At 53.1% G+C, this 57671-nt stretch carries 54 protein-coding genes, 1 tRNA gene and 2 pseudogenes (2 of these 57 only partly in view); 16 read left to right on the plus strand and 41 right to left on the minus strand.

Translation table 11 applies throughout. The features are described from left to right. Positions 1-113, minus strand: the 5' portion of a protein-coding gene (locus H4F65_RS04335) for an aspartate/glutamate racemase family protein (RefSeq protein WP_010276564.1). Its footprint begins 586 nt before the window's first position; the window shows 113 of its 699 coding nt (coding positions 1-113); it begins with the start codon at positions 111-113; its stop codon lies beyond the left edge, outside the window. A 41-nt stretch (positions 114-154) separates the two neighbouring features. Continuing rightward, entirely contained in the window at positions 155-361 is a 207-nt protein-coding gene (locus H4F65_RS04340; RefSeq protein ID WP_010276562.1) for a tautomerase family protein, read from the minus strand. Positions 362-463: 102 nt separating this feature from the next. Between H4F65_RS04340 and H4F65_RS04345 the strand changes: the two genes are divergently transcribed. Further along, positions 464-1318 carry a LysR family transcriptional regulator gene (locus H4F65_RS04345; RefSeq protein ID WP_010276560.1) on the plus strand — a complete coding sequence of 285 codons (855 nt, stop codon included), beginning with the start codon at positions 464-466 and terminating at the stop codon, positions 1316-1318. Here H4F65_RS04345 and H4F65_RS04350 read toward each other — a convergent pair. Further along, positions 1253-1717 (minus strand): MarR family winged helix-turn-helix transcriptional regulator, encoded by a 465-nt coding sequence (locus H4F65_RS04350; RefSeq protein WP_052051613.1) that lies wholly within the window; start codon positions 1715-1717, stop codon positions 1253-1255. The two genes, H4F65_RS04345 and H4F65_RS04350, sit on opposite strands and share 66 nt — an antisense overlap. Positions 1718-1798: 81 nt before the next feature. On the opposite strand from H4F65_RS04350, the gene H4F65_RS04355 reads away from it, so the two are divergent. Next, entirely contained in the window at positions 1799-2062 is a 264-nt protein-coding gene (locus H4F65_RS04355) for a DUF3861 domain-containing protein (RefSeq protein ID WP_010276554.1), read from the plus strand. 71 nt (positions 2063-2133) lie between these two features. On the opposite strand, the gene katG is transcribed toward H4F65_RS04355, so the two are convergent. After that, positions 2134-4308, minus strand: a complete 2175-nt coding sequence (katG, locus tag H4F65_RS04360; protein ID WP_010276550.1) for a catalase/peroxidase HPI — start codon at positions 4306-4308, stop codon at positions 2134-2136. A gap of 312 nt (positions 4309-4620) precedes the next feature. Then, positions 4621-5886, minus strand: coding sequence for a metallophosphoesterase (locus H4F65_RS04365; protein WP_010276548.1), 1266 nt, complete (start codon positions 5884-5886; stop codon positions 4621-4623). 79 nt (positions 5887-5965) lie between these two features. Here H4F65_RS04365 and H4F65_RS04370 point away from each other — a divergent pair, with 79 nt between their 5' ends. Then, positions 5966-6739, plus strand: a complete 774-nt coding sequence (locus H4F65_RS04370; protein ID WP_010276545.1) for a DeoR/GlpR family DNA-binding transcription regulator — start codon at positions 5966-5968, stop codon at positions 6737-6739. A gap of 48 nt (positions 6740-6787) precedes the next feature. Here H4F65_RS04370 and H4F65_RS04375 read toward each other — a convergent pair whose 3' ends face one another. Together H4F65_RS04375 and H4F65_RS04380 are read right to left on the minus strand one after the other, a co-directional pair. Continuing rightward, positions 6788-7579, minus strand: coding sequence for an HAD-IIB family hydrolase (locus H4F65_RS04375; protein WP_010276542.1), 792 nt, complete (start codon positions 7577-7579; stop codon positions 6788-6790). A 407-nt stretch (positions 7580-7986) separates the two neighbouring features. Further along, on the minus strand, positions 7987-8301 hold the full coding sequence (locus H4F65_RS04380) for a DMT family transporter (protein WP_010276539.1): 315 nt from the start codon (positions 8299-8301) through the stop codon (positions 7987-7989). Between the two features lie 345 nt (positions 8302-8646). Here H4F65_RS04380 and H4F65_RS04385 point away from each other — a divergent pair. Beyond that, positions 8647-8723: transfer RNA gene (locus H4F65_RS04385), tRNA-Val, on the plus strand. A gap of 256 nt (positions 8724-8979) precedes the next feature. Then, positions 8980-9366 carry a hypothetical protein gene (locus H4F65_RS04390; RefSeq protein ID WP_010276536.1) on the plus strand — a complete coding sequence of 129 codons (387 nt, stop codon included), beginning with the start codon at positions 8980-8982 and terminating at the stop codon, positions 9364-9366. Between the two features lie 75 nt (positions 9367-9441). Here H4F65_RS04390 and H4F65_RS04395 read toward each other — a convergent pair whose 3' ends face one another. Continuing rightward, entirely contained in the window at positions 9442-10329 is an 888-nt protein-coding gene (locus tag H4F65_RS04395) for a LysR family transcriptional regulator (RefSeq protein WP_010276533.1), read from the minus strand. Positions 10330-10467: 138 nt separating this feature from the next. On the opposite strand from H4F65_RS04395, the gene H4F65_RS04400 reads away from it, so the two are divergent. Next, positions 10468-11430: an AEC family transporter gene (locus H4F65_RS04400; protein WP_010276529.1), complete on the plus strand. Its 963-nt coding sequence runs from the start codon at positions 10468-10470 to the stop codon at positions 11428-11430. 68 nt (positions 11431-11498) lie between these two features. Here H4F65_RS04400 and narP read toward each other — a convergent pair whose 3' ends face one another. Then, a complete protein-coding gene (gene narP / locus H4F65_RS04405; RefSeq protein ID WP_010276527.1) occupies positions 11499-12131 on the minus strand; it encodes a nitrate/nitrite response regulator protein NarP in 633 nt (210 codons plus the stop codon). 85 nt (positions 12132-12216) lie between these two features. Then, a pseudogene (narQ, locus tag H4F65_RS04410) lies at positions 12217-13937 on the minus strand (nitrate/nitrite two-component system sensor histidine kinase NarQ). A gap of 352 nt (positions 13938-14289) precedes the next feature. On the opposite strand from narQ, the gene napF reads away from it, so the two are divergent. The 7 genes and pseudogenes from napF to napC all read left to right on the plus strand — a co-directional run bounded on the left by napF (position 14290) and on the right by napC (position 20236). Next, positions 14290-14826 (plus strand): ferredoxin-type protein NapF, encoded by a 537-nt coding sequence (napF, locus tag H4F65_RS04415; RefSeq protein WP_010276521.1) that lies wholly within the window; start codon positions 14290-14292, stop codon positions 14824-14826. Beyond that, positions 14823-15143 (plus strand): chaperone NapD, encoded by a 321-nt coding sequence (napD, locus tag H4F65_RS04420; RefSeq protein WP_010276518.1) that lies wholly within the window; start codon positions 14823-14825, stop codon positions 15141-15143. Before napF ends, napD begins: the two co-directional genes overlap by 4 nt. Continuing rightward, positions 15140-17628: pseudogene (napA, locus tag H4F65_RS04425) on the plus strand (nitrate reductase catalytic subunit NapA). The gene napD and the pseudogene napA overlap by 4 nt, the downstream one beginning before the upstream one ends. A gap of 5 nt (positions 17629-17633) precedes the next feature. Then, positions 17634-18326 (plus strand): ferredoxin-type protein NapG, encoded by a 693-nt coding sequence (gene napG / locus H4F65_RS04430; RefSeq protein WP_010276511.1) that lies wholly within the window; start codon positions 17634-17636, stop codon positions 18324-18326. Further along, positions 18313-19176: a quinol dehydrogenase ferredoxin subunit NapH gene (napH, locus tag H4F65_RS04435; protein WP_010276509.1), complete on the plus strand. Its 864-nt coding sequence runs from the start codon at positions 18313-18315 to the stop codon at positions 19174-19176. Before napG ends, napH begins: the two co-directional genes overlap by 14 nt. Beyond that, on the plus strand, positions 19173-19625 hold the full coding sequence (napB, locus tag H4F65_RS04440; protein ID WP_039319802.1) for a nitrate reductase cytochrome c-type subunit: 453 nt from the start codon (positions 19173-19175) through the stop codon (positions 19623-19625). The genes napH and napB overlap by 4 nt, the downstream gene beginning before the upstream one ends. Positions 19626-19633: 8 nt before the next feature. Beyond that, complete coding sequence (gene napC / locus H4F65_RS04445) at positions 19634-20236, plus strand: cytochrome c-type protein NapC (protein ID WP_010276503.1); 603 nt, start codon at positions 19634-19636, stop codon at positions 20234-20236. Between the two features lie 485 nt (positions 20237-20721). On the opposite strand, the gene ccmI is transcribed toward napC, so the two are convergent. The 22 genes from ccmI to licT all read right to left on the minus strand — a co-directional run bounded on the left by ccmI (position 20722) and on the right by licT (position 43595). Further along, positions 20722-21591, minus strand: coding sequence for a c-type cytochrome biogenesis protein CcmI (gene ccmI, locus H4F65_RS04450; protein ID WP_010276499.1), 870 nt, complete (start codon positions 21589-21591; stop codon positions 20722-20724). After that, complete coding sequence (locus tag H4F65_RS04455; protein ID WP_010276495.1) at positions 21588-22046, minus strand: cytochrome c-type biogenesis protein; 459 nt, start codon at positions 22044-22046, stop codon at positions 21588-21590. The genes ccmI and H4F65_RS04455 overlap by 4 nt, the downstream gene beginning before the upstream one ends. Then, complete coding sequence (locus tag H4F65_RS04460; RefSeq protein ID WP_010276491.1) at positions 22043-22600, minus strand: DsbE family thiol:disulfide interchange protein; 558 nt, start codon at positions 22598-22600, stop codon at positions 22043-22045. Before H4F65_RS04460 ends, H4F65_RS04455 begins: the two co-directional genes overlap by 4 nt. After that, positions 22597-24552 (minus strand): heme lyase CcmF/NrfE family subunit, encoded by a 1956-nt coding sequence (locus tag H4F65_RS04465; RefSeq protein WP_010276488.1) that lies wholly within the window; start codon positions 24550-24552, stop codon positions 22597-22599. The genes H4F65_RS04460 and H4F65_RS04465 overlap by 4 nt, the downstream gene beginning before the upstream one ends. Beyond that, entirely contained in the window at positions 24549-25031 is a 483-nt protein-coding gene (ccmE, locus tag H4F65_RS04470) for a cytochrome c maturation protein CcmE (RefSeq protein WP_010276484.1), read from the minus strand. The genes H4F65_RS04465 and ccmE overlap by 4 nt, the downstream gene beginning before the upstream one ends. Next, a complete protein-coding gene (gene ccmD, locus H4F65_RS04475; protein ID WP_010276482.1) occupies positions 25028-25249 on the minus strand; it encodes a heme exporter protein CcmD in 222 nt (73 codons plus the stop codon). The genes ccmE and ccmD overlap by 4 nt, the downstream gene beginning before the upstream one ends. Then, positions 25246-25986, minus strand: a complete 741-nt coding sequence (locus H4F65_RS04480) for a heme ABC transporter permease (protein ID WP_010276478.1) — start codon at positions 25984-25986, stop codon at positions 25246-25248. Before H4F65_RS04480 ends, ccmD begins: the two co-directional genes overlap by 4 nt. A 68-nt stretch (positions 25987-26054) precedes the next feature. Beyond that, on the minus strand, positions 26055-26711 hold the full coding sequence (ccmB, locus tag H4F65_RS04485; RefSeq protein ID WP_010276475.1) for a heme exporter protein CcmB: 657 nt from the start codon (positions 26709-26711) through the stop codon (positions 26055-26057). Next, positions 26699-27331, minus strand: a complete 633-nt coding sequence (gene ccmA, locus H4F65_RS04490; protein WP_010276471.1) for a cytochrome c biogenesis heme-transporting ATPase CcmA — start codon at positions 27329-27331, stop codon at positions 26699-26701. The genes ccmB and ccmA overlap by 13 nt, the downstream gene beginning before the upstream one ends. 190 nt (positions 27332-27521) lie before the next feature. Continuing rightward, positions 27522-28334: a heme lyase NrfEFG subunit NrfG gene (gene nrfG / locus H4F65_RS04495; RefSeq protein WP_420850625.1), complete on the minus strand. Its 813-nt coding sequence runs from the start codon at positions 28332-28334 to the stop codon at positions 27522-27524. A 41-nt stretch (positions 28335-28375) separates the two neighbouring features. Next, positions 28376-28777 (minus strand): heme lyase NrfEFG subunit NrfF, encoded by a 402-nt coding sequence (gene nrfF, locus H4F65_RS04500; RefSeq protein WP_010276461.1) that lies wholly within the window; start codon positions 28775-28777, stop codon positions 28376-28378. Further along, positions 28770-30644 carry a heme lyase CcmF/NrfE family subunit gene (locus H4F65_RS04505; protein ID WP_010276457.1) on the minus strand — a complete coding sequence of 625 codons (1875 nt, stop codon included), beginning with the start codon at positions 30642-30644 and terminating at the stop codon, positions 28770-28772. The genes nrfF and H4F65_RS04505 overlap by 8 nt, the downstream gene beginning before the upstream one ends. Positions 30645-30665: 21 nt before the next feature. Then, positions 30666-31628, minus strand: a complete 963-nt coding sequence (gene nrfD, locus H4F65_RS04510; protein WP_010276452.1) for a cytochrome c nitrite reductase subunit NrfD — start codon at positions 31626-31628, stop codon at positions 30666-30668. Beyond that, entirely contained in the window at positions 31625-32296 is a 672-nt protein-coding gene (nrfC, locus tag H4F65_RS04515; protein WP_010276448.1) for a cytochrome c nitrite reductase Fe-S protein, read from the minus strand. Before nrfC ends, nrfD begins: the two co-directional genes overlap by 4 nt. Further along, complete coding sequence (nrfB, locus tag H4F65_RS04520; RefSeq protein WP_010276443.1) at positions 32293-32862, minus strand: cytochrome c nitrite reductase pentaheme subunit; 570 nt, start codon at positions 32860-32862, stop codon at positions 32293-32295. Before nrfB ends, nrfC begins: the two co-directional genes overlap by 4 nt. Before the next feature lie 48 nt (positions 32863-32910). Further along, complete coding sequence (nrfA, locus tag H4F65_RS04525; RefSeq protein ID WP_411353485.1) at positions 32911-34329, minus strand: ammonia-forming nitrite reductase cytochrome c552 subunit; 1419 nt, start codon at positions 34327-34329, stop codon at positions 32911-32913. 457 nt (positions 34330-34786) lie between these two features. Then, positions 34787-35800 (minus strand): nucleoside hydrolase, encoded by a 1014-nt coding sequence (locus tag H4F65_RS04530; RefSeq protein WP_010276436.1) that lies wholly within the window; start codon positions 35798-35800, stop codon positions 34787-34789. Between the two features lie 111 nt (positions 35801-35911). Continuing rightward, positions 35912-37096: an esterase gene (locus tag H4F65_RS04535; RefSeq protein WP_010276433.1), complete on the minus strand. Its 1185-nt coding sequence runs from the start codon at positions 37094-37096 to the stop codon at positions 35912-35914. A 92-nt stretch (positions 37097-37188) separates the two neighbouring features. Then, positions 37189-38829 (minus strand): carbohydrate porin, encoded by a 1641-nt coding sequence (locus H4F65_RS04540; RefSeq protein ID WP_010276430.1) that lies wholly within the window; start codon positions 38827-38829, stop codon positions 37189-37191. Between the two features lie 258 nt (positions 38830-39087). Then, positions 39088-40482: a glycoside hydrolase family 1 protein gene (locus H4F65_RS04545; protein ID WP_010276427.1), complete on the minus strand. Its 1395-nt coding sequence runs from the start codon at positions 40480-40482 to the stop codon at positions 39088-39090. A gap of 35 nt (positions 40483-40517) precedes the next feature. Further along, a complete protein-coding gene (gene bglF / locus H4F65_RS04550) occupies positions 40518-42419 on the minus strand; it encodes a PTS beta-glucoside transporter subunit IIABC (RefSeq protein ID WP_010276424.1) in 1902 nt (633 codons plus the stop codon). Positions 42420-42731: 312 nt separating this feature from the next. Next, positions 42732-43595: a BglG family transcription antiterminator LicT gene (gene licT / locus H4F65_RS04555; protein ID WP_010276421.1), complete on the minus strand. Its 864-nt coding sequence runs from the start codon at positions 43593-43595 to the stop codon at positions 42732-42734. Positions 43596-44237: 642 nt separating this feature from the next. Between licT and pykF the strand changes: the two genes are divergently transcribed. Further along, positions 44238-45650, plus strand: a complete 1413-nt coding sequence (gene pykF, locus H4F65_RS04560) for a pyruvate kinase PykF (RefSeq protein WP_010276414.1) — start codon at positions 44238-44240, stop codon at positions 45648-45650. Between the two features lie 313 nt (positions 45651-45963). Continuing rightward, on the plus strand, positions 45964-46200 hold the full coding sequence (locus tag H4F65_RS04565) for a major outer membrane lipoprotein (RefSeq protein WP_005970385.1): 237 nt from the start codon (positions 45964-45966) through the stop codon (positions 46198-46200). A 183-nt stretch (positions 46201-46383) separates the two neighbouring features. On the opposite strand, the gene H4F65_RS04570 is transcribed toward H4F65_RS04565, so the two are convergent. The 7 genes from H4F65_RS04570 to sufA all read right to left on the minus strand — a co-directional run bounded on the left by H4F65_RS04570 (position 46384) and on the right by sufA (position 53606). Continuing rightward, the gene (locus tag H4F65_RS04570; protein ID WP_010276407.1) at positions 46384-47406 is read right to left on the minus strand and encodes a L,D-transpeptidase family protein; all 1023 of its coding nucleotides are present in this window, start codon (positions 47404-47406) and stop codon (positions 46384-46386) included. Between the two features lie 478 nt (positions 47407-47884). Then, complete coding sequence (gene sufE / locus H4F65_RS04575) at positions 47885-48301, minus strand: cysteine desulfuration protein SufE (RefSeq protein WP_010276404.1); 417 nt, start codon at positions 48299-48301, stop codon at positions 47885-47887. Positions 48302-48334: 33 nt separating this feature from the next. After that, a complete protein-coding gene (sufS, locus tag H4F65_RS04580; RefSeq protein WP_010276401.1) occupies positions 48335-49558 on the minus strand; it encodes a cysteine desulfurase SufS in 1224 nt (407 codons plus the stop codon). Continuing rightward, complete coding sequence (gene sufD, locus H4F65_RS04585; RefSeq protein WP_010276395.1) at positions 49558-50904, minus strand: Fe-S cluster assembly protein SufD; 1347 nt, start codon at positions 50902-50904, stop codon at positions 49558-49560. Before sufD ends, sufS begins: the two co-directional genes overlap by 1 nt. Continuing rightward, positions 50879-51625 (minus strand): Fe-S cluster assembly ATPase SufC, encoded by a 747-nt coding sequence (sufC, locus tag H4F65_RS04590; RefSeq protein WP_010276391.1) that lies wholly within the window; start codon positions 51623-51625, stop codon positions 50879-50881. The genes sufD and sufC overlap by 26 nt, the downstream gene beginning before the upstream one ends. A gap of 96 nt (positions 51626-51721) precedes the next feature. Then, positions 51722-53221, minus strand: a complete 1500-nt coding sequence (gene sufB, locus H4F65_RS04595) for a Fe-S cluster assembly protein SufB (RefSeq protein ID WP_010276389.1) — start codon at positions 53219-53221, stop codon at positions 51722-51724. A 13-nt stretch (positions 53222-53234) separates the two neighbouring features. Further along, complete coding sequence (gene sufA, locus H4F65_RS04600; protein WP_005970398.1) at positions 53235-53606, minus strand: Fe-S cluster assembly scaffold SufA; 372 nt, start codon at positions 53604-53606, stop codon at positions 53235-53237. A 426-nt stretch (positions 53607-54032) separates the two neighbouring features. Between sufA and H4F65_RS04605 the strand changes: the two genes are divergently transcribed. Further along, positions 54033-54434, plus strand: a complete 402-nt coding sequence (locus tag H4F65_RS04605; RefSeq protein ID WP_010276359.1) for a hypothetical protein — start codon at positions 54033-54035, stop codon at positions 54432-54434. Between the two features lie 98 nt (positions 54435-54532). Here H4F65_RS04605 and menI read toward each other — a convergent pair whose 3' ends face one another. Further along, on the minus strand, positions 54533-54949 hold the full coding sequence (menI, locus tag H4F65_RS04610) for a 1,4-dihydroxy-2-naphthoyl-CoA hydrolase (RefSeq protein ID WP_010276356.1): 417 nt from the start codon (positions 54947-54949) through the stop codon (positions 54533-54535). Then, positions 54949-57671, minus strand: the 3' portion of a protein-coding gene (gene ydiJ, locus H4F65_RS04615) for a D-2-hydroxyglutarate dehydrogenase YdiJ (RefSeq protein ID WP_010276353.1). 331 nt of this gene lie beyond the right edge of the window; the window shows 2723 of its 3054 coding nt (coding positions 332-3054); its start codon lies off the right edge, out of view; the stop codon is at positions 54949-54951. The genes menI and ydiJ overlap by 1 nt, the downstream gene beginning before the upstream one ends.

A 57671-nucleotide genomic window follows, 5' to 3' on the forward strand; every position in this document is an offset into this window, starting at 1 on the left:
AGGTTCGGGAAAAAATCGGCCCCAACCCGACGTTGTGCTTCATACACCAGTTTACGATAGTAGAGCAGCGTAGATTCCGGCCCGATGCCGCCAATGAGGCCCAGCTTTTTCATCCTTCCTCCTTAACAACATGCATTACCATTCTGCACCTGTGCTACTGCTGCTTCCGGCGCTGTGTCGTGGTTTCACCGCCGACACCCCAGTTATCCATATCAACTTCATCAATGATGACAACCGTCGTCGCGGGGTTCTTGTTTAGCACTCTGGCAAGCAGCTGCGTCACTTCGCGAATGAGCTCGCTTTTCTGTTCCGCCGTCGGTGCTTCCTTACCACCCGTCACTTTGATATTCACATAAGGCATGTTGTTCTCCTGACTCATCAATAAGGTTGAGTCATGTTAGAGAAAAGCGATATTCTTTAAAATTGAAAAGAAAAGAAGACATCATTCTGTTTTGGAGAAAATATGGAAATTGTCGATCTGAAAACGCTCATCGCACTGGTCGAACAAGGAGGGATTACGCAGGCTGCCAGAACGCTGAATCGCGTACCATCAGCGATTACCACGCGTCTCCAACAGCTTGAGAACACGTTAGGGGTCGCACTTTTCCTGCGCGAGAAAAAGCGTTTTATCCTTACGCCGGAAGGTCGCTCGCTGTATGACTACGCGAGACGCATTGTCGAACTGGTCGATGAAGCGGAAAAACACGTCAGGCACAGCCAACCGGGAGGAAAATTTCGTCTTGGCGCGCTCGACAGCATGGCGGCAACACGCCTTCCCGCCCCACTTGCCAGACTCCATGCTCAAAATCCGACGCTGGAATTGGAACTGTCCACGGGAATCAGCAAATGGCTTTATGACGCGCTACTCGACAATCGCCTAGATGCGGCATTTCTCGCCGATGCGCCACATGACGATCGCCTGGAACGCCTGCCTATTTTTGAAGAACAATTATTCATCATCGCACCCGCCGGACAGAAAGCTATTCATACACCGGATGATATTCGCAACGGCACCGTACTCGCTTTCAGCGATGGGTGTTCGTACCGCGATCGTTTACTGGGCTGGTATCAGACACACCAGCGTAAACCACAGCGCATCGTCGAGATGACGTCATATCACGCTATCCTCAGCGGCGTTGCAGCCGGCATGGGCGTCGGCATCATCCCTGCCGTGCTGCTTACCCTATTTCCCGATCGTTCGCTGATCGGTACACACGCGATTAGCGGTGCCGAAAGCCGGATTGTCACCGAGCTACTCTGGCGTAAAGGTATGCGTTCTGCCAACCTTTCCGCCCTGCTTACCTGTCTGGGAAAATAGGCTGGTCGCTATTTTTTCCAGCAGCGCACCAAACGTGGCTTGTTCTTCAGGGGATAGCGCCTGAAGCATCTGCGCCTCAATCTGCTTTTCCTGATGCAGAAAAACCTGCGTAAACGCGATGCCTTTATCGGACAAACTGAGCCACACGCTGCGACCGTCATCCGGGTTATCGAGCTTGCGGACATAATCGCGTTTGACCAACTCCGCGACCATGCGGGTGATCTGTGCTTTATCCCGACAGACCCTTTTCGCCAGCGACTGAGGCGTAATGCGCCCTTCCATCGCGATGATCTTACATAAGCGGACATGCACCACATCCAGACTAATGTCGTGCGCTTTCATCTGTTCCTGCATCTGCGCCTTATAGCTTTCCAGTAAGGCAAAAAGAGCTTTCATCATGCTTTATTGACTCAGTCAACCAATGATCATATAGTTGATTTTATCAACTATCCATCACGAGTTCAATTTACCGAGGCCACAATGGGAAACGTATATCAGATTACGGTGGAAGAAAAAGCCGAGCAGCAGCGCACGCTGTCGTTTGAATGCTCAATTCACGATGATTTGTTCAAGATTCTGGAAAAAGTCGATGGCAAGATGGACATGACGCCGGAACAGACTCAGGCCTTTATTGTGGGTTTGAAACTATTTAGCGAAGTGATGATGCAGAATAGAAAGCATCCGCTGTTTAAGGAATTCGCCGCCCCGTTCAGAGAATTCATGCTTAATCTCAAGAAGCAGTGATATAGAAGATCGCACAGCAAAAAATGATGCTCCCCACGCCGTGAAAACACCAGCGTGGGGAGCGTGACGTCTTACTCTGCCAGATCGAAACGATCCGCATTCATCACTTTCACCCAGGCAGCAACAAAGTCATTCACAAACTTCTCTTTGCTGTCGTCCTGTGCGTAAACCTCGGCGTAAGCGCGCAGAATAGAATTGGAGCCAAAGACCAGATCCAGACGCGTCGCTGTCCATTTGACTTCACCCGTTTTACGGTCGCGGATTTCATATAAGTCTTTACGGTATGGCTTCCACGTGTATTTCATATCGGTCAGGTTGACGAAGAAATCATTCGTCAGCGCGCCTTCACGATTCGTAAATACGCCGTGTTTGGTGCCGCCATAGTTGGTCCCCAGTACACGCAGGCCGCCAACCAGCACCGTCATCTCTTTCGCCGTCAGCCCCATCAACTGGGTGCGATCGAGCATCAGCTCTTCCACGCTCACGGCATAGTCTTTCTTCAGCCAGTTACGGTAGCCATCGTGGATAGGTTCAAGGACGTCAAAAGACTCGGCGTCAGTCAGGGCATCGGTAGTGTCGCCACGTCCCGGAGCAAACGGCACGGTCACATGCACACCAGCCGCTTTCGCCGCTTTTTCAATCCCCACATTACCCGCCAGCACGATGGTATCAGCCACGCTGGCCCCCGTTGCAGCCGCAATGCTTTCCAGCACGACTAACACACGCGCCAGACGCTCAGGTTCGTTCCCTACCCAGTCTTTCTGCGGGGCGAGGCGAATACGCGCGCCGTTGGCACCGCCGCGCATATCGGAACCACGGAACGTACGGGCGCTGTCCCAGGCGGTTGCGACCAGTTCACTGATGGAAAGGCTACTTTCTGCAATGCGTGCTTTGACAACATCAACATCATAGTCGGTACGGCCAGCCGGAACCGGATCCTGCCACAACAAGTCTTCCTGCGGCACATCTGGACCAATGTAGCGCGCTTTCGGTCCCATATCGCGGTGCGTCAATTTGAACCACGCCCGAGCAAACACTTCGGAGAAGTAAGCCTGATCCTGATAGAAACGCTCGGAAATCTTGCGATATTCCGGGTCAACTTTCAGCGCCATGTCGGCATCGGTCATCATTGGGTTGTAGCGAATAGACGGATCCTCAACGTCAACCGGTTTGTCTTCTTCTTTAATGCTGACAGGCTCCCACTGCGATGCACCGGCTGGGCTCTTTCTCAGTTCCCATTCGTGATTCAACAGCATGTGGAAGAAGCCGTTATCCCATTGCGTCGGATGCGTTGTCCAGGCTCCTTCCAGCCCGCTGGTGACGGTATAACGCCCCTTGCCCGATCCCGTCGGGTTATGCCAACCGAGACCTTGCTCCTCAACATCCGCACTTTCTGGTGCCGCACCCAGCAGGCTGGCATCGCCATTACCGTGAGTTTTACCCACCGTGTGCCCACCCGCCGTCAGGGCAACGGTTTCTTCATCATTCATCGCCATACGGGAGAACGTTACGCGCATATCCTGTGCGGTACGCAGCGGATCGGGGTTGCCGTCGACGCCTTCTGGGTTAACGTAAATCAGCCCCATTTGTACGGCCGCCAGTGGGTTTTCCAGCGAGGTACGATCGTCGCTGCCATAGCGCCCAGTGCTCTTCGCCAGCCACTCTTTTTCCGAACCCCAGTAAGTGTCTTTTTCCGGGTGCCAGATGTCTTCACGACCAAAGGCGAAGCCAAATGTTTTCAGCCCCATGGATTCATACGCGATATTACCCGCCAGAATAATCAGGTCTGCCCAGCTGAGTTTATTGCCGTATTTTCTTTTGATGGGCCACAGTAAGCGGCGCGCTTTATCGAGGCTAACGTTATCCGGCCAGGAGTTAAGCGGTGCAAAGCGCTGGTTACCGGTTCCGCCGCCGCCGCGACCATCGGTCGTACGGTAGGATCCCGCCGAGTGCCAGGCCATACGAATCATCAGGCCGCCGTAGTGACCCCAGTCCGCTGGCCACCACTCCTGGCTATCGGTCATCAGTGCATGCAGATCTTTTTTGAGGGCATCGACATCGAGGGTTTTGAGGGCGTCGCGGTAGCTGAAATCGCTGCCTAACGGGTTGGTCTTGGTATCATGCTGATGAAGAATGTCGAGATTGAGGGCATTTGGCCACCAGTCGGTGTTTGATGAGCCAGTAGAAGTGTTTCCGCCGTGCATAACCGGACATTTGCCGGTTGGTTTCGTTTTATTCTCGTCCATCGTTATCTCCCAGTATGTTGCATTGCCTTAATCGCTGCGCCAGAAGGTGGATCGTTCTCCGATAGCCTTACCTTATGGCAACAGAGCGCTTCACCGATTCCTTCTTCTTGATGCAAGACAATGCCAGATTCTCCCTATAATTTATAATTGTATATGCTAACTTCTGCGATAGCTTAACCTGATGAAAAACGGCTCAATCGCACATTTTTCCTATCTGCATCAATAATCTCGTCGATAGAACCGCTTGCGATAATGAGCCTGCTTATCATTGCAACCTCTAAGAGGCCGCTGATTCTTTTGCTACCTTAAAAACTACAGCGACGGCGAACGGAGTATGAACTGAGTAATTTCGGCACGTTTCCCTAAGCGGACCGGAAAGCCGTTCCATAGGCCTGCGCCATTGCTCACGTACAGATGCATGCCATCCACGTCATAGCTGCCGGAGACATAGCCTTCATTCGCCAGTTGCGTCACCCAATGCATGCCCAGCACCTGACCACCGTGCGTATGGCCGGAGAGCTGTAAATCCGCTCCAGCACGCGCATTCTCTTTCGCTCCCGTTGGCCGATGGCTGAGCAGAACGACAGCGGTATCCGGCGCTATTCCGTTGAGCGCAGCACCAGTATCTGGCAGCAGCTGTTGAAAATCAGCGGCGGTGCGATCGGTGATCCCTGCCAGCACAAACGCGGCATTATCGCGACCAATCGATACATTTTCATTAAGCAACAGGCGTAAACCCAGCGCATTCAGTCGCTGCACCCATTGCGTATATTCCACGTAATATTCATGGTTGCCCACAATGGCAAACACTCCGTGTGGCGCGGCCAGGTTACGCAGCGGTTCCATGTCATCATGGCGGGCATTCACAGTACCGTCGGCCAGATCGCCCGTAATTACCGTCAGATCAGGTTTAAGCGCGTTAGTTTTTGCCACTACGGCTTCCATCCAGGGGCGCTGTAACAGGCGACTGGCATGTAAATCCGTGAGCTGCACTAGCCGGAAGCCATCCAGCGCAGGCGGCAGTTGTTTTAACTCGACTTCGACCGTACGTACTTCAGGCACGCGCACCGCTTCCCAAACGCCTATCGCCGCCAGCCCCATCGCTACAACGGCAATGCCACCACGCAGCGTCATATTGTTCAGCAACACATTCCCAACCGAACGGGATAACAGACGCCCCACGACGCCGAGCAGATCGACGGCCAACAGCAGGAATGCGGATATCAGCAGCGCGCCAAACGCCCATCCCAGGAACATCAGGACAAATGCGGGCACTTCCGGCGACGCCATCGTGCCAAAAAAGGTGCGCGTAATCAGATGATGCTGCGAAGCCAACAGCACTAACACCGCCAACATGCGCTTTACAGGCATACCGACACGCAAGCGCCAGACCAGACGCCAGATAACATAGAGGGCGATAAACCCGGTAATGACATGAAACACGGCTATTTTTCTCTCTTTATTGGGGATGTCGGTATAGTAACGCGTAAATTTTACACCATGACTCACGCATGGCAGATCAACGCGGTAGAGGTGTTGTGTTGCCAGAAGGTGCAGATTAACATGGCGCAATTCCATGCTGTACACATCATTGACCAGAATGAAGCCTGCTCGCTGGCGGCAGGTTGTGCATCATTTTGATTAACCAAGGACATATATGTTCGATTACACCGACTTTCCCGAGCAACGGCAATCCAAAATCAGGCAGATCCTCAGCGAGGAAGGCAAAGTCGTCTGCGCCCAGCTCTCACGTGAATTGAACGTATCCGAGCACACCATACGGCGTGACCTGAAAGAACTGGCGCAATCCGGTGCCTGCAAGCGCGTCTACGGCGGTGCGGTTAGTATGCCGCCAGAGGCCATCGATTTTGCCAGTCGAGCGAGTATTGATGCAGTTCAGAAAGACCGCATCGCTCAGGCCGTTATCCCGCTGATAAAGCCTAATGGCTGCGTCTTCTTTGACACCGGTACGACCAATCTGGCCGTAGCGAAGCAGCTCCCGCAGGGCCTGAAGTTTACCGCCGTGTGCAATTCGCCCATTATCGCGACAGAGCTGATGCAACATCAGGATGTAGAAGTGATCTTTCTTGGTGGAAGGATCCAGAGAGAGGTCGGCGGCGCGATTGGTATCGATACGCTCAGGCAGCTAGAGAAGATGTATTTCGATCAATGCCTGTTGGGAGGCTGTGCCTTTGACGCCAATGAAGGCCTGACCGTTTTTGAATATGACGATGCCGAGTTTAAAAAGTGCCTGGTCACCCGCAGCAGCGAAGTGATCGTCGCGCTGACCGCCAATAAGATCTCCGCTTTGGCTCGTTATCGCGTAGCTGCATGTGATGAAATCACCACGCTGGTGACCGATGATGAAATCTCACTTCCCTGCCAGAGCGCATTAAGCGAAAAAAATCTGGAGCTGATTATTGCCCGATAACGCGACGGTAGCCCCAGCGGCTGCCGGTTTGCTTCAATACCGTTCACTTCATGAAAGCAGCAGCTTTATCGTTTTCAGTACCCCATCCTCATCATTGCTGCGGGCAATAAAATTCGCCGCCGCTTTGGTTTCCTCAAACGCATTGCGCATCGCAAAGCTGTAAGCCGCACGACTCATTAGCTCAATATCATTGAGCCCGTCGCCGAACACCATTGTTTCCTCTGGCGTAATCGCCAATTTCTCCTGAAGGATGTCTACGGTGTGCCCTTTGTGTACACCGACATCAGCAATGTCGATCCAGGCCGCTTCAGAGACCACTATATAGGCATGATCGTGAAACGCATCAAGATACTTCGCCGTCTCGTGGCAGTGCCCTTCTGGGTCATAAACTGTGATTTTCACAAAGTCATCGGTCACGGCAGCAAAGCTGGGGATCAGCGTCACATTGGTGTACGACTTTTTCACCTTTTCCAGTAAGGCAGGATCGATCGTTTCCTTCACCATCGCACCGCGTGGGGTACAACCGATAACTATGTGCCGATCGTCTACGCTTTCCAGCACGCCAATCAGGCTCAAGGCAAGACGATTTTTAATGAGTGACTGGTAAACGTACTCTCCCTGATACTTGATGCGCGTCGCGCTGTCTCCCAGAATCCAGATGTCTTTCGCATCATCGCCAAAAAGCGCTTCGACCCGCTCACACTGCTTGCCTGTGCAGACAGCAAACCGCACGCCCTTCTTTTTCATTAGCGCATAAACGTCGGCAAACAAGGCTCTGTTGTAATCGCCATCGCTGTGAAGAAACGTGCCGTCCAGATCGGTAATTACCAACTTGATCATTCCACTCCCCTTTCAGATTGTACGTACACAGATAGCCGCGAGTCAGGCCGTAACCTGCCTGAATCAAGAGATATCGCTTTTATGCGGTGTGTTAGATGACTGACGTGATGATTAATCGCCAATGCTCGATTTAGCTCGATAAATCTGTAAACACACTAAAAAGAGCATGTAGCGCGCAGTAAAAATCACTTCACGCCAAATTTATTGAGATATTACGCAGGAATCAGCATAGCACTTATTGATAATACGCAACAAGAAGCAAAATCAATCGATAATGAGCAATGAGGAAGTGAGTGAGAGGAAGTGGCAGAGTCAGGTGATGACAGCTCTGCCACACGCCAGATGTTCCCATAAAGATGAACCTGACGTTCAGACGCAATGTGTTACTTAGAAAGCAAAAGTAGATGCTATGAGGACAGCTTCATCAGGATCAAGCCGCTGACGATCAACAGCGCAGCGATAATCCTCATCGCATTTGCGGGTTCATTGAGGAAGACCAATCCCACCACAAACGCCCCTACCGCGCCAATTCCCGTCCAGATGGTGTAGGCGGTGCCCAGAGGAAGAGATTTCATTGCCATGGATAACAGCGCAAAGCTGATAATCATGGCGACAATCGTGACAACCGATGCGCCTACTTTCGTAAAGCCATCAGACAGTTTCATGCTGTAAGACCAGACAATTTCAAACAAACCGGCAAGCGCTAATAGAAACCAGGCCATACCCTGTTCTCCTTAAACATCGAATAAGGGTCGTCCCGTGAATCCTTTTCGCGTCAGGGGTCGTCCCCTGTCAGGATGCTATGCCACGATACGATAGCGTTGTGCTATCAGGGAGTAAAGCCAGTATGCCCTCAACCGTCCTGGGTCTCGCAGGTTTTGCTTCCATTCAGTAAATAGTGAACCTCAGAACGCAAATCCGGCTAAACATTCGACACTTGGAAGAACATGATAAATAAAGCACTTGCCACCAGCGCCGGAGCCGTCCATAATAGCGCCCATTCCAAATGCTGGAATGAAGAAAAGCATTCTAATCAAAACGTTACTGATTAAGATGTTATCTACTGTACGACCGTAGCTCAGTTGGTTAGAGCACCACCTTGACATGGTGGGGGTCGGTGGTTCGAGTCCACTCGGTCGTACCAATTCATGTTCTGTAAATATTACCCTACGCCCGTAGGTTAATGAATGTGAGTTGAAATTCTCCTTACTCGTATCTTGTTAATTTCATCGACATCAAACTAAATCCAATTTTTTCATCTGCTTTATCTGCTGATTGGTTTGAATTCAGGCTACTGCTATAAATCGATCTTGATAAGAACCTGCCTTCTTTTAGGATCGATTCGTGAAAAACCATTCGTCATTTATGATCTGTGTTAGTACTCGAAAGGAAACGAGAATATGGAACTTAGTGAAGCTAAAGATATCGTAACGGCATTGATAAACGGTATTGATCCTACAACAGGAGAAGTCTTGCCAGAGGGAAGTCCATACAACAACCCACAGGTCATTCGAGCCCTATTCACCGTGTTGGATACACTCAAAGTCAAGAAACAACCTAAGAAGACACTCGAAGAAAAGCAACAGGACAACCTTAAAGCAGGCCGCCCGAAAAATGCAGGTATTGCATGGGATGATGAATTAAAGGTGTTGTTGGCCTCGAGGTTCCAAAGTGGCGCGTCTATTGACGAACTGGCTACAAACTTTGAGAGAACAAAGGGCGCAATTATGTCAGAGTTGACGAAGCAAGGGCTAATTGAGCCAAAGATTGATAATAAAATTAGCTAACAAAGCGAAGCACGCGACACCGCGGCCCAACTGGCCGCGATAATCGATATTCACGAACTAAAACCCAGCCTCAGCCTATTGCGCCAATGCCCGATCGATATAGCGGGTAAACTGTTGGTAGAGTTTCCCAGGGCGCGTCACGCTGAGCACAAGCTGAATCGCCGGAACGCTGGGAGCGCCATCTTCCGGCCCCAGCACATACAGTGCGTCGGACAGCCCGCTCTTTGGTAGTAAACCTATCCCCAACCCCTTTGCCGCCGCGCTGCGGATATTATCAAAAGACCCGCTCACATAAGAAAAGTAATACGGGCGTCCGACATGCTCCAGCGCAGACACCGCGCATTGCCGAATCACACAGCCATCAGGGAACGTGACGAGAGGGATTTCATGCATCTCACTGAAATTCACCGCACCGGAACTGACCCAGTGAAGCGATTCAACCCGCAAAATTCTTTCTGTTTCAGAAATCAGCGGCTGCCCCGCCAGCCCTTTGAGGATCACGACATCCAGACGTTGCTGGGCAACCATCGAAGACAGCACGGTCGATGAAGCCGCCGTGATTTCCACCTTTAGGTTCGGATTTTCCTCAAGGCATAGCGAAATGATGTCGTGCAGATTTTTAACCTCAAAATCATCCGGTACGCCGAGTGCTACGCGGCCTGTCATCGGGGACTTCTGCAATGCGCCGATGGCCCGATGCGTACGTAGCAGGATGTCACGCGCGGCAGGCAGCAACTGTCGTCCTTCTTCGGTCAACCCGATAATGTGCCCCTGACGCCGTTCGATGAGGCGACAACCGACATCCTCTTCCAGGCGTTTCAGGCCAGCACTCAGCGTTGATTGCGTCCGTCCCAGTTCTTCACCCGCGCGTCCGAAGCCACCGCACTCCGCGATGGAGACAAAGATACGCAGCTGTTCCAGCGTGATACCACGCCCTTCTATCCGTTCTACCTGTGCTCGCACCGTTATCCTGACCTCTTGAGGCTATCGTTATTGATTAAATCAATGATGAACACATCATAATTCATTTAGCGGTTTATGAAACACCCCGCACAATCCACGGGTCGATATCTTCCAAAATATAAAGAAAGAGGCCCCTCCATGTTCTTGATTGTCGCCCCCCTATTTCTGGTGATTCTCGTTGGCTACGGTTATGGAAGAACAAAGCCCGACAGCGGCAATGCAGATAAGTTAATCAACGACTATGTCCTGTATATCGCGCTGCCAGCCTTATTGTTTATTGCCGTGGCGCGTGCCGACACCAGCGACCTGAAACAATGGGGCTTTATACTGTCAACGCTGTGCGGAATTGCAGCGTCCTACATACTTGCCGCATTGCTGGCGAAGCGCGTGGGAATTGCGCTGCCCCACTCCTCCCTTCTTAGCATGGGCGCGAGTTATGGCACCACGGGATACATGGGCGTGCCGATTTTGCTTTCAGTCTATGGTGAACAAGCGGCACTACCCGCAGCGATGGCAACTATTCTGCACAATATTCCCGCCATCATGGCCGTGATCGTCAGTTGGGATGTGTTTTCTACACGAGCGACCGACGCGAATACGCGACTGATTCACAGCGTGGGACGCTCGATGCTGGCTACCGTGAAAAATCCATTAACGCTTTCGGTGCTTGCCGGTCTGGCGTTCGTCCTGCTCGACATTCGGGTCCCCGTTGTCATCGAATCCTTTGCGCGCTTTCTGGGCAATGCCGCGGGCCCCACTGCGCTATTTGCACTCGGACTGGGCCTTGCCAGATTGAAGGTAAAAGAGCACCTGAACGTGACGGTGAGCAAAACGGTATTACCGATGGTTATGCTAAAACTCGTGATACAGCCTGCCGTCACGTTTGCTATAGCCGTCTATATATTCGGGATGGGGCACTCTCAGGGGATCTGGCTGGCAACCGCCGTGGTGATGGCAGCGCAGCCAATTGGCGCGGGCGTGTATGTGTTTGCCAAGAAGTATCACTATCAACCGGATGTGATCGCGTTATCGATTATCGTCTCGCTACTGCTCGCACTCGTCACGATTCCCGCAGTATTGAGCCTTTTTCCGCCTTCGTGAATAATCGTCTGGGCTTCTGGTAATGATTCGGAAGCCCTATTCACACATCTGTTTTAGCGGCCAGCAGACTACTGGCCGCGCGTTTCCAGATACAACACCGTGGCGGCGACGCGGGAACGTACGTTGAGTTTGCGCAGCATGTTGCGGATATGCACTTTTACCGTCTCTTCTGAGATATACAGTACACTCGCGATTTGTTTGTTGGATAGCCCAGAGGCCACTTCCTGCAACACATCCAGCTCACGTTCCGTCAATACGGTAAAGGGCGACGGCGTATCCTGTATGGCGATACGGTGGCGCAGCACCTCCCGCACCTGTTCGCTGAAGGCATCATCGTTACGAATAGCATCCAGCAAATGTTCCGGGGCGCTGTCTTTAAGCAGATAGCCATCGGCTCCCGCATCCATCAGCGCATAAATATCGCTGGGTGCATCGGAGACCGTCAGCACAATGACACGGGCGCAGATCCCATCGCGCCGTAGCGCGTGAAGCGTATCCAACCCGCTCAGTCCCTTCATGTTGAGATCGAGCAAGATGATATCGGGTGAATCCCGATTCGCGAGGCTCAGCGCCTCCATGCCGTTACTGGCTTCCCCGATCACGTCAAAGATGGCATCGGTCGCCAGTAACTGACGGATTCCCCGGCGCATAAGCGGATGATCGTCGACGATCAGCACACGATAAGATGGTTTTTCTGACATGCCCAGCCCCAATGTAATATGGATCTTATTATTTTATTTATGATTTATCGCCGTCATACTTCAAGCGGCCAGCTTCCCACTCGACTTATTCAGGGTAGAGATTGTTCGTGTTATCGCGTTCACGCGCGGTCGTCGGCGTCGAAAAACAGACGCTAACCTGCGTCCCCCCTTCAGGGTGGAGGCCAATAGAGAGCTTTCCTCCTAACCGTTCGGCGCGTTCCTGCATAATATTTAAGCCGTAATGTCCCGCCGGTTCCTCCTGATTGATAATGCCACAGCCGTCATCACGAATATAAACACAATGACGGCCATCGGGCTGCGTACGGCAGTTGACGGTAATCACCGTCGCCTGCGCGTGTTTAATGGCATTCAGCACCGCTTCGCGGATGATTTGCAGCAAATGAACCTGCTGTGATGCATCCAACGCCTGCGTAGGGATCCGGCAGTCAATTGTGATGGTCGCCGGGGTCTGCGCGCGCGCAGTGGCTCAATCATTTCCTGCATCGCCGCCGGCAAATCGGCCTGTTGCAGCGTCAGCCGGAATGTGCCCAACAGTTCACGCAGTTGACGATAAGCATCGCTGAGTGCCTGCTCGAAATCTGTGATGATCTGCCGAGCCTGCGCATTTTCTTCCGCTACCGCACGCTTTAATAACGTCATCTGGATATTCAGATAAGAAAGCACCTGAGCCAGTGAGTCATGCAGTTCACGCGCAATCGTGGCACGCTCTTCCATCAGTAACAGCTGCTGGTAGTGCTTCTGTGCCTGATTGAAATAGAGGCCGCGACCCAGCATATTCGCGACGCTTTCCATCAGCTGTGCCGACGGCTGCTGCGTTGATGCCTGCCACCGTAGTTGCCCAAACTCGACATCTTGCAAACAGATGGGCAAGGCCTGCCACGCAATCTGTTCATCTGGCTGGCCTTCACATAACCGCCAGTTCTCCCCGACCCGCATTTCCAGACAGCCGACCGTTTCATAGCGGCGAACAATTTGCAGAATCTGCTGAAAACAATGTCTGTCGATGGTGCTGACATTCATCGCCTGAGAGCAGTTGTACAGCACCTTCAGCATGCGGTTCACTTCCTGCAAGCGCAGCGTTTTCTGCCGAACTTTGTCTTCCAGAGAACGATAGAGCTTTTGCAGTTCGTCAGTCATGCTACTGAAGGTTTGCGCCAGTAATCCCAATTCGTTAGGCAGATTGACGTCCAGCCGCGAATGGGTGAAACGCCCCTTCTCAATGGACGCACAGGCCGCCATCAGCTTATTCAACGGCACCACCACCTGACGGCGAATGCGACGCAGCGTAAAGAAGATCAGTATATAGATAGTGATCGAGCCAATTATTGATGTCACAACGACTATCATCATCTTGCGTTCGGAATAATGCTGCAACGCCAGTACAAAACGGTCGATCTGCGTGACGTAGCCAACAATATTGTCCTGATACCACACGCGATCCCCCGCATTCAGACGCTCATCCATCATTTTCCAGCTCTGCAATAGCGCCGCATAACGATCGCGCACATCGCGCGGCACATACCAACGATCCAGCAGGTGAAAAACCGGGGAATCCAGCGTTTGCGCATAGAGGCGGCGATGCGATGCTAATTCTGCACGATCGCCCTGTAGATCATACCCCATGCGATAGCTTTGCATACGCATGGAACCGGCCACGTTGATCGCTTCCGCATCGCGTAGACCGCTGGCTAACGTCAGCAGCGCAATGCCCGTCGTCAGAAATGAAAGCAGCGCGATATAAAAAAACGCGCGAGCCAGGCTGGTAGAAACAGGACGTTTAACCATCACAACGAGTAATCCCCTTTGGCATCATACAGACTCTAATACCCTAAATAATTCGAGTTGCAGGAAGGCGGCAAGCGAAGGAATCCCGATGAGCTTACTCAGGTAAGTGATTCGGGTGAGTGAACGCAGCCAACGCACATGCAGCTTGAAGTATGACGGGTATTTACTATCACGATCCCCACACGCTCCCGCAAGCCAATGAGACGCGAATCCCACATAAGCTTGATCCGGCACCACCATTTACCTCTAAAGGGTGATTATCGCATACAGCCTAAGAGGAATAGTGTAACCCCTACAAAAACAGCGTGTTTTTTATTGGATATTTCATTGCGTGCCAGAGCGAAAAACAGTCATGACTAACCTCTCCCGGCGCTCCCTACTGACTGGTGGCCTACAGCGGGCAGATAACGCGTTGCGTCCGCCGTGGAGCGGTGCAGAAAGCCAGTTCCTGAGCCAGTGCACGCGCTGCAACGTCTGCGTAGATGCCTGCGGTTCGGGGATTATCCAGCGTGGTTCGGGCGGTTTTCCCACCATCGATTTTCAGCGCGGCGAATGCACGTTCTGCTACGACTGCGCACGTGCCTGTCCACAAGCGCTATTCGCGGAGAGTCACACCACGCCGTGGGAATACCACCTGACGATTCAGGATGCCTGTTTATCGCTGCATCAGGTGGAATGCCGCAGCTGTCAGGATGCATGTGAAACAGGCGCGATACGATTCCGCCCCACTATTGGGCGCGTTGCCGCACCGTCCATCGACAACGACGCCTGTACCACCTGTGGCGCATGCATTTCCGGGTGCCCTATCGGTGCCATGTCGATGAAAAAAATCACCGCGGGATATCACACCGCGCCAGCGCGTCTCCCGACGCAACAGGAAAACCGATGAGCACAGTCTGGCATGTTTGCAGTGTAGTGGTTCACGTCAACACGGCGCAGATGGCGGCCGTTGGCGAGGCGTTAGCGACGCTGCCCAATGTAGAAGTGGGTGCCAGCGATAGCGATACCGGAAAAATGGTCGTGGTGCTGGAGTCAGACTCAGAAGACACGCTGTTAAAACAAATAGCGTCAATGCGCGAGCTTACAGGCGTACTGGCAGTTTTGCTGGTTTATCACCAGCTTGATGAACCGTCTTGTGATGAACAATCTTTTGCTTTCGATGAACAACCTCTTGATCAACAAGCTCAGGGTGAGGAAATACCATGAAACTCAGTCGACGACACTTTATGAAGGCGAACGCGGTCGCAGCGGCAGCCGCGGTCGCAGGCATCACCATACCCACCGCGGTTCGTGCCGTGACCGAACAGTCCGATGCTATCCACTGGGATAAAGCGCCTTGCCGCTTCTGTGGCGTAGGGTGCGGTGTGCTGGTGGGAACGCAAAATGGCCGCATCGTCGCCAGTCAGGGCGATCCCGAAGCGCCGGTTAACCGCGGATTAAACTGCATCAAGGGCTATTTCCTACCAAAAATCATGTACGGGCAGGATCGCGTGACCCAGCCTTTGCTGCGTATGCGTGACGGAAAATTCGATAAAGAAGGCGAATTTACTCCGATCTCCTGGGATCAGGCGTTTGACATCATGGCGGAGAAATTCAAAACCGCCCTGAAGGAAAAAGGCCCGAACGCGATAGGAATGTTTGGCTCTGGGCAATCGACGATTTGGGAAGGCTATGCCGCCGCCAAACTGTTCAAAGCGGGCTTCCGTTCCAACAATATTGACCCCAACGCACGCCACTGTATGGCATCAGCGGTTGTCGGCTTTATGCGTACCTTTGGTATGGATGAGCCGATGGGCTGCTACGACGACATCGAGCAGACCGATGCGTTTGTGCTGTGGGGCTCCAACATGGCGGAGATGCACCCAATTCTCTGGTCGCGCATCACCGACCGCCGCCTGTCGAACAGCAATGTTACGGTCGCCGTGCTTTCCACTTATCAGCACCGCAGTTTTGAGCTGGCGGATAACGGCATGGTGTTTACGCCACAAACCGATCTGGCCATTCTCAATTACATCGCCAACTACATTATCCAAAACAATGCGGTGAACGAGGCTTTCTTTACCCGCCACGTAAACCTGCGCCGAGGCGTGACCGATATCGGCTACGGCCTGCGTCCGACACACCCGCTGGAAAAAGCGGCGAAGAATCCGGGTTCCGATGCGTCTGAGCCGATGAGTTTTGAAGAATACAAAGCCTTTGTCGCCGACTATACGCTGGAAAAAACGGTCGCGATCAGCGGCGTTCCCGCCGACCAGTTGGAAGCGCTGGCAAAACTCTACGCCGATCCGAAGAAGAAAGTGATCTCCTACTGGACGATGGGCTTTAACCAGCACACGCGCGGCGTCTGGGCGAACAATCTGGTTTATAACATCCACCTGCTGACGGGCAAGATCTCTCAGCCGGGCTGCGGGCCATTCTCATTAACCGGTCAGCCTTCTGCCTGCGGCACCGCGCGTGAAGTCGGCACTTTCGCCCACCGCCTGCCTGCGGACATGGTCGTCACTAACGAGAAACACCGCGCGATTGCAGAAAAACTGTGGCAGCTACCGACAGGCACAATTCCTGAAAAGATCGGTTTGCACGCCGTCGCACAAGATCGGGCGCTAAAAGACGGCACGCTGAATGCCTATTGGGTGATGTGTAACAACAACATGCAGGCCGGCCCGAACATCAATCAGGAGCGTATGCCAGGCTGGCGCGATCCTCGTAACTTCATCGTCGTATCCGACCCCTACCCGACGATCAGCGCATTGTCCGCTGACCTGATTTTGCCTACCGCGATGTGGGTGGAAAAAGAAGGCGCCTACGGCAACGCCGAGCGTCGGACGCAGTTTTGGCGTCAGCAGGTTAAAGCACCGGGCGAATCAAAATCGGATCTGTGGCAGGTGGTGAGCTTTGCCAAGCGCTTCGCCATCGAGGAAGTATGGCCGGAAGAACTTCTGGCACAGAAACCCGGCTATCGCGGTAAGACGCTCTACGACGTGCTGTTTGCGAACGATGTCACCACGCGTTTCCCGCTCAGTGAATTAGCGGAAAATCAGCTGAACGACGAATCTCGCGACTTCGGTTTTTACCTGCAAAAAGGCCTGTTTGAAGAATACGCCGCGTTTGGCCGTGGGCATGGTCACGACCTGGCACCGTTCGATGACTACCACAAGGCTCGTGGGCTACGCTGGCCGGTGGTCAACGGTAAAGAAACGCAGTGGCGCTACAGCGAAGGGTACGATCCTTACGTCAAAGCGGGAGAAGCCTACCGTTTTTACGGCAAACCGGATGGCAAGGCGGTGATTTTCGCACTGCCGTACGAGCCTGCCGCCGAAGCGCCGGACGACGAATACGATCTCTGGCTCTCCACCGGTCGTGTTCTGGAGCACTGGCACACTGGCAGCATGACGCGTCGCGTACCGGAACTGCATCGCGCTTTCCCAGAAGCGGTGCTGTTTATGCACCCGCAGGATGCTAAAGCGCGCGATCTGCGTCGCGGTGAGAAAGTCCGCATTATCTCGCGCCGTGGTGAAGTCGTCTCGATTGTTGAGACACGCGGCCGCAATAAGCCACCGCGCGCGGTCTGGTGTATATGCCGTTCTTCGACGCTGCGCAGATGACTAACGTCCTGACGCTGGATGCGACCGATCCGCTGTCGAAAGAAACGGACTTTAAGAAATGTGCCGTCAAGCTGGCTAAGGTGTAACGCGCATGGCACGCCCGGAGAATTCATCACCCGCTCGCCGTCGCTTTCTGCGTGACGCCGTCCGTGCCGTTGCTGGCTTATCAGCAGCGGTGACGGTTCTCGGCATTCAGCAGCGGCGCGCTCAGGCCGACGAACTCCGGCTGCGGCCACCGGGTGCGCTGTCTGAGGCAGCGTTTTCCGGTGCTTGCATACGCTGTGGCCAATGTGTTCAGGCCTGTCCGTACGACACGCTGAAGCTGGCAACGCTGGTTTCCGGTTCCGCAGCCGGTAGCCCTTACTTTGTCGCACGCGATATCCCGTGCGAGATGTGTGAGGACATTCCCTGCGTGGTCGCCTGCCCCAGCGGAGCGTTACAGCCACTGGACGCTATTGATGACGCCCGCATGGGATTAGCGGTGCTGTTAGATCAGGAAAACTGCCTGAACTATCAGGGGCTGCGTTGCGATGTCTGCTATCGCGTCTGTCCTCTCATCGATAGCGCCATCACGCTGGAGCCAGAGCGCAATACCCGCACCGGAAAACATGCCCGTTTTCTGCCTACCGTGCATAGCGATGTCTGTACTGGCTGCGGCAAATGTGAAAAAGCCTGCGTGCTGGAACAGCCAGCGATCAAGGTCTTACCGCGCGCGCTGGCAAAAGGCGAACTCGGACATCACTACCGTTTCAGTTGGCTGGAGGCACGCGATGGCAAATCGTAAGCAGGACGCCGGACGAGAAGCCCGAGCGAAAAAAGGCTGGTGGCGCAGTCACCGCTGGCTGGTCTTACGCCGCCTGACCCAGTCTCTGGTGCTGCTCATGTTCCTCAGCGGTCCGCTCTTCGGATTTTGGATCCTGCACGGTAACTACAGCGCCAGCCGCTTGCTCGACACCGTGCCGCTCAGCGATCCGCTGATGGTGCTGCAAAGTCTGGCTAGCGGCCATCTGCCCGCCACGCTCGCGCTGGTCGGTGCGCTGATTATCGCACTGAGCTATGCGTTGGCAGGCAAGCGTCTGTTCTGTAGCTGGGTCTGCCCAGTTAATCCGCTCACTGATTTAGCCGCCTGGCTACGTCGTCGTTTCGGCATCACTGCCTCGGCGACGATCCCCCGCAATCTGCGCTATCTGCTGCTGATCCTCATTCTGGCAGGAAGTGCGCTGACGGGCGGGCTGCTGTGGGAATGGGTCAACCCGGTTTCACTGATGGGTCGCGGGCTGATTTTCGGGTTTGGTGCAGGTATCTGGCTGCTGCTGGCGCTATTTCTGTTTGATTTGTGGGTCGTGGAGCACGGCTGGTGCGGACACCTTTGTCCAACCGGCGCGCTGTATGGCGCGCTTGGCGGTAAAGGCGCGCTGGCTGTGGATGCCACTGAGCGTGAACGCTGTACGCGTTGTATGGACTGCTTTCATGTCTGTCCAGAGCCACAGGTGCTGCGCGCCCCCTTGCTCGATAAACACAGTCCGGCACAGGTTACTGACCGAGACTGCATAACATGCGGACGCTGTATTGATGTCTGCGCTGAAGACGTTTTTAAAATAACCCTTAGATGGAAATCGGGAGCAAAGTCATGAAAAGCCTGAGAATGGGATGGTTTCGCTGGATCACCGCCCTGGCGATAATGGGCAGTACAATAATAGGTAGTGCAATCGCTACTGCACAGGTCGATTTAAGCCAATCGCCAGAAGTCGCCGCGACACAGCCGGGAAATAGCCGGATGCCGAAGCAGCAGGAGCGTATGGCGCTCAACTATGTCAACCAGCCACCGATGATCCCGCATAGCGTGGATGGCTATCAGGTCACCCCGACCTTTAACCGTTGCCTACAGTGTCACGGCGTCGAGAGCTATCGTTCCACCAGCGCCCCTCGCGTCAGCCCGACCCATTTTGTCGACAGAGACGGCAAGGTGCTGAGCAATGTCGCCCCTGCGCGCCATTTCTGTCTGCAGTGCCACGTGCCGCAGGCGGACAGCTCGCCGATTACCGGCAACACGTTCGCCCCTTCTAAAGGCTTTGGACAGTGAGGTTTGCTATGAAACAACCAGGAAAAGTGGGACGGTTGTTGCGCCAGCTGTGGCAATGGTGGCGTCGCCCGAGTCGGCTGGCGCTGGGAACGTTGCTCATTATCGGCTTCGCGGGCGGTATTTTCTTTCTGGCGACATCCCAGAAAGGCATGGAAATGAGCAACAGCGAGGCGTTCTGCATCAGCTGTCATGAAATGCGCAATACCGTTTATCAGGAATATATGGAAACCGCGCACTACAGCAACCGCAGCGGCGTGCGCGCCACCTGCCCGGATTGTCACGTTCCGCATGAGTTTGTGCCGAAAATGGTGCGTAAGATTCAGGCCAGTAAAGAGCTGTACGGCAAAATCATGGGTACGATTGATACGCCACAAAAATTTGAAGCACACCGGCTGACGATGGCGCAGAGCGAATGGCGGCGCATGAAAAATAACAATTCTCAGGAATGCCGCAACTGTCACAACTTTGACTACATGGACTTCTCAGGGCAAAAAACCGTCGCGGCAGAGAAACACAGCGAAGCGATAAAACTCGGTCAAACCTGTATCGACTGCCACAAAGGCATCGCCCACAAACTGCCGGACATGCACGGCGTCAAAAGCGGGTTATAACCCGCCCCTTCGTAACACTCGGGACGGCATATGCCGTCCTATCGTTGCTGACACAGTCCGTCGAGCGGGAGTAACGTATTCTTGTAAGTACCGTGAGGGTTTCGTGCGCAGTAAGTAATGTGATTTTCTGCAACTCGCGTCGCATGCGCCCGACGCGGGGCGGCTCAATTGCCGTCGCCCCGCGACCCCTGGCTTTTCGCGGGGAATTACGCCGCTTCGCGGTGCCCTTCGGCGCTCGTATCCGCTGATCGGACCGCCTGCGACGTGCTCCCGGCACGGCGCAGACTTTCGCGGCGTCCATGCCGCTCATCCGGCGGCCACGCTCACCTCAGCGCAATTCTTTACGCTCGAAGTCTTCACTGCAACAGTTGCAGAGAATTACCCTGCTTATTGCGCACGAAACCTTCACCGTAACAACAGAAACAAGAAACAACAAAAGGGCGATATATCGCCCTTATACTATTGATGATGAAGATAAAAAGAATTTACTTCCCCGTGGTTGCCTGTACCGACAGTGACGCTTTCGCCTGCGCGACGCTGCGCTCGATGACCGCACGGCGCGTGTCGTTTTGCGGGAGCAGTTTCAGCATCGTTTGCCAGGCATCAATCGCATCCTGATAGCGCTGGGCTTCATAGGCATTGAAGGCCAACAGGCTCAGCACGCGCACATTGGTCGAGCCGGAATTCATCAGTTCACGCAGCATCTCACCACCGCGCTGGCTATCACGCGGGTCGGTAGATCGCGACAGCAGGTCGGCATAGTCCAGCGCCAGATCCGTGTTTTTCGGATCGAGCTGGAACGCCTTGGAAAACGCCTGTACGGAAATGTTGTAGTTATTCAGCAAGCCCGCAATGCGCCCCAGCATCCACCAGTCTTGTGGATTGTCCGGCTGTGTCTCCAACTGGCTACGTAATCCCAGACCGAGACGCGCGACCTCTTCAATGGTCAGCGGTTCGGCGTCAGGATCCAACGCTCGCTTCATCAGGTCCGGCGTTAACGCCACAACCTGCTGCAACTCCTGAACGCGATTAACCGCAGAGGTCTTCCAGAATACGCAGAGGCTGACGATGACCAGCAGCAACACGCCCGGCAGCAAAACCCAGCTGTTCAACGGACGCTGTTGTGCCTTCGCACCACCGGGAATATCCTGCAACAGCGTATGCTGAAGTTCTTCAACCAGTTGAGCACGCTCCTGCTCATTGGCAACATCCCCATTAAGCTCACGAAGACGGTCGCGATACAGTGCCTGATTGATCGCATCGCGATCGTATTCGCCCCGTGACGACCATGGCGCAAGCAGCAGCGCGGAAAGCGCAATCAGCGATAGCACAATGACGGTTGTCAGTAACATCATTCCGATTTCTCCTCACGTCCCAACAGCGTCCGCAAGCGCTTTTTATCCTGTTCGCTCATCGGTTCTTTGGTGCTTCTGATGCGATGTGCTCGCCGAATAATCATCCATGCGCCCGCTGCCAGAAGCAGCGCAGGCAGCAGCCATAATAGAATGGTAAACGGCGTGATCGGCGGCTCATACGTCACAAAATAACCGTAACGATCCACCATATAATCGACAACCTGCTCTTTCGTTTGCCCTTGTTGCATCAACTCATACACTTTCTGCCGCATATCCGACGCAATCATCGAATTGGAATCGGCAATACTGTTGTTCTGGCATTTCGGGCAGCGCAGCTGCATGGTTAATTCACGAAACTGCTGCTCCTGCGTGTCGTTGTCAAAACGCAAGACTTCGGATGACGCCAGCACGCTGAACGACAGCAGCAGTGCACCAAGGAAACTCAGCACTCTCATGCGCCGCCCTCCTTGCTGTATTTTTCCCACAGCGGTTGCAGCGTTTCTTGCCACACCTGCAGGTTGAGATCGCCCGCATGGCGATAGCGAATGATGCCTTTCCCGTCGATCAGGAAGGTTTCTGGCGCGCCGTACACGCCCAGATCCAGCCCCAGCATGCCGTCGCCATCAAATAAGCTCATCGCATAGGGGTTGCCCAGCGTCTTCAGCCATTCAACCGCTTTGGGGCGTTCATCTTTATAATTCATGCCCACGACGCGAATTCCCTGCGCCGCCAGCGTGTTGAGGAACTGGTGCTCCGCGCGGCACGTCGGGCACCAGGTCGCCCAGACGTTCAGCAGCAGCGGTTTGCCATCACTCAGCTCAGATTGGCTATAAACCTTTCCCGGTTGATCCAGCGATTCCAACCGAAATTCGGGAATCGGTTTACCGATCAGGGCCGACTCCAGCCGCATCGGATCGTCACCGTCGCTGTTGCGCACCAGTTGCCACAGCAAGGCCACGGCCAGCAGTAAAAACAGGACGAGCGGGATTAACAAAATTTTGCGACTCATGATGCTGTCTCCCGAACGGCGCGACGCAGGCGATAGCGAGGATCAAACATGCACAGGATGCCCCCTAACGCCATCAGCCCCCCGCCGTACCAAATCCAGCGGATAAACGGTTTGTAATACAGCCGCACCGCCCAGCTACCGTCATCCAGCTTTTCACCCAAGGCCGCATAGAGATCGCGCGTCACGCCTGCATCAATCGCGGCTTCCGTCATGATCGCGCCGCTGGTGTTATAGAAGCGTTTTTCCGCCTTTAACGTCGCTTCCGGTTTGCCGTTACGCGTGACCTCAATCGTCCCTTTCGCGCTTTGCCAGTTAGGCCCCACGACATCACGCACGCCTTGAAACGTAAAACGGTAATCGTGGATCGCGATGCTGTCGCCAGCCCGCATCCGCACATCCCGCTCAACGCTATAATTCTGACTGAAGGCGATCCCCACCACCGTCACCGCCAGCCCAATATGACCGCACACCATGCCCCACTGGCTCAGTGAGAGCGTGGTCAAACCGCGCAGCAGACCATGACGACGGGTGGAGTTGGTATGCAGCTCGTACACCGTTAAGAAGAACACCCACAGCGCCATCGACAGGCCAACCACCGTCATCGCAACAACGGAATCCTGTAACAGCCACGGCAGCAGCAGCGACAGTGCAGCAGTCACGGCCAGCGCAATCAGCAGCAGCTTACGCAGCTTTTGCGGTTCATCGCGCCGCCAGCGAACCAGCGGCCCCACGCCCAGCAGTAAGGCAAACGGTGCCATTAACAGGGTGAACATGGTGTTGAAGAACGGTGCGCCAATCGAGATACTGCCTAAGCCCAGCTGTTTATGCACCAGCGGCAGCAGCGTTCCCAGCAGCACTACGAGCGTCGCCGCCATCAGGATCAGATTATTGCCGAGCAGGAACGTTTCACGCGACCATAGCGAATTCGTGACCCGCGCCCGTACCCGGTTGCCTTTGATGGCGAATAACAGCAAAGAACCGCCGATAACAATGACCAGAAACGCGAGAATAAACATGCCACGCGCCGGATCAGAGGCAAAGGCGTGCACCGATACCAATACGCCGGACCGCACCAGAAACGTCCCCAGCAGGCAGAGCGAGAATGCACCGATAGCCAGCAGCACTGTCCATGCCTTGAAGCTGCCGCGCTTTTCGGTGACCGATAGCGAATGCAGCAGCGCCGTGCCCACCAGCCACGGCATCAATGACGCATTCTCCACCGGATCCCAGAACCACCAGCCGCCCCAGCCGAGCTCGTAATACGCCCAGCCCGAACCAAGTACGATACCCAACGTCAGGAATGACCACGCCGCCTGTGTCCACGGTCGGGACCAGCGGGCCCATGCGCTGTCCAATCGCTCAGCCAGTAGCGAGGCGACCGCAAACGCAAATGCCACGGAGAACCCGACATAACCCATGTAGAGCAATGGCGGGTGAAAGATTAACCCGACATCCTGCAACAGCGGATTGAGATCGCGCCCGTCAATCGGGTAGTCCGGCAACGTGCGCGTAAAGGGGTTCGACGTCAGAATGATGAACAGCAGGAAGCCGACATTAATCATCCCCATGACGGCCAGCACGCGGGCGACCGCATCCAGCGACATTCCACGGCTGAACACTGCCACGGCGAAAGTCCAGCCGCTCATCAGCAATACCCAGAGCAGTAGCGATCCTTCATGTGCGCCCCACGCTGCCGCCACGCGATACCACACCGGCAGCGCACGGTTGGAGTTGTTGGCTACGTAGAGGACGGTGAAATCATTGATCACCAGCGCATGCACCAACACGAGGAAGGAAGCCAAAATGCATGCAAACAGCGCCCAGGCAAGCGGACGTGCCAGCGCCATCAGACGCGTATCCTGACGCGACGCGCCCCACAGCGGATACACGCTGAGCAACAGCGCGACGCCAAGCGCCAGACAGAGCAGATAATTGCCTACTTCAGGCATCATAACCGTTTGCCCTCTGTGCCCGCCGCCGTTGCATGACCGTTTTGCCCTTCCATCGCCACTTTGATTTCCGGTGGCGTGTAGTTTTCGTCATGTCGGGCAAGCACTTCTTTCGCCATGATGTGATCGTCGGTGTCCAGAATGCCCTGCGCCACAACCCCTTGCCCCTCGCGGAACAAATCCGGCAGCATTCCGTTATAGGTCACCTCCACGGAGCCCTGCGCATCATAAACGGTGAAGCGAACTTCCAGACTTTGGCTGTCGCGACGCACGCTGCCCGGCATCACCATGCCGCCGACGCGCAAGCGCTGCCCGATCGCCGGTTTTTCCTGCGTTTCGTTCTTGCCGTAAAGAATTTCGCTAGGTGTATAAAAGAGATCGATATTTGAGCTCAGCGCATAGAGCGTCAGCGCTACCGTCAACACCGCACCGCAGACGACGGCCAGAATGGCATAGAGGCGAGTTTTACGCGGAGCACTCATTGCGCCACCTCCATCGTTTCCGACTGGCGAGCCGTATTCTTGCGCTGCTCACGCGCCTGCTGGCGACGAATATCACTCAGCAATGCGCGACGATTCAAGAGGGTATGACCGACCAACGCGCTCAGCGGTAACAGCGTTAACACCACGGCAAGCCAGACGTAAAAGGCATAGCCGCCCATCGCAAAGAAATCCTGCCAACTTGTGAAAGCGATGTTCATCGGGCTATTCCTCCTTTATTAAGCAGCGCAGCCACCCAAGGGGCGCGGCGCTGCTGTACCAGTATCAAGTTACGCAACCGCATAAGTGACAACGTCACGAATAAGCTCATAAATCCTAACATCATGATTCGCAGCGGGAGACGCATGGCGGGATCGATCGTTTTCTGCATTTTTGTCGATGCTTGATGCAGGGTATTCCACCACTCGACTGAGAAATGGATGATGGGTAAATTCACCACGCCCACCAGCACCAGAATCGCCGCCGCACGACCGGCAAGACGGCGATCGTCAAACGCGTTGTAGAGCGCGATGATGCCCACGTACAGAAACAGCAGAACGAGTTCCGACGTTAGACGCGCATCCCAAACCCACCAGGTTCCCCACATCGGTTTGCCCCAGGTGGCGCCCGTCGTTAACGCAATAAAGGTAAACACCGCGCCGACCGGTGCCATTGCCGCCACGGCAAGCTCCGCCGTTTTTGACTGCCGAATTATCCCGATCAGCGCAAATATCGCCATCACCGCATAGACGCCCATCGACCACACGGCCGCTGGCACGTGCAGGTACATGATGCGGTACCCTTGCCCTTGCTGATAATCCGCGGGCGCAAATCCAAATCCCAGCAGGCAACCGCCGATCAACAGCGCCGCGCTAAGCAGGGCAAACCAGGGGATAAGCCTGCCGCAAAGGCCATAGAGGCGATCCGGCTGCGTAAGCTGATAGTTCTTTTTCAACATAATCGTGTGCTCACTCTGCGTAAAACTCATCCCAGCGGGACGATGAAGGCGATCCTGAGATCGGAAAATTACTGTATGCTCACCCGCAACGCCGCCGCCGTGGCAAACGGGCTCAGGGTGGCGCTGCCCGCCAGAAAGGCACCGAGGATCGCCAGATACCCGCCCACCGGCAGTTGCATCATGGCGGCCTCGACCGCCGCCGTCGCAAAAATCAACAGCGGTATGGTGAGCGGCAAGACCAGCAGGCTTAACAGCACGCCGCTGCGGCGCAGCCCGACCGTTAATCCCGCGCCAATGGCCCCCAGGAAACTGAGCGTTGGCGTGCAGAGCAACAGCGTGAGCGCCATCACCCGCCAGCCGTGGCTGTCCAACCCAAACAGCAGCGCCGCCAGCGGCGAAAGCAGTAACAGCGGCAGCCCGCTCACCATCCAGTGCACCACCACTTTCGCCAACACCACTAACGGCAGCGGCAACGGCAGCAGCGTCAGCTGTTCCAGTGAACCATCCTGATAGTCATCGCGGAAAAGACGATCCATCCCCAGCAGCGAAGCGAGCAACGCCGCCACCCACACCACGCCGGGGGCCACGCGCATCAATAGCTGCGGCTCTGGCCCAATAGCCAGAGGGAACAAAATGATGACGATCAGGAAGAACCACAGCGGGTTGAGAATTTCCGCGTTATTGCGCAACGCGACGCGCAGTTCTCGGGCAATCAGACGCCGCATGATGGGGTTCCCTCACTCGGCGTAAGCGAGATACAGCGAATGCGCTGAGCGAACGGACGCAGCGGCTGATGGGTGGTTAAAATGATGATGCCGCCGCGCGCAGTATGATGTTCCATACGCTGCGTCAGCATGTCGACGCCCGCTACATCAAGCGCGGTCAGCGGCTCATCCAGAATCCACAGCGGGACGTCGGTAAGCCATAAACGTGCCAGCGCGACGCGTCGCTGTTGCCCTGCCGAAAGACGCGCCACGGGTATGTCTTCATACCCAGCCAGTCCGACTGCGGCTAGCGCCTGCCAAAGTGCATCCTGCTGCTGGTGCGGATAGAAAAAGCGCAGGTTCTCTTCACCGGTCAGGGCGTTCTTGATGCCCGGCTGATGGCCTAGCCACAGAAGCTGCTGATTAAACTGCTCGCGCATACGGTTGATACGTTGCCCTTGCCAGCAGATTTCCCCCGATTCAGGCGTCGCCAGACCGCTTAACATGCGCAACAGCGACGTTTTGCCCACCCCGTTGGCACCGGCAATCTGCACCATTTCTCCCGCGCTGGCCGTAAACGACAACGCGCTGAACAGCACATGCTCATCGCGTATGCAAACCACATCGCGCGCTTCTAACATCGGGGTGTACTCCTACTTTCTTAGTGGCTATAGAATAACATGGCGCCCTTACTCCCCCTCTCGGGGACCCTAACCATAAAGAGTTAATCTTTTTTATTGAGATCAATAAAACCGGTGATTCCGGTTATTCTCGTCATCATGACGGTGTCCAAAGTCGTGCTTGTCCCTCTAATTCAAGGGTTATCGCGCACTATTTCTGGCTGTTCTTCAGCAGCGTTGCCGTGTTGATTGCTTCGATCAACTGGACGCGATTAACCCGTGGGCTGTACGTATCCAGCAAGCGCTGCCAAATCGTAATCGCGCGCGCATAGTCCGCTTTTAGGAACGCATCAGACGCCAGCAGCATCAGCGCCGTCACTTCATTAGCATCCAGCGCCAGCGCTTTATCGACCATCTCTTGCATCGGGGGCGTGACGGCCTGACCCGCCTGGTAATACAGCACCGTTGCCAGCGCCGAATACAGCTCAGCACTGTCGCCCTTCAGCGCAATCGCCTGCCGATAAGCGCGCAGCGCGTTGTCGTAGGCGTTGCGGTAAAGATAATATTCACCCAGCTCAGCCCAGAGGACGCTGTTACCCGGCGTTTTACGAATGTTGTCCTGCAAGGTAACAAGCTGTTTTTCCTGCTGTTGCACGGCGCTAAAATCATGTAGCGGATCGGCAAGCCGCTGGCGTTCCGCCTGAACCAACGCTACACGCGGGCTGAGTATGTAGAACGTCGCACTGCCCAACAGGATAGCGACGATCGCGACCACAACGGCGATGACGGGCTGCGTGCGTGATGCAGAAGAAGATGACGTTAACGGCAGGTCGTGAGACAGTTCGCGCCCCAGCATTCTGGCTTCATGCTCAGAAAGGTGTTTCCCTGCCTGCTCGCACTGGAAATGCCAGATGCGCTCGGCTAAACGCGGTAGCTTGTCATCCCCCTCCGGTTTGCGCAGAGGCAACAGTGGCCATAACAGTCCGGCAGCCAGAAGGACAACCGCGATGGCGACAAGCACCATGCTTAATACATTCAGGTCCAGCAGGTTCACGCTTAACAGGCTCATGGGCGCGCTCCTCGGTTCTGCCGCCGCATCACCCGCCACGCGATAACCGCAATCGCTAACAGCAAAAACAGCGGCGTGAGCCAGAGGATGCCGGTTTGCATTTTCATCGGTGGGTTGTACTGAACAAAGTCACCATAGCGCTGATTCATAAATGCCATAATGTCTGACTTGCTCTTGCCCTGCTCCACCATGGAAAAGACCTCATGGCGCATGCTGACCGCCACGGGCGAATTCGATTCCAGCAGGCTTTGGTTCTGGCATTGAGGACAGCGTAACTCACTGGCAATCGCCATCGCTTCCTGCCGCTGTGCCTGACTGGAGAACGCCCAGGTATCGACCACCTGAGCCTGAACAGAAAAAGCCAGCAGCATGAAAAAGAGCGCCAGATATTTAGTCATAAGCCCTTCGCCCTCTGAACCATCCCAGCAGTGCGCCCGTAACCATCAATATGCCGCCGCCCCACACCCAGCGAACACCGGTTTGCACATAGAAACGCATCGCATAGCGGTTCTCGCCCGTTTTCTCTCCCATCACGGCATACCATTCTCTGATCGGCCCCCAGGCAATGCCCGGTTCAACCATCTGCTGTTTGCGTGCGTTGTAGTAACGGCGTTCCGGCATGACCTGGGCGATCGGTGAGTCGCGGCGATAAATCGCAATCACGGCCTGCTCTGCGGTGTAGTTCTGTGCCGCCACTAACTCCAGCTGTAAAAATCGGAAATGGTAGTCGCCCAGCGTGACCTGTTCTCCCTGACCCACATTGGCGCTGATTTCCTGCTTGCTGCCCGCAGAGAACACAATCCCCAGGGCAAATAGCGCCACGCCCGTATGCGCCAGCAGGGCAGGAAGCTGCTGGCGTATCGCCGACAGCGGCTGTAACCACTGCGCAGCCATAGTCCAACCGATCAGACCCGCAGCCAGTGCAACGGCGTACCCATACGGCCATAAGACCAGAACGGTAATAACGCCGACGGCCAGCGTCATGCTTAAACGCCGGATGGGCCATCGCGTGCTACGTTTCCAGTAGCCTCCCGCCGCTACCCCAATGAGCAGCAGCATCAGGCCACCGAAGGGCAAAAGCACGCGGTTAAAATAGGGCGCGCCTACGGAGATTTTCCCCCATCCCGCCAGCCCATAAATCATCGGGTAAAGCGTGCCGAGCAGTACCACCAGCGCGACAGCGCTGAATAACAGCAGTACCAGCAATATCGCCATTTCCCGCGACCAACCGGAGAAGCGGGCAGCGGAGCGGACAAGCTGAGCACGCCAGCCGTAAACCGCCAGCGCCGCCATACTCAAGCAGGCAAACAGGATAAAGAGAGGCACTGCGCGGTCATGTTCGAGGGCGAAGGCATGGACGGAAACCAGTATCCCGGAGCGCACAATCAGCGTGCCCAGCAGGCATAAAATGAACGTCAGCAGCGCCAATATCAGCGACCAATGGCGGAAGATGCCGCGCATGCGGGTGACAGACAGGCTGTGCAGTAATGCGCTGGCCGTAAGCCACGGGAGTAGCGAGGCGTTTTCTACCGGATCCCAGAACCACCAACCTCCCCAGCCGAGTTCGTTGTAGGCCCACCACGACCCGAGGATGATGCCCAGCGTCAACAAGCTCCAGGCGGGCAGCGTCCAGCGCCAGCAAATCCAGGCGGCTGGCGCAGTAAACTCACCGTGAATCAGGGCGGCTAGCGCCAGCGCCGCACTCACGGTTAACCCGCCATAACCCAGATAGAGCAACGGCGGATGGAGGATGAGGCCAATGTGTTGCAGCATGGGATTGAGATCCCTCCCCGCCACCGCTGGCGGGAAAAGACGTGCAAAGGGATCGGAAAAGAACAGAATGAACACCAGCATCGCAGTCGAAATCACAGCCAGCATCGCCAGTGTCAGCGGAAACAGCTCGCTCGTCGCCTTGCGATAGCGGCAAGCAAACGTGGCACTCCAGCCGGTTAAACATAACAGCCACAGCAGCAGCGATCCTTCATGTCCGCCCCAGACTGCCGCAATTTTTAGCCCCAGCGGTAAATCACGATGGCTATGCTGGGCGATGTAGTTAACGGAGAAATCATCCTGCACCACGCTCAGCGTCAGCGCGATAAACGCGAACAGCACAAGACCAAACAGTACCAACGTCCAGCACCGCGCCAGCCGGTAAGTGCCCGACCAGCGCAGGGAATAGCCTGAAAATGTCAGCAACGCCGTCGCCACACCGACACAAACCGCCAGCGACAGCGCGACATACCCAAATTCTGGCAATAACAACATCAACAGGCCTCTTGCTGGGAATTAGACAACGGTTAACTGCCCCGCATAGAGGATAAAGAAACGCAGTAGCAAAACGCCCACCAGACTAAGGCCGCACACCGCCAACACGCCATAAGGTGAATGCTGTCGGCTAGCCCATGACTTAAGCAGCAAGGGAATAACTAATCCAATCCCTACCACGCCCAGCCAGAACCACACGGCCCAGAATCCCCCGCCCACAGCGGCCACCAGCGCTCGCTGCTTCCCATCGTCCCCTAAAGCAAGGCCGATAAAGAACGCGAACAGTAAGAAGATCTCTAACCACACGACTGGCGTTTCGACACGGTGTACAAAGTGCGCTTCTTCACTATGCGGATTGCGGCGATAGCGGCAGGCCATGGCGATCAGCGCCACGGCTGCACCGGAGGACACCCCCGAGAACAGGAATAAAGCCGGTAAGATGGGGTTATTCAGCAGCGGATAGGTTTTCAGCGCGGAGAGTAAAAATCCGGTATAAGCCCCTAACATCACCGCCAGCAGCAACATCACGATATCCAGCGATTTCTGTAGCGGTGCCAGCCAGCCGAGCACCTTAGGAACGAGGGTCAGCTTCGGTAGCCAGCGTTGTTGCAGCACGATAACCTGCTCGCTGAAAATGTTGACCAGCCAGACTGCCAGCGCCGCCATATAGACCTGAAACAGCATGACCCCAACCGACATCACCGAGGTAAAACTGTAATGGAACATCAGCTTCCAGAACGTCCAGGGGCGCGTCAGGTGAAAAACCAGAATCAGCAATCCAAAGATGATGGTGCACGGTGCAAGAATCAGCGTTGTGCGCATGAGCGTACTGTCGGCGGTTGCCTGCTCGGGATGGTAGCGCCGCAGCAGGGCTGCCAGCGTCACCAGCCCCGCAGAAATGCCCACCAAAAACAGGTAAATCGCAATCGGCCAGTCCCAGACTAACGAATCAAAATGGAATGCGCTTGAAGACACGGGCGTCATTGATGAACCTCCCCGTATTTAAACGGTACGCGATAAAGCTTAGGACGAGTGCCGAGCGCGATTTTGTAGCGATACGTCGGCTGTTGACGAAGCAGGCGGGAAATCTCGCTGTCAGGATCGTCAAGGTTGCCAAACGTCAGTGCGTTAGTCGGACAAGACAACACACAGGCAGGCAGTTTTCCGGCCTTCAGGTTGGTCTTGCGGCAAAAATCGCACTTATCCGCCGTTTTCGTCTGCGGATGGATAAAGCGCACTTGATAAGGACAGGCAGCAAGGCAGTATTGGCACCCTACGCACAAATCGGGATTCACATCCACAATGCCGCTTGCCGCATCACGGTATGACGCTCCGGTAGGACACACATCAACACAAGGTGCATGATCGCAATGCTGACAGGAGTGACGGAAAAAGCGATATTTCACGTCTGGGAAGGTCCCGATCGGTTCGCTGCGAATGATCGTCAGGCGCGATACGCCTTCCGGCACCTGATTGACTTCCCGGCAGGCATCCATGCACGCCGTACAGCCGATACAGAGCGATTCATCGTGGATCATGCCGTAGCGGACGCCGTTGATATTCAGCGTCTGTGCGACGACCTGCCCCGCCGTACTGGTGATGGCAATCAGCCCCCCCATACGGGCAAGAAATTGACGACGAGAGCAACTCATGGCTGCCTCTTATTACCCAGATGAACTGAGGCTGGGTTGAAGTCTGGGTTATTGCGCTGATCGCTATGGCAATCCACACACAGTTTGATGCGACTCTTGTCGTTCAGCGTCTGCATACTATCCTGCGTGGGGTGCAGTTGATGGCAACTGGCACAAGCCACTTTCGCGACGTGCACATCGTGTGGCCAAAACGATTTTTGCAACTGTTCCGGCGTATGGCATGACATACAGACGCTGTTTTGCTCTTCCACCTTGTACATCGGGAAGTTAAAACGCATAACATCTCTAACGCCTTCGCGGTGCATCGGCGATGGCTTGCCGTGACAGTTGGTGCAAGTCAGCTGTTTTTGATTATGCGGGTTGACGGCGGAGGCATGCTTGCCTTGCATGCCATCCTCTTCCGGTTTATGACACTGTAGACAAGCCTCATCGGGATTGCGCTGCGGCATGACCTCCCAGCGCTCTCCTTTTTCCGCCTGAGGTGCGGGCTGTGTCAGCCCTGGCAATGCCCAAAGCAGGCCTGATACCAGCACCCCGGCAGTCAATAACGAACGTAATACGCTCATATCCACTCCACTTTATGATCGCCCGCGTCCACGGGCGATGAGGGGTTATTAGTTCAGTCGTCCCGCTTTACGCGCTTGCTCATCCCACTGCGGCACTACCGTGTTCAGGAAATCCTGTTTTTCGGCTTTGATTTGCTGCATGTTGAGCCCAATCGCCTGCTGCGCTTTCTCTTTTGTCGAGATATCCGGCAGCTTGATTTCTCCTGTTATTCCTTTCTGGGCCAACAGGCGCACCAGCTTGGTTCTCGCCTCAGCGGATTTACTCAGCGAGGTGCCAAGCATCCGTAAGCCTTCATCCGGCGCATGCATGTGAATACCGTGAGAGGCAACCGCCAGATCCCAGCGCCATTGCGCATGGCGGATATCCATCAGAATCGGCTGCATTTCTGCTTCGGTTGCACCGGCATCCCAGGCCGCTTTCGCCTCAAAATGCGCGTGAACCAGTTGCGCTTCTGCTTTCAGTTTTAAGTCCTGAATGGCCGTTTTACGTTCAGCAACAACTGCCTGCATCGCCGCTTTATCCTGCGTGTGGCAATTGGTACAGGTTTCGCCGTAATTGTCGAAAGGGTTACCTATCTTGTGATCGGTATACAATTTGCCGTCCGCGTTTTTCACTTTCGGCATATGGCAGTCGATACAGGTCACGTTGTTTTTACCGTGAATACCAATGCTCCAGGTTTCATATTCTGGATGTTGGGCTTTCAGCATCGGTGCGCGGGAAAGGGTGTTGGTCCAATCAGAGAAGGAAATGGCGTCATAGTATTTTTCCATGTCTTCGACTTTGGTGCCGTTATCCCATGGAAACTTCACCGCTTTGTCTTTACCGGAAAAATAATACTCAACGTGGCATTGCCCACAGACCATAGATTGCTGGCCGAATCGACTGGATTGATCAAACGGTTTGCCAATCGCTTCCATTGCGCGTTCGGCATAAGGACGGGACAGCGTCAGCGCCGGTTTGCCCTGAGCGAAATCCGGGGATGCGGTATCATGGCAGTCCGCACAGCCGAGATCGTTAGTAATCTCCGGTCCGCCTCGTGCCCACTTGCCTTTGAAATAACCGTCCTCACCTTCCTGTTGAATCAAGCGGGCGACGTCCGGGCTTTTACAGCTCCAGCACGCCATCGGCAGAGGGCCATCTTCTGCCGTTTTTGGTGCACCGGTACGTAGCGTTTCACGCACATCCGTTATGGCATAGGCGTGGCCGCGCGGCTTGTTATAGTCTCTGGAGAAGGGATAACCCGCCCAAAGGATCACCATCATGGGGTCTTCTGCCAGCGCATCGTGACGCTCAGACTGTTCACTGGTCGCTTTCCACGAGTTGAACTGATCGGGGTGTTGATTGGTGAATACGGAGTTTCTTGCTTCTATCGGGGCGGGAGGGGGTGACGCCGGAGCATCAGCGGAATAGGCTGGCACCATTAGAAAGAGACTGGCTACCATGCCCCACAGATAGGAGACTGACATGCTTATCCTGACCATGCGTTTGTGTCCAAATTAAGCCGCCTACTGGCGGTCATTTTAGTTATCCATTTGACAGAAACCACAACAACTGTCGTGACATTACTCACCCTATGAATAACAAAAAGATGCATTCAAAATATTGTTTTTGATCAAAGGTAAAGAAAAGTAATGAATCGTATCGAAAGTTATATGAGGCGTATCTCAGTCATGGAGAGTGGACATCACCAGATGGGATGAGGGACTTAAACGCTGATGACTTTAAAATTAAGCAGTTAAAAACTGGGTACTTACGTATCAAAGTAGGTGGCGAGAGCACTGGGATGACGTGTCCATGTCGGTCATTCATCCCAGTGTATTTGCTGATAAAGCGTGGCGTTTTGCCTGATAGAAAAAATTTATGAGCTCAATAAGTGGGGCTTAAGTAAAAAATATTGCCCCAGAGTATGCCCTTCTGGAGTTTTTATTTCCCTTGGCCATAGGCCAACGCCAGCTTGGCGTAGAAATCTTCCAGCGTGAAGCGGGCATCAACCGCGTTATACACTCGAATCTGGCGTGCATTGCCCTGCGGGGCATAGGTCAGATCGTCGTTTAGCTGCGGTGCATTAACCAACGTGTAGTGATATTCGTGGTCATCCAACAGCAGCGAAACCGCAGGGTTATCGCCCAAGACCCAGACTTCACTTTTCGGCCACGGAACATCCTTGATGGTTTCGGAAATCGCACGGTTAAACTCGATCAGCTGTTGCCACAGGTACTCCCCGACTTTCCCCTGCGGTTTCACGCGCACGGCAAGCTCAGACAGCGAGACGCGCACGGACATATAGACATTATGCGGAACCTGCCACAAAGGCACCTGAGACTTGAATACACTGTTCGCCGCAACCGGATCGTTGAACATATTGTATTCCCAGCCCCCTTTCGGATAAGGCATGCCGCCAATCCACACCACCGTCATTTTGCTGGCGATCGTCGGTTCAGCCTGCAACGCGGCGGCGATATCCGTAATCGGCCCCATGACTAACACAAACAGCGGATGCGAATCGTCTTTTAACGCTTCCTTGATCAGCATTTGCGCCCCTTCACTCAACGCAGGTGCGCTACCGTCGGCTTTCAGGGCCTGTGTCGCACCGCGATAAACGGGAATGTCCGTTTTTCCCATCACGTTCATCAGGCGCTGAAGCTCGTGGTAGCTTTCCATCATGCTGTTTTCGCCATCACGTTTCATCAACGGCGCGGTACGGGAGTAATGGGCAGCAATCAGCCCTTTCACCTGCATCGTCGGCGTCAGTACCGCATGGGCCACGGCAAAATCATCGTCAGCCTCGTTTTTAGCATCGGCGCTAATAATGACGCGAATCTGCTTATGGTCAGCCACGTCAAAAGGGGAATTTTGAGCCTGTGCGCTGAACGCACTGAGGAAAGGCAATACCACGATCAACAGGGAAAAACGGGAAAAGTATCGGCGAATAGACATGATTATCCTTAACGCTAACGGTGCTTGGCCGTCGTTGATATGACAGCCCAACGATTCGGGCTGCCATCAGAGAAGCGGGCATGCGACGACGCTGCCCGCAGCATGAAGACGCTATTTAAAAAGCTTCTGAACAAACTCACTGTAGGCCGGTCGCCAGACATCCATTTCATGACCAAGATTCGGATAATGGCGGTAGTCAAACCGGATATTCTTCTGCTCCAGTGCCGTTTTCAGACCCGCAATATCCTTACCGGTGATGTTGTCGGTTTCGCCAATCACCACAGTGAAGTTATTCAATTGCCGATTGATCTGCTCAGGCCGTTCAAGCTGTGCAGCAACGGCCGTGTTCGGCACCGTTTCGGTGGTCACACCGCTGAACGTTGCCAGCCAGCCGAAATGATCCAAGTGGCTCATGCCGGATACCAATGCCTGATAGCCGCCCTGCGACAGCCCGGCCAGCGCCCTGCCGTTTGCATCCTGACGGACGTTAAAGCGTTTGCCGATCTCGGGGATAATGTCATGAATGAGTTCCCTGTCCGCCGCTAACGCATTGCGCGGATAGAACACCTTGCGGCGCTCCTGCGGGGGATATTCCTCCGGGATGATGCCGGGAACGTCCGTTTCTGTATCAGGAATGACGACCAGCATCGGCTCAATCTTTTTCTCCGCCAGCAGGTTATCCATCATCTGCGGTATCCGCCCCTGCACCACGGCCGATGCGCCCGTATCGCCAAAACCATGGTAGAAGTACAGCACCGGCAGCGGTTTTGACGATTCGCTATAGCCCGGCGGCGTCCAGACATACATCTGACGCTCTGATTTCAAGGCTTTCGAATGATAGGTCAGCGTTCTCAGCTCACCGTGTGGCACCTGACGCACGTCCAGAATACTTCCCGGCACCAGAATCAGGCTGGTATTCACCTGACGCTGCGGTTTGGTAAACGCCGTCCCGGTATCAATGGTGCGAAAACCATCCACGCTGAAAAAATATTCATACAGGTTCGGTGCGAGCGCTGACGTTTTGAACGACCATACGCCAGATTCATCTTTCGTCATCGCATGGGACACGATGCTATCGGGCGTCGAACCGGTAAAAACACTGACCTGCTTAGCCGTTGGCGCAAACAGGCGGAAAGTGATGCTGCTATCCGCGTTCACCGCCGTGACGTATTGGCTCACAGGGACAGTTGCCGCGGGCATAACAGGAAAATCGGCAGGGAGCGCAGAAGCGTTGATAGAAACCCCCGCTAATACACCCAGAGCTAGTAATGATAAAGATATTTTCTTCATGTTCATTCGCATAATTCCATCCCGAATATCACGTTATCGAGTCTGTTTTTGCTAAATGTCGCGGCACCGCCGAAGCGATGCCGATGTGGTGACAGCGATTACCACCAAACTTCCGCTTGAACACCCACGGAGAATTGATCGCTCTTACTGTCGTTAAAGGTGGCCTTACTGATATCGTTATCTTCAATTTTCAGGTAAGAACCATAGAACCGAATCTCTGGACGAGAATTCAAGATACTCGTGTCAACTTTAAGCGCATGGTACAGCGTGGTTTTATAACCTGACTCGTGATAATTCACACCATTGGCCTTATTGGTTTGGTTAAAATACGCCAATTCGACCCCAGTCTGGTTAAATTTATCCCAAATATAAGCAGGACGTAATACCGCACGGATGCTGTTGAAATCGGTATGCGCTCCCGTGTCATAGCTGTATATGTCATTACCTTGTGAATAAACCAGCGCATTCGCCATAATGACATCATCACGCAGATACATTTCTCCTTGCGAGATCGCGCGGAAGGCATTACCTGAATGATTACCATAGTAGTCACCATTACGGCTATACGTCGGGTTAGCATCAGAGATATTAGCAAAACCGCTGGCAATAGAATTACTCGCGCCTTGCACGGTGAATTCATTAAATCCACCGTTATATAATCCTTGACGTAAAATGACACCCGCGGTCCAGGCATCTTTCAATTTATACGATAACCCATCGATTTCATTATTATTCTGCACATTGCTCTTATTGGCTTTCGCATATTTACCAATCAGAGACAGTGTTGCATCATCCCACAGCGGAATACCTTTATAACGGATATCAACCGCATTGGTATTGACCTGATTTTTATCTTTCTTCGGATCATTATATACAAATCGCCGCGCGTTAACGTCTTCACGGTTCAAAGAGACATCAAGTTTACCCACGCCCAACTGCCAGTTCTCAATACCTACACCGCCCGCCGCTTCTGAACGGTGGCTTTTCCAGTCAAGCATCTGAATTTCATAGACTGGCAGGGTATTTTTACCTACCCAAAAATCAGCCTCTGGGGCGAATGGCAAGAACCCTTTTGTATTGACGTACATCTGGGAGAATTGCAGTTTATTTTCATTATCGGCGTCTTCGCCAAACCAGGCGCTGTTGTACTGCATACCCACGTTACCATCCAATTGGATGACGGCGTCGACACGTTTATTCCCTTCTGCATACACTTTTTGGCTCAGTATGAGATCGAACCAACCACTGTGCTCATTACCAAAACGCCCTAATGAACCAATCGCATACGATTTTGGTGCGCCATGATCGGCCGTGGCCCATCCAGAACGGAAATACCCCGTATAGCTAAAGCCAATATCATCCTTAACGAACTTACTCACTTCAGCTAACGTTAATGGTTTCTGTTCTGCACTTGTCGCCGCATCAGTCGTATTTGTGGCGGGTTGGACAACAGGCGCAAGAACCACCTGATTAGCCGATGACGTGCCAGAAGACGCAACAACCAGTGGTTTATCTTTTGCCGCAGAGTTTGCAGCAAGACGTGCTTTATTTTCTGCGTTCGTCTTATATTCACGAAACTCTTTTTTCGTTGACTGCAATTCGGCTTTATTTGCCGCCAGTTCTTTCTCCAATAGCTCCAGTCTTTCCTCTACGGTCAACTTCGCGGCCATAGCACCATTAGACAAAAACACTGACGACATCAGTAATACCATCATCTTTACAGGGAATTTTTTACGCATATTTATTATCCGAGTAGGGTACATTATTAGATTTAAAACGAAACCATTCCGACGCCAGCCGATGGCTCGTCTATTTATAAAAAGCTTTTTGTAAAATCCACATAACCGTTTATATAATTTAATGGCTAGTCCATTTCCTCCGCTTCATCTTGTTTCCTCGCCATCTTTCCCATGGGTAGTAAAAAAATAGAGTTCGCATTCATTCCAGAGTTTATTTTCCTGAGAATGAATGCGTAAATGATTCATCAATGCGGTGCTTTACTTCAACGTTTCGCCATTAGAGGAAATGACCTCTTTATACCAATAGAAACTTTTCTTACGCCGACGTTCTAACGAACCGTTCCCTTCATCGTCACGATCGACATAAATGAAGCCATAGCGTTTTGACATTTCGGCTTTTGATGCACTGACCAGATCGATAGGGCCCCAGCAGGTATAACCCATCACCTCAACGCCATCTTCCAGCGCTTCACCCACTTGATACAGGTGATCGTTCAGGTATTTGATGCGATAGTCATCGTTAATGCTGCCATCGCTTTCGAGTTTATCTTTGGCACCCAAACCATTTTCCACAATGAACAGCGGTTTTTGGTAACGGTCATACAGATAGTTCAGGATATAGCGCAGCCCTTCCGGGTCAATCTGCCAGCCCCACTCCGAGCTTTCCAGATGCGGGTTCGGCACCATATTCAGAATATTGCCGCGAGCTTTCTGGTTCACTTCTTCATCGGTGGTTACGCAGCCCGTCATGTAATAGCTGAAAGAAATGAAATCAATCGTTTCCTTCAGCGACTGACGATCGTCTTGCGTTACCGTCAGCGTAATATCGTGCTGTGCAAAGAAGCGCTTCATGTACGCCGGGTAGTATCCTCGGGCTTGGACATCACCGAAGAACAGCCAATCACGGTTCTGCTGCATCGTTTCCATGACATCCGCGGGCTTGCAGGTTAATGGATAAAACATGGAACCCAGCATCATATTGCCGATTTTGGCATCAGGGATGATGTCATGGCATGCCTTCACCGCTTTCGCACTCGCAACAAGCTGGTGATGAATCGCCTGATAAATATCCTGCTTACCACTCTCGGTAGATAAACCAATTCCGGTAAATGGTGCATGTAATGCGCAGTTAATTTCGTTGAACGTCAGCCAATATTTCACTTTGTCTTTATAGCGCTGGAATACCGTGCGAGCGTAACGTTCGAAGAACGTAATCGTTTCACGGCTTCCCCAGCCGCCGTAATTCTTCACCAGGCCATACGGCATTTCATAGTGGGACAGCGTCACCAACGGCTGAATCCCGTACTTCGTCATTTCATCAAACAGGCGATCGTAAAATGCCAGCCCTGCCTCATTCGGCTGGGTTTCATCGCCCTGCGGGAAAATGCGCGTCCAGGCAATAGAGACTCTCAGGCATTTGAAGCCCATTTCAGCAAAGAGCGCGATATCTTCGGGGTAGCGGTGATAAAAATCGATCGCCGTGTCTTTGATTCCGCTGTCGCCCGGCGTACGCGTGACGATCTCGCCAAAAATACCCTGTGGCTGTAAGTCGGACGTCGATAGCCCTTTGCCGTCCGTTAAGTACGCACCTTCAACCTGATTGGCTGCGATCGCGCCGCCCCACAAGAACTCTTTCGGAAACTGATGGCTCATATTTTCTCCTCCCAATTGGGTCGTAAATTTCAATGTCAGCGAATTAACGTCAGCAACGCGCCCTGCTCTTGCACGGTGTCTCCGGCAGTAGGCAGAACATCAACGTAATCTTCGCTATTGGTGATAATGACGGGCGTTGTGGTGTCATAGCCGGCTTTCTCAATCGCCTGATAATCAAACTCCACCAGAAGATCACCCTGCTTCACGACATCGCCTGTCTTGATGTGTGCAGTGAAATACTGACCGTCCAATTTCACCGTATCGATACCGACGTGAATGAGCACCTCGGCTCCCTCTTCCGATTCGAGCCCAATGGCATGGTTGGTTTTAAACAGCGAAGCAACCGTACCGTTCACCGGAGAAACCACGCGCCCGGCCAGCGGTTTAATCGCAATCCCTTTTCCCATTAAGCCACTGGCAAACGTTTCATCGCCGACTTGTTCAAGTGGCAGAACCATACCGTCGATCGGGCTGTTTATCTCTTGCTTGCGCGTTGCATCATTCTGACGCTGTGTGGCTTGTGGTGCCGCCGCAGGTGCATTTGCGTCTGTCGCTTTTTCTTCCGCGGGAATCCCAAATGCCCAACTCGCGGCGGCAGCAAAGGTAAATGAAATCACCGTACCAATAATGGCGGCCCAGACCGTGTTATCGACACCGGTCGGCGGGATAACCTGAGTAAAGGTAAAGATGCTCGGGAAACCGAAGGAATAGATAGTGGTATGGAAGTACCCCAGAATGGCGGCGCCCATTGCGCCACCCACACAACCAAAGATGAAAGGACGTTTCAGCGGCAGCGTGACGCCATACACAGCAGGTTCGGTAATACCAAAGATTGCCGCCGAGAACGCTGAACCGGAAATCCCTTTCAGCTTCATATCGCGGGTACGCAGCAACACGCCCAGCACCGCCCCTGCCTGCCCTAACACCGCAGGAACCAGTAGCGGCATCATGGTGTCATGCCCCAGCACGCTGAGGTTATTGATCATCAGCGGCGTTAAGCCCCAGTGCAGACCAAAAATAACAAACACTTGCCACAGCGCCCCCATCAACGCGCCTGCAATCATGGAGTTCAGCCCGTAGATCAGTTGGTAACCGCTGGCCAGCATGTGCCCAAGCCAGGTTGCCGCCGGACCAATCAGCAAGAACGTGACGGGAACGGTAATGCAGAGGCACAGCAGCGGCGTGAAGAAATTGCGGATATTGATATGCAAAATGGCATTCAGCGGTTTTTCCAGACGTGAAGCAAGCCAGGCCGAGAAAATAATCGGAATAACGGAAGAGGCATAATTGATGAAGGTAATCGGAATACCCAGGAAATACAGCTGTTGGTAACCTGCATTTTGCATGGCACCAAATTCAGCAATCATGGAAGGATGCACTAGCGTGGCACCAATCACCATAGTAACAAATGGATTACCACCAAATTTCTTCCCTGCGGTATAGCCTAATACTACCGGGAAGAAAAAGAATAATGCATCGCTTGCTGCAAACAGAACTTTATAGGTTCCGCTGGTTTCAACCATCCAACCACACGCCAGACTGAGTGCCAGAAAACCTTTTAAAATACCCGACGCCGCCATTACTCCAATTAGCGGCGTAAATATCCCAGAAATAATATCAATGAAGCGAGAGAAGATATTTCCTTTTTTTTCATCGCCGTCTTCATTACCTGAGGAGTCAGCCTGATCGGTCAGTCCAGCAATATTCTGTAAACTGCGATAGACGTCACTGACATGATTGCCGACGACGACCTGAAATTGTCCGCCACTTTCAACCACCATGATCACGCCTGAATTATTTTTCAGCGCAGCGGCATCCGCTTTTTTGTTGTCTTTTAATTTAAAGCGTAATCGGGTTGCGCAATGCATCACGCTAATGATGTTGCCACGTCCGCCGACACCATCGAGTATCTCTGTTGCTAATGCTTTGTATTCCATCGTCTATCCTTAATACTAAACAGACTTAAATATCAATAATTTAAGATTGCCAGCTCTGTTTGAGACAAAAAAAAACCTAAATCGCTTTTCCCAATAAGCATTGAGAAAACGATTTAGGTTTTGCCTGCCCGCCTAGACTAGCCTGACAGTAACAATCCTGCTTGTTTGTCGGCACAGTAGTCGTGCTGACAATAAAACCAACTTCATCTGATAATTTACTTTCCACATACTCTATGCTTTAACTTTCACCGTACGCAAGGACATTTATCTTGTCATACTGTTATTTTGTGACGAAAAGCAAACTAACAGAAATTATTCTCCATCACCTGGTTCTATTTTATCCTGACCTTCTGTGCGTACGCGTTCGATATGAATCGTTAAGAACATCAACTCTTCTTTCGTTAACGTATACTGATACTTTTGAATAATATGAACCTGTATTTTCTCTGCACAGCGATAAGATAATTGATACCTTTCCTTCACGACATCATGTAATGACTCATCATCACTAAATACCGTGCTTTTTCCTATTAGCCGCTGCGCAAAAAACTTCAAATGCGTCACAAAACGATGATAACTTAACGCCTGCTCGTTGTAATCCAGACTCAGCTGATATTTTACAATGTTCAGTATTTCCTGCATGATTTTGGTAATCTGCAAGACTTCCGGCATTTCGCTGTCGAGCTGCGCATTCACCAAATGCAGTGCAATAAACCCCGCCTCATCTTCCGGTAACCGCACGGCCAAACGCTGCTCAATAATATCCAGCGCCTCCAGACCAACCGCGAATTCCTTTGGATACAGGCGTTTTATTTCCCATAACAGCACATTGCGGATATCCACCCCTTGCTTATGGCGCTCTATCGCAAAGTGACAGTGATCCGTTAAGGAGATGTAGACGCTGTTTTGCAGTTTTCCGGGCAAACGGTCTTTTGCCAGCAGAATGATCTTGTCTGCCGTCGTGATGACATCCATCGGAATCTCTGACAGCAACTCCTGTAGACGCGATGTCAGCTCGCCGGATTTCATCACAAACACACGTTCAATCAGCGTTTCGTCCAGCAGGTCGCCAGAGTGCTTTTTGAAGCCCAGCCCGCGTCCCATCACAACCGACTCATTATTGTTTTCGTCGATTACGGTGACGACATTATTGTTGAGTATTTTGGCAATCTTCATTTTTCAAACCCTGGAAACAAAAAAACCAGACACCCGTAGCAAGAACGAGCATCTGGTTTTGCCTGCTTACGCAGTAACAATCCGCAATGGCAGGTAAACTACCATTTGCATTCCTCTTCTCAAGGAGAATGACACAAAAACGTGATACGGATCGACAGAAAAACGTGCCGCTTACACGCGTTTTCTTTATTTATTGTGTGCCGTTACAAGAATCAACCACTTGCAGCCAGTTGCCGTCATACCGTATTGATACGGTGGGTTTCTTAGGCAGTTGCGCAACAAAGTTAGGTAAAAACACCAAATCGATCAGTTTTTTGCGTAAACACGACAAAATATTCAATTTCATCCCTTTTACCACCTTGTTTCTCGTCGCTTAATAACTATAATACGGAACGTCGTTTCAATTGAATGGTTTCAGCTAAACAACGTGCCACTATCAATAACATTATTATCAACGGCATCGCCAACGCGACTCCCGCAGATCTTATGCGACGAGCAGTTGCGCACTTCATCACCCATTCACGACGACCATCTATACTTACCTCCTATACTGTTTCCTCATACATTCTTTCCAGCGGCTTGTCTCGCCTCGCCACTGGATCACTCGTTTTTTAATCCATCACAACTTGTAGAAACTATCGTATGAAAAAGACAAAAATTGTTTGTACCATCGGGCCGAAAACAGAATCGGAAGAAATGCTTGGCAACCTGCTGTCTGCTGGCATGAATGTTATGCGCCTGAATTTCTCTCACGGGGATTACGCAGAACACGGTCAACGCATCAAGAATCTGCGTGCCGTTATGGAAAAAACCGGCAAGAAAGCCGCTATCCTGCTTGACACCAAAGGCCCAGAAATTCGTACCATGAAGCTGGAAAACGGCGCTGACGTTACGCTGACCGCAGGTCAAACGTTCACGTTCACCACCGATCAAAGCATCGTGGGTAACAAAGATCGCGTCGCAGTAACCTACGCTGGATTCACAGAAGACCTCAGCGTCGGCAACACCGTTCTGGTTGATGACGGCTTGATCGGTATGCAGGTTACGGCAATCAACGGTAACGACGTCGTTTGTAAAGTACTGAACAATGGCGATCTGGGCGAGAATAAAGGTGTCAACCTGCCTGGCGTTTCCATCCAGTTGCCTGCTCTGGCTGAAAAAGACAAACGTGACCTGATTTTCGGTTGCGAACAAGGCGTCGATTTCGTTGCGGCATCCTTTATTCGTAAACGTTCTGACGTTGAAGAGATTCGCGCTCACCTGAAAGCACACGGTGGCGAGCACATCCAGATCATTTCCAAAATCGAAAACCAGGAAGGTCTGAACAATTTCGACGAAATCCTGGAAGCGTCCGACGGCATCATGGTTGCTCGTGGCGACCTGGGCGTTGAAATCCCGGTTGAAGAAGTGATCTTCGCACAGAAAATGATGATCGAAAAATGTAACCTGGCACGCAAAGTGGTGATCACCGCGACGCAAATGCTGGATTCTATGATCAAAAACCCACGTCCTACCCGTGCTGAAGCTGGCGACGTGGCGAACGCCATCATCGACGGTACCGATGCCGTGATGCTGTCTGGCGAAAGTGCGAAAGGTAAATACCCGCTGGAATCCGTTACCATTATGGCAACGATCTGTCAGCGTACCGACTCCGTGATGAAAAGCCGTCTGGATACCATCAAGACTCCTACGGTTCTGCGTATCACTGAAGCGGTCTGCCGTGGCGCAGTTGAAACTGCAGAGAAACTGGATGCGCCGCTGATTGTGGTTGCGACCAGCGGCGGTAAGTCTGCCAAGTCTATCCGTAAATACTTCCCGAACGCCCGTATTCTGGCGCTGACGACGAACGACGTGACTGCGCGTCAGCTGCTGCTGAGCAAAGGCATTGATACGCTGCTGGTGAAGGAAATCGCTTCTACTGATGATTTCTACCGTATCGGTAAAGAAGCTGCTCTGAACAGCGGTCATGCGCAAGCTGGCGATGTTGTGGTTATGGTGTCTGGTGCACTGGTTTCCAGCGGCACAACCAACACCGCTTCCGTACACCGTCTCTAATCCCAACGATCAGATCGGTAAAAAGCGCCTTAATGGCGCTTTTTTTATATTCTGAAACGACTTTCTACAGTGCGATAACCTAATTAATGCGTCTGTGTAACACGTCATTTAATAGCCTAAAGCCTCAGAGTTATCCGATAAAAATAGCACTGTTTTCCTTACTTTTTTAATGAATAGGTAAAACTCGCTGTTTCTTTGAGCGAACGATCAAAATTAAGCATGTTCTCATCAAAAATTTATTCTCATTAGAAAAAAGTTTGTGTAATACTTGTAACGCTACATGGAGATTAACTCAATCTAGAGGGTATTAATAATGAATCGTACTAAACTGGTACTGGGCGCGGTAATCCTGGGTTCTACTCTGCTTGCTGGTTGTTCAAGCAACGCTAAAATTGATCAGCTGTCTTCTGACGTTCAGACTCTGAACGCTAAAGTTGACCAACTGAGCAACGACGTGAACGCAATCCGCTCTGACGTACAAGCTGCTAAAGATGACGCAGCTCGTGCTAACCAGCGTCTGGACAACCAAGTTCGTACTTACAAAAAGTAATCGAACTGGTTAAGTAGTGAAAATGGCGCACACTGTGCGCCATTTTTTTTGCCTGCGTTTTACCTTTTCAGCGTTCTCTTTCAATCCCTTTTTCTTTCGCTTTGCCAGATAGCTTCATCCTTCTGCCCTATCCCTGGGCCAGCACAGATGCGCCTAAACGCATCTGGCCGATTTATTTCAGTATTATCGAGCGGTGGTACTGATCGCCGTAATCGGCGCAACCTGATGCGTCTTAGGCTCTTCTGGAGCCGATTCTACCGGTGGCTGGTAAGTATTGATGTCTTGCCCTACGCTAACCACGATTGGCATGCCTGAACGACGCACAATAGCATCAGCAACGGCTTTACTGTCCGTCTCTGCATCCTTAACAAACTTCTGCGTCTTCGCCGTCAGCGGAATCCGCATAGTTTGTGGATCGTCCTTATCGGTTTTCGACAGAGGCTGATGCACTTCAACATAGCGTTTGCCGTCTGGTTCAACGGACGTTTTAATCGCATCGTTAACAATCTGCACTCGCGTACCGACTGGCACGTTGTCGAATAGTGCCTTGATATCATCCGGGCGCAGACGGATACAGCCGGAACTTACGCGCATACCGATACCGAAGTCCGCGTTCGTACCGTGCAACAGATAAACACCACCGTGCGCTGACAGACGTAACGCGTGTAACCCCATCGGGTTATCAGGACCCGCCGGAACGACGGCAGGCAGTTTAATGCCCTGCTCTTCAAGATAATGCTTACGGATGTTCGCCGTTGGCGTCCAGGTCGGATTCTCACGCTTCTCGCTGATGCTGGTGGTCATCAGTGGCGTATTACGCCCCAGTTGACCAATGCCGATCGGGTAAACGATGACGGTATTCTTCCCTTTCGGATAGTAGTAAAGGCGCAACTCCGCCAGATTGACCACAATACCTTCACGCGGGGTATCCGGCAGCAGCATTTGCGTTGGGACCGTGAGCGTTGAACCCGCTGTCGGCAGGTAAGGATCCACCCCTGGATTCGCTTCCATCATGCCCAACAGACCAATCTTGAAATCCGCAGCGATAGCCTCCAGCGGACGACCATCATTGGGGACCGTATAAGCGATGTTTTCGCCAATAAGTCGGCTATTGGGTGGCGGTAGCGGGTATTCCGTCGCTTTCGCGGCGGTGCTGGCCAGATATGCCGCGAAGGCCATACCAAGTAAAGTTAACGCGCGTTTCATATTAGGTTCCCTACATCACAACTAACATAAGTAATTTATCAACAACATCCGGTTCTGTACCCAGAATGCAGTATCCGGCTGGCTATACCCTGTTTGCCCCGTCATACCTCAAGCTGCTTGTGCGTGCACGTTTCTGCGGCCTGAATTATCCGGGGATATCTGGTGTCAATGTGGCTATTGTTGCCCCTTTCCACCAAGCGTGGGTATATATTAGCATTGTTGTAACAAAAGAATATTTTATTTAAAAATCAAAGCATTGATATTCAATTCTTTACAAAGCAGAGCCAGCATAAAATTTAATGGAAAATAAATATACGGGACGAATTCTGAAATATCAGCGAGTTAATAAATATGACAAAAAAACAATAACGTGCCGTTGGTAAAAATCAGTAAATGCAAAAAACAAAAAAGCGCTGGACGTTTTTTTTCCGTCACAGCGCTTTTTATACTTCAGGAAAGCAGAAAACAGGGAAGAAAATTAAAGCAGTGCGGCAGCATGCGCACGAATTGCGCGCAACATCGCCTCAAGGCCCTGAGAGCGGGATGGCGTCAGGTGTTGATTCAAGGCCAGCGATTCGAAGAATGGCCGCACATCCAGCTCAACAATTTCCTGCGCTGTCAGCCCCTGATACAGGCTGAAAACCACGGCAATCAGCCCTTTCACGATGGCGGCATCGCTGTCGCCGTGCAGGGTGATAATGCCCTGTTCATCCGGCTGTGTCACAATCCAAACCTGGCTTTGGCACCCCGAAATCAGGTTCTCTGGATTACGCCACTCGTCGGGCAGAGGGTCAAGACGCTCCCCTAACTCGATGACATAAAGATATTTTTCTTCCCAGTCATTACAGCGCGCAAAATTGCGCGCCAGTTTCTGCGGTTCTGGCAGACTCGCCATGTTTTCCTCCCCGGACAGATCCGCGCGCGGCGCTTAGCTGCCCAGCAATCGATGGATACGTTGCAACCCGGCAACCAGCCGGTCAATTTCTTCGCGTGTAGTATAAACGGCCAGCGAGGCGCGGCACATACTGGGAACACCGTAGTGTTCCATCAGCGGCATCGCGCAATGGTGGCCGGTGCGAATCGCAATACCGTACCGATCGAGGAAACTTCCAACGTCGTAGGCGTGGTGCTGCCCAAGATTAAACGCGATAACGCCGTGACGTTCAGCAGGCCCGTACAAGGTCAGATCGGGCACCTGCGTGAGTGCTTCCAGCGCATACTGCATCAGAGAGGCTTCATAACGTTGAATCTCTTCACGCCCCAGCGCCGTCACGTAGTCCAACGCAGCGCCTAAGCCCATGATGCCGCCCGTGTTGGGCGAACCTGCTTCAAAGCGCCACGGCGAATCGGCATAGGTGGTACCCGTACGCAGGCTCACCTGACGAATCATCGCCCCACCGCCTTCCCACGGCGGCATGGCCTGAAGCAGATCACGTTTGCCGTACAGCACGCCAATACCCGAAGGGCCGTAGATCTTATGTCCTGAAAAGACAAAGAAATCACAGTCCAGATCCTGCACATCGACCGTCTGATGCATAATCGACTGCGCACCATCGACCAACGTGACCGCGCCAGCCGCTTTTGCCTGTGCGATCATGGCCTTAACTGGGTTTAAGGCACCGAGTACGTTAGAGATTTGCGTTACTGCCAGCAGGCGAGTACGTTCGTCCAGCAGGCTGGGAAGCTGCGCAACATCCAGTGAGCCATCTTCGGCCAGCGGCAATACGCGAACCTCAACGCCACGCGCTTCCGCCAGCATCTGCCAGGGAACGATATTCGCGTGGTGTTCCATCTCGGTGATGATCAGGTTATCGCCCGGCTGGATAAAGGTGCGGCCATAGCTGTTAGCCACCAGATTGATGGCCTCCGTCGTCCCGCGAACAAAGACAATCTCTTCCACTGAAGCCGCATTGATAAAGGCAGCCACCTGCTCACGTACCGCTTCCATCGCGCTGGTCGCCTGCGCGCTCAGCGTGTGAATGCCGCGATGCACAGCGGCATATTCATGGCGATAGAATTCGGCTTCGCGATCGATAACCGCGTGCGGTTTTTGCGCACTCGCGGCGCTATCAAGATAGGCTAACGGTTGACCATTAACCTCACTTGCCAGCAGCGGGAAATCGGCACGAACCCGTTCAATAGGATAACTCATCATACCGCCTTGCCGGCATTCGCCAGCGCGTTTGGCAAACGCTGCGCGATACGTTCCAGAACCACATCTCGCAGAGACTCGTTTTCAATCGCTTCTGTGACTTCCGCCGCAAAGGCGAAGATGATCATCTGTTGCGCATCCTGCTGCGTAATACCACGAGAACGCAGATAGAACAGCTGTTCTTCGTCCATACGACCAATCGTGGCACCGTGACTGCATTTCACGTCGTCGGCGTAGATTTCCAACTGCGGCTTGGTATCAACCTCAGCCAGTCGACCCAGCAGCAGGTTGTTGTTAGTCATCTGTCCGTCAGTTTTCAGCGCATGCGGCGCAACTTTGATCATGCCGTTAAACACCGCTCTGGCGCGATCGTTGACGATGACTTTATGCAACTGGCGGCTTTCGCCATAGCCCTGATTATGCTCAAGATACGTTCGCGTATCGCACACTTCGCTGCCAACTGGCAGGATCAGGCTGTTCATGGACAGATTAGTGCCTTCGCCATTCAACTGGGCGCTGGTGTTATGACGCGTCAGACCCGCACCCAGCAAGAAGCTGTGACTACGAACCCGAGCATCACGCGCCAGAACCAGATCGTTATGCGCGAAGTGGTAGCCTGCCGCCGCTTCAAACGCCAGCTTATAATGGCTAACCTGGCTATTTTCTGCCGCGTTCACCGTCAGACGTGCGCCAGTAAAGTGCGCATGCTCATCCAGACTGACGTAGTGCTCGATAATTTCCGCACTCGCGCCACGCTCAACGTTCAGGTGATGACGATGGTGAACCGTGTTCAACGCGGCTTCCTGGCTGCTGCTAATGTGCAACAGATAAAGCGGCTTTTCCGCCTGCTGTCCGGCCGCCAGATGAATGAGCGTACTTGTGCTAGCCAGACTTTCGGTCAGGTGCAGGAACACTTCGGACTGGATGGCTGCAGGCAGCACGCCATGCGCACGCGCCGCCTGTACGTCAACCTGATAAGGTCCCCAGGCGCTGTCGCTGAGTTCGGCATTGAAAACGCCATCGACAAACACCAGACGCCAGCTATCTACTGCTAAAGCCAGAGCGTCTACCGCTGCACGATCGAGAGACGGTGCCTGTGGTGCGACAAATTCGTTGCTCAGCAAGCCATCCAGCGGCGTGTATTTCCAGTGCTCATGCTTACGGTGCGGTAAGCCAAGGCGCACCACGTCCTGCCAGTGCTGGTTCGCTTCTTCAGAACGGCGCGATGCATCGCGTTCAAACAGACCATGCCATTGCTGCAGCGCCTGCTCTTGTTTCTGTGCGATGCTGGTTTTACCCGTCGCGTTATCGCCCGTCACCTTATTGCTCGTCGGTAAGCCAGCCATAGCCTTGCTCCTCCAACTGTTTCACCAGCGAGAAATCACCGGATTTCACAATGCGCCCTTGATACAGAACGTGGACGTGATCCGGTTTGATGTAATCAAGAATACGCTGGTAGTGCGTGACGATGATGAACGAACGCTTGCCGTCGCGCAGCGAGTTCACACCGTTAGAGACGATTTTCAGTGCATCAATGTCCAGGCCGGAGTCGGTTTCATCCAGAATGCACAGATCCGGCTCCAGCGCCGCCATCTGCAGAATATCGTTACGCTTCTTCTCACCACCGGAGAAGCCCACGTTGACCGAACGGGTCAGCAAATCTTCCGGCATATTCAATAACGTGATCTTTTCTTCGATAAAGTCGGCGAAGTCAAAGCGATCCAGCGGTTCCTGCTCGCGGTATTTACGCACCGCGTTAACGGAGGTTTGCAGGAAGAACTGGTTGCTGACGCCGGGGATCTCGACAGGGTACTGAAACGCCATGAAGACGCCTTCGCCCGCACGATCTTCTGGAGACAACTCCAGCAGATCTTTCCCTTTGAAGTTCACCGAACCGTCGGTCACTTCATATTCTTCGCGTCCAGCCAGCGTCGCGGACAGCGTACTTTTTCCTGAGCCATTCGGGCCCATAATCGCGTGAACTTCACCCGGCTTAATGGTGAGATTAAGCCCTTTGATGATCTCTTTGCCTTCTACGCTGACTTTTAAATTTTCGATGCTTAACATGCTTATTCCTTCCAACGCCCAATGTGGCGAGCGCTTAATGAATTCCGGGACCGATGATTCTCATTATTCTCTGTGAAAATCCCGGTAACCGCCGAATTAACCCACGCTGTGTTCCAGGCTAATCGCCAGTAACTTTTGTGCTTCTACCGCAAATTCCAACGGCAATTCAGAGAAGACGTCCTTACAGAATCCGTTCACGATCATCGAGATGGCGTCATCTTCGCTGATACCGCGTTGCAGACAGTAGAACAGCTGGTCTTCACCAATTTTCGAAGTCGTCGCTTCGTGCTCCAGTTGCGCCGTATTGTTGCGTACTTCCACATACGGGAAGGTGTGCGCGCCGCACTCGCTGCCGATCAACATGGAGTCACACTGGGTGAAGTTACGGGCGTTGGTCGCGCTCGGCATGATCTTCACCAGACCGCGGTAGGTGTTCTCACTGCGTCCGGCGGAAATCCCTTTAGAGATAATGGTTGAACGGGTGTTTTTACCGATGTGAATCATCTTGGTGCCGGTATCGGCCTGCTGACGACCATTGGTCAACGCGACAGAGAAGAATTCACCGACGGAGTAGTCACCGCGCAGAATAACGCTCGGGTATTTCCAGGTGATTGCGGAGCCGGTTTCTGACTGCGTCCAGGACATTTTTGAATGCTCGCCTGCACACAGCGCGCGCTTGGTCACGAAGTTCAGAATCCCGCCTTCGGCGTCATCTTTACCGGAGAACCAGTTCTGCACCGTGGAGTATTTCACTTCGGCATTCTTGTTGATGATGACTTCCACCACCGCAGCGTGCAGCTGGTAAGTATCACGAACGGGCGCGGAGCAGCCTTCGATGTAGCTGACGTAGCTGTCATCATCGGCGATCAGGATCGTACGCTCGAACTGACCGGTTTTCGCCGCATTGATGCGGAAATACGTCGACAGTTCCATCGGGCAGCGCACGCCTTTCGGGATGTACACAAACGTGCCGTCGGAGGCGACCGCCGAGTTCAGCGCCGCAAAGAAGTTGTCGTTCGCCGGAACGACCGTACCGAGATACTGCCGCACCAGATCGGGATGATCCTGAATCGCCTCGCTGAATGAGCAGAAGATAATGCCTTTTTCAGCCAGCTCATGCCGATACGTGGTCGCAACAGAGACGGAGTCGAAAATCGCATCGACCGCCACTTTCTTGCCTTCACGGACAGGAACGCCCAGTTGATTAAACGCGTTCTCTACTTCGCTGGTCAGGTAATTATTCACGTCCGTAATCCCGGATTGCTGCTTGGCGCCGGGCTCAGAGCCGCAGCTGTCATCGCAGTTACCGCAGGAAGGCGCGGAATAATAGCTATAGTCCTGATAGTCCAGTTTCTCGTAATGGGCTTTCAGCCAATGCGGTTCTTCCATCTCCAGCCACGCTTTGTAGGCGTTGAGACGGAATTCCAGCATCCACTCAGGTTCGTTACGCTTCGCCGAAATCGCCCGTACGACATCTTCGTTGATGCCGTGCGCCAGCTCATCGGTTTCCAACTGCGTGAAGAAACCTTCTTTATAGCGTCCATCACCCATCCAGATCTGGACATCATCAGGTACATCTACCGTGCTACGTGCCATAATTTTTCATCACTTAAATGCCAAAGCTTTCGCCACATCCACAAGCATGCTGCGCTCTGGGATTATTAAACTTGAATATCTGATTCAGCCCTTCACGGACGAAATCAAGTTCTGTGCCGTCAATGAAAGGCATCGCTTTCAGTGGGACATACAGTTTTGCACCATCACGTTCGAATACCAGATCGTCGGTCTCGAACTCCTGTACCAGATCCAGCACATAGCCAAACCCCGCACAGCCTGATTGTTTAACGCCGAGCCGTAGTCCTTGCACGGCTTCATCCTGCTTCATCAGATTCTTAATCTGCTTCACGGCGCTGTCGGTCAACGTCAATCCTTGCCAGACATTTTCATCCAGTGAAAACGTCCCTACATTTTCCGCTTGCATATGGAATACCTCATTGCGTGTGGTACCAGTTTTAGGCTGGTTTCCCCTAATGTTAGTGATAATGAAACTAGCTTCAACCTCTTGTTTCGCAGGGCTATTCGTAACATTTCGGTTTTTAGCGAGCCAATAGCGCTATTTTACACGTCTCTGACGCGCCAAACAATGCGGCAATAAACCAACTAACCAATTGATAATAAATGAATTATAAGTATCACTCAGATCCCTTTCGGGAAGGAAAAAATTATCATCTCGTTATCATTATTATAACATTTATCGGCGATACCTATTTGTAAAACAGGGAAGGTATATGAAGATTTATGTGATTTCCGATCGGACTTTTGACGTTAAAGCACGTTTTGCCCATTGATCATGGCCTTTTTTATCAATATGATAATGATTATCATTTCATATTCAGGATCGATAACCATGCTTTCCGTGAATGCCTGGCTGCAGCACAACATTGACGAATATAAATTTCAGATTCGCGATGCCACCGTTGATTTCTATATGGCGGAAGCTCGCTTAAACCGTCCGGGAAGCAATATTGACCACTTACGTCGCTTTCATAACGCCTGCATGGACATGGTTGAACTCTGTCTGAGAAATGGCGATGACGACAGCTATCTGCACGCATTGGTCAAGTTACACAATCGGCTGATTAAAGAGATTAATAATGAAGGGCGTTGCCACCTCTTTCGAGTGCAAAGCTACTACTTTGCCCGTAACACGCTGAAGTCGATTTGCCATCAGTTAAGCATGCAGGGTTCATGGGATAAAGCCACCGCATTTCAGACCGACTTCGTTAAGCGCGTGCCGTTTCTCCCCTGAAGAACCATGTTTTCTTGAGAACAATGTTTTCTTGAGAACAATGTTTTCCCAGAACAACGAAACCAGACCCGCCAGCAATCTGGTTTCGTGCTTCATGCTTACGGCGTAATGACCGACGTCGTCAGACGTGAAATGCAGCACAGGCGATTCTGATTATCAAAAATCTCAATCTGCCACACCTGGCTACGGCGGCCAACGTGAAGCGCCCGGCATACGCCCCGCACTTCTCCTTCACGCACGGCTCGCAGATGGTTAGCATTGATTTCAAGCCCCACTACCTGCTGATCGCCTTCAGAACACAGATAGCCCGCGACGGAACCCAGCGATTCCGCAAGCACGACGGACGCACCGCCGTGCAATAAGCCAAATGGCTGACGCGTGCGAGAATCCACTGGCATCACCGCTTCCAGATAATCCTCCGCGATATGGGTATAGCGGATACCGACATGGCCCACCATACACGTTTGACTCGGTTCGTTAAGTTGCTCAAGCGTAACCTGTCGTTTCCATAGCATCAGATAATCTCCAGCAAGGCCTGTAGCGGATGGCGCAATGCGCTGCCCTCCATGCGTTTCACCTGACTGCGACACGAATAGCCGGTAGTCAGACAGCGTTTCTGCGGTAACTTCTGCAACACCTGCTGCCAGGACAGTGCATAGATTCCCTGCGAGTTGACGAGGTTCTTGGTTTCATGCCCGTAGGTTCCCGCCATGCCGCAGCAGCCGACGCTGACATTCTCCAGTTTGGCACCAAAGCGCGAGAAAATGTCGGACCACTGTTTCGTGCTGATCGGCAGCGCCGTGGTTTCCGTACAGTGACCCAGCAGATACCAGGATTCGCCAGTGGCAGGCTGCGGCGTGCTGTCTGCCAATGCCGTCACCAGCCATTCATGCACCAGCTGCACCTGGAAATCGCCCCGTTTCTCGCCCAAAATTTCACGGTATTCGTCGCGATAGCACAGCACCAGCGCCGGATCGACGCCCACCATCGGCATCCCTAATTTAGCGACACGGTTCAGGAAATCTGCCGTCTTCGAGGCCGTTTTGGCAAAGCGTTGCAGGAAGCCTTTAATGTGTTGCGCCTTCCCGTTCGGCGAGAACGGCAACAGCACCGGTTTCAGCTTCAGCTTTTCGATCAGATGGACGAAATCTGCCACCACTTGCGCATCGTAATAGCTGGTAAACGGATCCTGCACGATCAACACGTACTGCTGGCGCGCCGCTTCCGGCAACTGTTCCAGCTGTTCCAGCGTGGTGTTAACGCCGCTATGTCCGGCAAACTGCTGGCGCAGCGACGGCGATGACAGCAGGGGCAAATCGACCATACCGATCTGGCTGCGGCTCAGGTTATTCAGCAGCGGCATTTTCAGGAAGAAGTTAAACGTCTTCGGGCTGCGCGCCATCAGTGGCGCATAGCTTTCGACACCGGCGACCAGATAGTCACGCACCGGACGCAGATAGCGTGTGTGGTAAAGTTGCAGGAAGCGAGAGCGGAAACCGGGCACGTCAATCTTGATAGGACATTGCGTTGAGCACGCTTTACACGCCAGACAGCCCGACATCGCGTCTTTGACTTCGTGCGAGAAATCGTAATCGCCTTGCTTTGCCTGCCAGGTATTGCGGGTCTTCTGGATAAAGGCGCGCAGGCTCAGCTTCTGCTGCGGCAACGCGTTCTCCAACGCGACGGGATCGACGCCCTGCTCCGCCAGCAGACGTAACCATTCACGCACCAGCGTCGCACGGCCTTTCGGGGAATGAATACGGTTGCCGCTGATTTTCATCGACGGGCACATTGGGCTACGGGCATCAAAGTTAAAGCACAGACCATTGCCGTTACATTCCATCGCGCCACGGAACGCCGTACGCACCGTCAGCGGGATCGTGCGATCGTACGTGCCGCGCTTGACCGCATCGACTTTCATCATCGGTGCATCCACATCCAGCGGCGCACAAATCTTCCCGGGATTAAGTCGGTTATCAGGATCGAACGCGGCTTTAATACGGCGCAGCTCGGCATACAGTTCCGGCCCAAAGAATTCGGGGCTGTACTCAGCGCGGAAGCCTTTACCGTGCTCTCCCCACAGCAGACCGCCATATTTGGCCGTCAGCGCGACAATCTGGTCAGAAAGCTGTTTCATCAGCATTTCCTGTTGCGGATCGCACATGTCCAGCGCCGGACGAACGTGCAGGACTCCAGCGTCGACGTGGCCGAACATGCCATACGTCAGATTATGGCTGTCTAACAGCGCACGAAACTCTTCGATGTAATCGGCCAGATGCTGTGGCGGCACACAGGTATCTTCCGCGAACGGAATGGGCTTCGCCTGCCCTTTGCTATTGCCCAGCAGCCCGACGGCTTTTTTCCGCATGGCATAAATACGTTCGATACCAGCCAGATCGTTACAGGTTTGGTAGCCAATTACCCCACCTTCTCCGTTTGCCAGCAGCGTATCCAGCCGCTGACAGAGCGCGTCGACCTGCCCGTTAATCAGCGCTTCATCATCACCCGCGAATTCAACGATATTCAGACCGAGCATTTCCTGATTAGGCACATCGGTAATCAGTTCGCTAACGGAATGCCAGACGATATCTTCGCGAGCCAGGTTTAAAACTTTGGAATCCACGGTTTCAACGGACAGCGCCTTCGCTTCCACCATGAACGGCGCATTGCGCAACGCGGAGTTGAAGGAGTCGTATTTGATATTGACCAGACGGCGGCTCTTCGGCAGCGGCGTGATATCGAGCTTCGCTTCGGTGATAAACGCCAGCGTGCCTTCCGCCCCAGTCAGAATACGCGTTAGATCAAAGGTACGGAGATCGTCGCTGAACACATGACGCAGGTCATAACCCGTCAGAAAACGATTCAGCTTAGGGAACTTATCGATAATCAACGCGCGCTGTTCGCGACAGCGGTGCAGCACCGTATGGTAAATACGGCCGATGGCAGAATCTTCTAACGCCAGTTTCTCTGCCAGCTCTACCGGCATCGCCTGCGTATCCAGCATTTCTCCGCCCAGCAGGACAGCACGCAGCCCCAGCACATGGTCTGAGGTTTTCCCGTACACCAGCGAACCCTGTCCTGATGCATCGGTATTGATCATGCCGCCCAGCGTCGCTCGGTTACTGGTCGACAGCTCGGGTGCGAAGAAGTAACCATAAGGCTTCAGGTACTGGTTAAGCTGATCTTTAATGACGCCCGCTTCGACGCGCACCCAGCCTTGCTCAGGATTGATCTCCA

The organism is Pectobacterium brasiliense, assembly GCF_016950255.1.
GTDB lineage: Bacteria > Pseudomonadota > Gammaproteobacteria > Enterobacterales > Enterobacteriaceae > Pectobacterium > Pectobacterium brasiliense.

Excerpts from the sequence above, each read along its gene's own strand:
- H4F65_RS04340 (WP_010276562.1), bottom strand. The coding sequence starts at position 361 with ATGCCTTATGTGAATATCAAAGTGACGGGTGGTAAGGAAGCACCGACG.
- H4F65_RS04345 (WP_010276560.1), top strand. The coding sequence starts at position 464 with ATGGAAATTGTCGATCTGAAAACGCTCATCGCACTGGTCGAACAAGGA.
- H4F65_RS04350 (WP_052051613.1), bottom strand. The coding sequence starts at position 1,717 with ATGATGAAAGCTCTTTTTGCCTTACTGGAAAGCTATAAGGCGCAGATG.
- H4F65_RS04355 (WP_010276554.1), top strand. The coding sequence starts at position 1,799 with ATGGGAAACGTATATCAGATTACGGTGGAAGAAAAAGCCGAGCAGCAG.
- katG (WP_010276550.1), bottom strand. The coding sequence starts at position 4,308 with ATGGACGAGAATAAAACGAAACCAACCGGCAAATGTCCGGTTATGCAC.
- H4F65_RS04365 (WP_010276548.1), bottom strand. The coding sequence starts at position 5,886 with ATGGAATTGCGCCATGTTAATCTGCACCTTCTGGCAACACAACACCTC.
- H4F65_RS04370 (WP_010276545.1), top strand. The coding sequence starts at position 5,966 with ATGTTCGATTACACCGACTTTCCCGAGCAACGGCAATCCAAAATCAGG.
- H4F65_RS04375 (WP_010276542.1), bottom strand. The coding sequence starts at position 7,579 with ATGATCAAGTTGGTAATTACCGATCTGGACGGCACGTTTCTTCACAGC.
- H4F65_RS04380 (WP_010276539.1), bottom strand. The coding sequence starts at position 8,301 with ATGGCCTGGTTTCTATTAGCGCTTGCCGGTTTGTTTGAAATTGTCTGG.
- H4F65_RS04390 (WP_010276536.1), top strand. The coding sequence starts at position 8,980 with ATGGAACTTAGTGAAGCTAAAGATATCGTAACGGCATTGATAAACGGT.
- H4F65_RS04400 (WP_010276529.1), top strand. The coding sequence starts at position 10,468 with ATGTTCTTGATTGTCGCCCCCCTATTTCTGGTGATTCTCGTTGGCTAC.
- narP (WP_010276527.1), bottom strand. The coding sequence starts at position 12,131 with ATGTCAGAAAAACCATCTTATCGTGTGCTGATCGTCGACGATCATCCG.
- napF (WP_010276521.1), top strand. The coding sequence starts at position 14,290 with ATGACTAACCTCTCCCGGCGCTCCCTACTGACTGGTGGCCTACAGCGG.
- napD (WP_010276518.1), top strand. The coding sequence starts at position 14,823 with ATGAGCACAGTCTGGCATGTTTGCAGTGTAGTGGTTCACGTCAACACG.
- napG (WP_010276511.1), top strand. The coding sequence starts at position 17,634 with ATGGCACGCCCGGAGAATTCATCACCCGCTCGCCGTCGCTTTCTGCGT.
- napH (WP_010276509.1), top strand. The coding sequence starts at position 18,313 with ATGGCAAATCGTAAGCAGGACGCCGGACGAGAAGCCCGAGCGAAAAAA.
- napB (WP_039319802.1), top strand. The coding sequence starts at position 19,173 with ATGAAAAGCCTGAGAATGGGATGGTTTCGCTGGATCACCGCCCTGGCG.
- napC (WP_010276503.1), top strand. The coding sequence starts at position 19,634 with ATGAAACAACCAGGAAAAGTGGGACGGTTGTTGCGCCAGCTGTGGCAA.
- ccmI (WP_010276499.1), bottom strand. The coding sequence starts at position 21,591 with ATGATGTTACTGACAACCGTCATTGTGCTATCGCTGATTGCGCTTTCC.
- H4F65_RS04455 (WP_010276495.1), bottom strand. The coding sequence starts at position 22,046 with ATGAGAGTGCTGAGTTTCCTTGGTGCACTGCTGCTGTCGTTCAGCGTG.
- H4F65_RS04460 (WP_010276491.1), bottom strand. The coding sequence starts at position 22,600 with ATGAGTCGCAAAATTTTGTTAATCCCGCTCGTCCTGTTTTTACTGCTG.
- H4F65_RS04465 (WP_010276488.1), bottom strand. The coding sequence starts at position 24,552 with ATGATGCCTGAAGTAGGCAATTATCTGCTCTGTCTGGCGCTTGGCGTC.
- ccmE (WP_010276484.1), bottom strand. The coding sequence starts at position 25,031 with ATGAGTGCTCCGCGTAAAACTCGCCTCTATGCCATTCTGGCCGTCGTC.
- ccmD (WP_010276482.1), bottom strand. The coding sequence starts at position 25,249 with ATGAACATCGCTTTCACAAGTTGGCAGGATTTCTTTGCGATGGGCGGC.
- H4F65_RS04480 (WP_010276478.1), bottom strand. The coding sequence starts at position 25,986 with ATGTTGAAAAAGAACTATCAGCTTACGCAGCCGGATCGCCTCTATGGC.
- ccmB (WP_010276475.1), bottom strand. The coding sequence starts at position 26,711 with ATGCGGCGTCTGATTGCCCGAGAACTGCGCGTCGCGTTGCGCAATAAC.
- ccmA (WP_010276471.1), bottom strand. The coding sequence starts at position 27,331 with ATGTTAGAAGCGCGCGATGTGGTTTGCATACGCGATGAGCATGTGCTG.
- nrfG (WP_420850625.1), bottom strand. The coding sequence starts at position 28,334 with ATGGTGCTTGTCGCCATCGCGGTTGTCCTTCTGGCTGCCGGACTGTTA.
- nrfF (WP_010276461.1), bottom strand. The coding sequence starts at position 28,777 with ATGACTAAATATCTGGCGCTCTTTTTCATGCTGCTGGCTTTTTCTGTT.
- H4F65_RS04505 (WP_010276457.1), bottom strand. The coding sequence starts at position 30,644 with ATGTTGTTATTGCCAGAATTTGGGTATGTCGCGCTGTCGCTGGCGGTT.
- nrfD (WP_010276452.1), bottom strand. The coding sequence starts at position 31,628 with ATGACGCCCGTGTCTTCAAGCGCATTCCATTTTGATTCGTTAGTCTGG.
- nrfC (WP_010276448.1), bottom strand. The coding sequence starts at position 32,296 with ATGAGTTGCTCTCGTCGTCAATTTCTTGCCCGTATGGGGGGGCTGATT.
- nrfB (WP_010276443.1), bottom strand. The coding sequence starts at position 32,862 with ATGAGCGTATTACGTTCGTTATTGACTGCCGGGGTGCTGGTATCAGGC.
- nrfA (WP_411353485.1), bottom strand. The coding sequence starts at position 34,329 with ATGTCAGTCTCCTATCTGTGGGGCATGGTAGCCAGTCTCTTTCTAATG.
- H4F65_RS04530 (WP_010276436.1), bottom strand. The coding sequence starts at position 35,800 with ATGTCTATTCGCCGATACTTTTCCCGTTTTTCCCTGTTGATCGTGGTA.
- H4F65_RS04535 (WP_010276433.1), bottom strand. The coding sequence starts at position 37,096 with ATGAACATGAAGAAAATATCTTTATCATTACTAGCTCTGGGTGTATTA.
- H4F65_RS04540 (WP_010276430.1), bottom strand. The coding sequence starts at position 38,829 with ATGCGTAAAAAATTCCCTGTAAAGATGATGGTATTACTGATGTCGTCA.
- H4F65_RS04545 (WP_010276427.1), bottom strand. The coding sequence starts at position 40,482 with ATGAGCCATCAGTTTCCGAAAGAGTTCTTGTGGGGCGGCGCGATCGCA.
- bglF (WP_010276424.1), bottom strand. The coding sequence starts at position 42,419 with ATGGAATACAAAGCATTAGCAACAGAGATACTCGATGGTGTCGGCGGA.
- licT (WP_010276421.1), bottom strand. The coding sequence starts at position 43,595 with ATGAAGATTGCCAAAATACTCAACAATAATGTCGTCACCGTAATCGAC.
- pykF (WP_010276414.1), top strand. The coding sequence starts at position 44,238 with ATGAAAAAGACAAAAATTGTTTGTACCATCGGGCCGAAAACAGAATCG.
- H4F65_RS04565 (WP_005970385.1), top strand. The coding sequence starts at position 45,964 with ATGAATCGTACTAAACTGGTACTGGGCGCGGTAATCCTGGGTTCTACT.
- H4F65_RS04570 (WP_010276407.1), bottom strand. The coding sequence starts at position 47,406 with ATGAAACGCGCGTTAACTTTACTTGGTATGGCCTTCGCGGCATATCTG.
- sufE (WP_010276404.1), bottom strand. The coding sequence starts at position 48,301 with ATGGCGAGTCTGCCAGAACCGCAGAAACTGGCGCGCAATTTTGCGCGC.
- sufS (WP_010276401.1), bottom strand. The coding sequence starts at position 49,558 with ATGAGTTATCCTATTGAACGGGTTCGTGCCGATTTCCCGCTGCTGGCA.
- sufD (WP_010276395.1), bottom strand. The coding sequence starts at position 50,904 with ATGGCTGGCTTACCGACGAGCAATAAGGTGACGGGCGATAACGCGACG.
- sufC (WP_010276391.1), bottom strand. The coding sequence starts at position 51,625 with ATGTTAAGCATCGAAAATTTAAAAGTCAGCGTAGAAGGCAAAGAGATC.
- sufB (WP_010276389.1), bottom strand. The coding sequence starts at position 53,221 with ATGGCACGTAGCACGGTAGATGTACCTGATGATGTCCAGATCTGGATG.
- sufA (WP_005970398.1), bottom strand. The coding sequence starts at position 53,606 with ATGCAAGCGGAAAATGTAGGGACGTTTTCACTGGATGAAAATGTCTGG.
- H4F65_RS04605 (WP_010276359.1), top strand. The coding sequence starts at position 54,033 with ATGCTTTCCGTGAATGCCTGGCTGCAGCACAACATTGACGAATATAAA.
- menI (WP_010276356.1), bottom strand. The coding sequence starts at position 54,949 with ATGCTATGGAAACGACAGGTTACGCTTGAGCAACTTAACGAACCGAGT.